Origin of the sequence: Pseudomonas sp. UC 17F4 (assembly GCF_900101695.1) — a bacterium.
Lineage (GTDB): Bacteria > Pseudomonadota > Gammaproteobacteria > Pseudomonadales > Pseudomonadaceae > Aquipseudomonas.
The window spans coordinates 114203-169981 of the sequence record NZ_FNKV01000002.1; the positions used below are offsets into that span (position 1 = coordinate 114203).

Genomic DNA, 55779 nt, shown 5'->3' on the forward strand with positions numbered 1-55779 from the left:
CCCGGCGCTGTTTTTGGCGATGAAGGTGCTGGGGGCGGGGTACCTGATTTATCTGGGCTACAAGTCGCTGACCAACACTACGCGGATTTCCCTGGATGGCACCAGCGCCAGTCAGCTCGGCGTGCTGGCGGCATTTCGTTCGGGCTTTCTGACCAACGCCCTGAACCCCAAGACCATGCTCTTTGTGGTCAGTGCCTATACCCAGGTGGTGCAGCCGGGCAGTTCGCTGGCGGTCAACTTCGGCTATGGCGCGTTCATGTCGCTCGCCCACTGGTTGTGGTTCAGCCTGGTAGCGGTGTTTTTCTCAAGCGTGGTGTTGCGCCGGGCCATGCTCGAGCGCCAGCGTCTGGTTGACCGGGTGATTGGTGTGGCCTTGATCGGCCTGGGGCTGGCGGTAGTGTTCGCCAATGTGCGCTAAGCGGGCAGGGTAAAAATCGCAGGCAAGAAAAAAGGGCTTACCTTGCGGTAAGCCCTTTTTAGTACTTGGTGGCTACACAGGGACTTGAACCCCGGACCCCAGCATTATGAATGCTATGCTCTAACCAACTGAGCTATGTAGCCAAGTGGCGCGCATTATTCGCCTGAAACGGATTTGTGTCAACACTCTTTTTCAAAAAAATTAACGCGCGATCAACCGCTTAGCCGTAAACCGGCTCAGAAGTCGTATTTGAACGTGGTCATCAGGTTACGCGGCGCCCCGTAGTTGCCGTACGACGACGCCATCGAGTAGTACTCGCGGTCGAAGACGTTGTTGAGGTTGACCGTGGCGCTGAGGTTTTCGCTGATGTTGTAGCGCGCCATCAGGTTGACCAGCGCGTAGCTGCCCTGGTCGAAGCTGTGCAGGTCGGTGCCGACCTTGCTTTGCCAGTTGACCCCGCCACCCACGGTGACTTTGTCGAGCATGCCCGGCAGGCGGTAGCTGGTGAAGGTCTTGAGGCTGTGGCGCGGATACACGGTGGCAATGCGCTCATCCTGGTTGTCGGTGGTCAGGGTGTAGGTGTAGCCCGCCGACGCCTGCCAGCCTTCGGCCAGCTCGCCATTGAGCTCCATTTCCAGGCCTTTGGAGGTGGTGTCCTGCTTGGCGTCGTAGACGTTGTCGTGCACCCAGATCGCCAGGTTGTCCTGTTCGAGCTTGAACAGCGCCAGGCTGGAGTTCAGCCTGCCATCAAAATGACTGCCCTTGACGCCCAGCTCGTAGCCGACGCCTTGCATCGGGTCGAGCGGCTTGTTGTTCTCGTCGGTGACCCAGGAGGCTTGCGGGTTGAAGATTTTGGTGTAGCTGGCGTACAGCGCCCAGGTTTCATCAAGGTCGTAGACCACCCCGGCATAAGGGATGAACACACCGGTCTCTTTACGGTTGACCTCGGTCTTCTCACCGCCGTACGGGCGGTCCTCGGTGTCACGCTTCCAGTCGATGACCCGGCTGCCGAGAATCAGGTTGAGATCGTCGGTCAGGTGCAGGCGCGAGGTGAGGTAGGCGGCGTACTGGGTTTCTTCCATTGACGATTTGCCACTGATGGTCCAGTCCGGCTTGGGCTGCTTGCCGTCCCAGTCGAAGATGTTCTCCACCGACGCACCTGGCGTTGCGTTGTAGTCGTAGCGCCAGCCGCCCCAGCTCGGTACGTTTTCGTTGTACTTGGACAGGGTTACGCCGCCGATCAGTTCGTGTTCGCGGCCGAACAGGCTGAACGGGCCGGTCAGGTACAGGTCCAGGTTGTCCTGGCGCGGGGTGCCGGAAAAGCGGACCGGCAACTGGCTCAGGCCGCTGCCGTCGGGCTGCAGCTCGCCCATGAGAAAGCCGAACACTTCGTCGAACTTGTTTTCGGAATGGCTGTACTCGATCTTGCCGCTCCAGCCGTTGCCCAGTTGCTGCTCCACCGAGGCGAAATAGCTGGTCTGTTCGTGGTCGTTGTACGACCAGTCCGGAGCCATGTTGATCGAGCGCTTGAGATTGCTGCGCTCACCCGTGCTGAAGCGGGTTGGCAGGCCGGTGCGCAGCGGCGAGTCGACGTCGGTGCGCTGGTAGCTGAAGCCCATGGTCAGCAGGGTATCTTCGCTCAGGTCGAACTCGGTGATGCCATACAGCAGCTGGCTCTCCAGCTTGTAACGGTCGACCCAGGCGCCTTCAGTCTTGTAGTCGGCAACCAGGCGGCCGCGCACATTGCCGCTTTCGGTCAGCGGCCCGGAAACATCGAAGCCGGTGCCATAGCGGTCCCAGGTGCCGGCCGAGCCGGTGACGCTGGCCTGGCCCTCGGCGGTCGGGCGCTTGCGGATCAGGTTGATGGTCGCCGACGGGTTGCCCATGCCGCTGATCAGGCCGCTGGCGCCGCGGACGATCTCGATGCGGTCGTACATCGCCATGCTCTGGGTGTAGTTGTCCATCCGCGTGACGGTCGGCACGCCGTCGACCTCGTAGTTCTGGATGACGAAGCCGCGCGAGTAGTAGCTGTCGGTCTCGGCGCCCAGGCCGTCGCGCACGACGATCACCCCGGGGGTCGCTTCGAGGGCATCGCTGAGATTGGTCAGGCGCTGGTCATCCAGGCGCTGGCGAGTCATGACGGTCAGCGACTGCGGGGTTTCCTGTGGGGTGAGGTTGAGCCGCGTCGAGCTACTGGACGAGTAGGTGGTGTAAAGCCCGGTGCCTTCAGTGGTCGAGCCCGGGGCCTTGCCGGAAATGCTCATGGCATCCAGTTGCAGGGCGCTGCCCAGTTCCATCGGTAAATCGATGACAAAGCTGCTGGCGTTGGGTTGGCTCAGGCGTGCGCTGCTGCCGGCAGTCAGGGCCTGCAGTGCCTGGGTCGGGCTCATGCGGCCCTTGACCCCCGGCGACGAGCGCCCGGCCAGCTGGTTGGCGTCGTAGATCACCTGCAGCCCGCTTTGGGCGCTGAACTGGTCCAGGGCATCGGCCAAGGCTTGCGCGGGGATGTTGAAATCTAGCGCCTGGGCCTGGGTCTGGGCAGACTCGGCGGCCTGCAGCGGCAGGCCCAGGGTTGTGGAAAACAGGCTGGCGGCAAGGATGGCGCGGGCCAGTGGCTGACGGCTGAATCGGAAATCGCGTGGGTACTGCATGTGTCCTCCCCCAGAGAATACAAACGATAATGCTTCTTATGTGGAGGTGTGACGCAGCAGCAAAGACAATTACCGAATGCCTGGGAAATATATTTTCACCGGCTTAGCGGACGATGATCCATTGCCCGGCCAGGTTGCTCACGTTGAGGTTCTGAGTGCGCGCCAGGGCATCGATGGCAGTGGCGGCCTGGTCGAGGTTAAAGCTGCCACTGACCGGGCGCCGGCCGACCTGTTCATCGATGTACAGCAGGCGGCTGCCCTGGTACTCGGCAAGCTGTTCGAGCACCCGGCGCAAGGGCACCTCACGCACCCGCAACTGCCCCTCGCGCCAGGCCAGCAGGCGTTCGGCATCGACCTTCTCGACCTGGTCCAGGCGGCTGGCGCTGAGCGTCACACGTTCACCAGGGGCGAGCATGCGTTTGTCGCCGGCGCTGCTGACCTCGACCTTGCCTTTGAGCAGCACCACTTCATCGTGATCGCGGCCGCGGCTGACCGAGAAGCGCGTACCCAGCACCTGTACCTGGGCCTCGTCGACATCGACCACGAAGGGCCGGCCATCGTGGGTCACTTCAATGAACATCTGCCCTTGCACCAGGCGCAGCGTGCGCACCGGCCCGCGCAGGTCGATATCGACGGCGCTGGCACTGTCGAGGGTCAGCCGTGAGCCATCGGCCAGCTGGATCTGCCGGCGTTCGCCAACCGCGGTGGCGACATCGCTGTTCAAGCGCTGCAGCAATGGCAACTGCAACATCACCAGGCCGCTGATCAGCAGGATGCTCGCCGCCACCGCCCAGCCCCCCCAGGAGCGTGGGGCCGTACCCCGTTTGACCTTGTGCAGGCGACGCGCGGGCATCTCCAGTTGTTGCCAGAACAGCTCGACCTCGGCAAAGGTGCGGGCATTCTCGGGGTCCAGGCGCCAGCGTTCAAAGGCCTGGCGTTGCTCCCGCGGAACATCGTGGGCGCGCAGCCGGGTAAACCAGTCCAGGGCTTGCTGTTCGCGGTCGCCAGGCTCGTTCGGATGGGCAGAATTTGGCGATGGGTTCATGGCTGGTCAGTCTTGTTTCGGTTATGCAGGGCAGCCGCGGCGCAATGGCTCAGGGCTTTGTTCAAATGACGCTCGACCGCACGCGGGTCGAGTCCCAGGCGCGCGCCGATGTCCTTGTAGCTCAATTGCTCGACCCGGGCGAGTAAAAATACCTCGCGGGTCGGCGAGGGCAGGCCGTCGATCAGGCGTTCAAGATGGTCAAGGGTATTTCCGGCCACGGCACTGCGCTCGGGTGAGGTTTCGTTGAGCAGATGCTCCAGCGCCTGCTCGTCATTGAGCCCACGTACCTGGTTGCGCCGAGCATGGTCGATGCTCAGATTGTTGGCGATGCGGTACAGAAAGGCCCGCAGGTTGCCAACCTCGCCACGCTCGCTGTGCATCAGCCGCACAAAGGCATCCTGGAGCAGGTCGCGGGCGGTTTCCCGGCAGCGCACGCGGCGGGTCAGGAAGGCCAGCAGTTCACTGCGGTGATGCTGATAGAGCAGCGACAGGCTGCGGTTGTCCTGGTCGTCGGACATGGCGTATGCGGGCCTCGAATAGGCAGGCAGTGGAGTCTGTAAAAACGCAGCCGATGCTAACGTTATTGAGAATTATTAACAAGCACGTCAAAAGCACGTTGGTCGAAAAGAATAGTGCGCTTGCTAACGATTTCTGGATAATTGGATCCCGCCCCCCGGATGGAAGCTTTTGTCATGGCTGTGAGCACTGCCTCGTCAACGTCACCCGCCAGCACCGCAACTGCCCAGAGCAGCCCGCTGGTGATGCGTATCATCGCCGCCTGTGCCCTGGCGCACCTGATCAACGACCTGATCCAGGCCGTGCTGCCGTCGATCTATCCGCTGCTCAAGGCCAACTACGGCCTGACCTTTACCCAGATCGGGCTGATCACCCTGACCTTCCAGATCACCGCGTCGCTGCTGCAGCCCTGGGTCGGCTTTTACACCGACCGCAAGCCGATGCCGAACCTGTTGCCGCTGGGCACCCTGTGCACCCTGGTGGGGATCGTCATGCTTGCGTTTGTCGGCAGCTTCCCGATGATTCTGCTGGCGGCGGCGCTGGTGGGCATCGGTTCGTCGACCTTCCACCCGGAAACCTCGCGTATCGCCCGGCTGGCCTCCGGTGGGCGCTTTGGCCTGGCGCAGTCGACCTTCCAGGTCGGCGGCAATGCTGGCTCCGCCTTCGGGCCCTTGCTGGCGGCGGCGATCATCATCCCCTTCGGCCAGGGCAATGTGGCCTGGTTCGGCCTGTTCGCGGTCTGCGCCGTGCTGGTCACCTACGGCCTGAGCCGCTGGTACAAGGAACACCTCAACCTGTTCAAGGCCAAGCAGGGCCAGCGCGCCACCCATGGCCTTTCCCGCCAGCGGGTGATCGGCGCTCTGGTGGTGCTGGGGCTGCTGGTGTTCTCCAAGTACTTCTACATGTCCAGCCTCACCAGCTACTTCACCTTCTACCTGATCGAGAAGTTCGACCTGTCGGTGGCCAGCTCGCAGCTGTACCTGTTCCTGTTCCTCGGCGCGGTAGCGGCCGGGACCTTCTTTGGCGGCCCGATCGGTGACCGCATCGGGCGCAAGGCGGTGATCTGGTTCTCGATCCTCGGCGTTGCGCCGTTCACCCTGATGCTGCCTTATGCCGACCTGTTCTGGACCAGCGTGCTCAGCGTGATCATCGGCTTCATTCTCGCCTCGGCATTCTCGGCCATCGTCGTCTACGCCCAGGAGCTGGTGCCGGGTAACGTCGGCATGATCGCCGGGATCTTCTTCGGCCTGATGTTCGGTTTTGGCGGCATCGGCGCGGCGGCGCTGGGTTATCTGGCCGACCTCAAGGGCATCGAGTACGTCTACAGCCTGTGCTCGTTCCTGCCGCTGTTCGGCCTGCTGGCAATCCTGCTGCCGTCCACCGGCAAGCGCTGAAGGCTCAAGGACGGGCTATTGACGGGTGGCACGGGTTCTCCTAGAGTGCCGCCCATCCTTTACGGTGTAACCGACGTATGAGCCGCTTCAGCCACACATTCGCGCATCGCCAGCCGGTCGTCCTGACCCGCTGCTGCGACTGGCCGAGCGATACCGTCCTCAAGCGTCGGCGCAGTGTGCTGTTCGCCTTTACCTTCTCGCCTCACCGCCCCACCTCCTGACCTGGCAGCTGCATGCCCGGCGTTCTGCCGTGGCTGGCGCGCCTGTATGCAAATCTTATTACGGTCATGTATGCGCCTGCGCAGGTGCGATGTGGTGCTTTGCGCCGGTGAGTTCGGAGTGGTGATGAATACGCGTTTGTTGCTGGGCTTGTTGTTTGCGGTTTCGGTAGTCGGTTTCAGCCTCGGGGCGAGTTTGCCATTGGTGTCGCTGCGTTTGCTCGACGCAGGTGCCAGTACCTTGCAGATCGGTATCGTCTCGGCGATTCCGGCGGCGGGGATGATGCTCTCGGCGTTCATGGTCGATGCCTGCTGCCGGCACCTGACCCGGCGCACCATCTACCTGCTGTGTTTCGGCCTGTGCACCTTGAGCATCGGCCTGCTCGAATGGGGCTTTTCCTCGCTCTACCTGCTTGCCCTGTTGCGCCTGGCGCTGGGGATCGGCATGGGCATTGCCATCATTCTCGGCGAGTCGTGGGTCAACGAGCTGAGCCCGGAACACAACCGCGGCAAGATCATGGCCCTGTACGCCACCGCCTTTACCGGCTTCCAGATGCTCGGCCCGGCGATGCTGGCGCTGCTCGGCGCGCAGAGCACCTGGGTGACCACGGTGGTGACAGGTTGCTATGGCCTGGCGCTGCTGTGCATCGTGCTGACGGTGCCCAATGACCACGTCGAGCATGGCGAGGAGGGCGGCAAGAGCTTTTCCCTGGCGGGCTTTTTCCGCGTGGCGCCGGCCTTGTGCATGGGCGTGCTGTTCTTCTCGTTCTTCGATGCGGTGATCCTTTCGCTGCTGCCGGTGTATGCCACCAACCATGCCTACGCCGTGGGCGTCGCAGCGTTGATGGTGACGGTGATTCTTACCGGCGACATGCTCTTCCAGTTGCCGATCGGCTGGTTGGCCGACCGCTGCGAGCGCACCACCGTACACCTGGTGTGCGGTGTGGTGGCGATGCTGATCGGCCTGGCGCTGCCATGGCTGATCGGTATGCAATGGCTGCTGTGGCCGGCCTTGGTGGTGCTCGGCGCGGTGGCCGGTGGGGTCTATACCCTGGCGTTGGTGCTGATCGGCCAGCAGTTCAAGGGCCAGGACCTGGTCACTGCCAACGCCAGCGTCGGCCTGCTCTGGGGTGTCGGCAGCCTGCTCGGGCCGCTGCTCAGTGGTGCGGCCATGGACGTCGCTCCCCATGGCCTGCCGATGGCGCTGACGGCGATGGCCGCGCTGTTCGTGGTATTCGCCCGCAGCGCCCGGCGCCGGGCCTTCCGCGCCCAGCGTGCCGGGCAGGGTGCTGCCTAGCACGCATGGCGCTTCAGAAGCGCTCAGGCACCATGCGCGAGGTGTAGCGGGTGCTTTTGTAGCGGCCGATCTTGCCGCGCTTGGGCAGCTCGATCTTCTGTTTGTGGGTGATGTCCTCGTAGGGCACCTGCTTGAGAAAGTGGCTGATGATGTTCAGGCGCACCCGCCGCTTGTCTTCGGAAACCGCCACATACCACGGGGCCCAGGAGGTATCGGAGGCGGCGAACATGTCATCCCGTGCGCGGGTGTAGTCGTCCCAGCGGGTGAAGGACTTGAGGTCCATCGGCGTCAGCTTCCAGATCTTGCGCCCGTCGGTAATGCGCTCCTTAAGGCGCCGCTCCTGCTCTTGAGGACTGACTTCCAGCCAGTACTTGACCAGCACGATGCCGGACTCGACCAGCATCTTCTCGAACGATGGCACCACTGACAGGAACTTGCTGGACTGCTCTTCGGTACAAAAGCCCATCACCCGCTCGACGCCGGCGCGGTTGTACCAGCTGCGGTCGAAGATCACCACTTCGCCGGCCGAGGGCATGTGCTGTATGTAGCGCTGGGCGTACATCTGGCTTTTTTCCCGTTCGGTCGGTGCTGGCAGCGCCACCACGCGAAACACCCGCGGGCTGACGCGCTCGGTGATGGCCTTGATGGTGCCGCCCTTGCCGGCGCCGTCGCGGCCTTCGAAGACAATACATACCTTCAAACCCTTGGCCACCACCCACTGCTGCAACTTGACCAGCTCGATGTGCAGGGCCTTGAGGGCTTGCTCGTATTCTTTACGGGGGAGGCGTTCGCTGCTGTCTTGCTTTTCCTTTTTCTTAGCCATGCGCCGATACCTGATCTGTGGACAAGAGCCGTTTGAATGCGGCTTTGAGTATAGATCCAGGTATTGGCTCGCGTTTGCTCATGGCGCAGGCAAAGAAAAACCCCTTGAGGCATGACCTCAAGGGGTTTCGGGCTGCTGGCAGCGGGTCAGACGTTGAAGCGGAAGTGCATCACGTCACCGTCCTTGACGATGTAGTCCTTGCCTTCCAGACGCCATTTACCGGCTTCTTTCGCGCCGCTTTCACCCTTGTACTGGATGAAGTCGTCGTAGGCGACCACTTCGGCACGGATGAAGCCTTTCTCGAAGTCGGTGTGGATCACGCCGGCCGCCTGCGGGGCGGTGGCGCCGACGCGCACGGTCCAGGCGCGGACTTCCTGCACGCCGGCAGTGAAGTAGGTCTGCAGGTTGAGCAGCGAGTAACCGGCGCGGATCACGCGGTTCAGGCCTGGCTCTTCGAGGCCCAGGGCTTCGAGGAACATGTCCTTCTCTTCACCGTCGTCGAGCTCGGCGATCTCGGCTTCGATCTTGTTGCACACCGGCACCACGATCGCACCTTCTTCTTCGGCAATGGCCTTGACCACGTCCAGGTGCGGGTTGTTGTCGAAACCGTCTTCGGCAACGTTGGCGATGTACATCACAGGCTTGCTGGTCAGCAGGTGGAAGCCGCGGATCAGGGCCTTCTCGTCGTCTGCCATGTTCTTCATCAGGCTGCGCGCAGGCTTGCCTTCGGTGAAGTGCGGGATCAGTTTTTCGAGGATGGCTTTCTGCGCCAGGGCGTCCTTGTCACCACCCTTGGCGTTGCGCGCAACCTTCTGCAGTTGCTTCTCGCAGCTGTCGAGGTCGGCGAAGATCAGTTCCAGGTCGATGATCTCGATGTCGCGCTTGGGGTTGACGCTGTTGGAGACGTGAATCACGTTCTCGTCTTCGAAGCAGCGCACCACGTGGGCGATGGCGTCGGTCTCGCGGATGTTGGCGAGGAACTTGTTGCCCAGGCCTTCACCTTTCGAGGCACCGGCAACCAGGCCGGCGATGTCGACGAATTCCATGGTGGTCGGCAGCACGCGGTTCGGCTTGACGATGGCCGCCAGCGCGTCCAGGCGTGCATCGGGCATCGGCACGATGCCGCTGTTCGGCTCGATGGTGCAGAACGGGAAGTTCTCGGCGGCGATGCCGGATTTGGTCAGGGCGTTGAACAGGGTGGACTTGCCGACGTTGGGCAGGCCGACGATGCCGCAATTGAAACCCATGGTGAATCCCTCTTCGTGGAGTCAGGCCTTTTGGCTGTGCAGCTCTCTCATCGCACGCGTCCAGTCGCCGGCGAGGATGTCCGGCAGCACGCCGAGGGCAAAATCGATACTGGCGTCCAGCTTCTCCTGCTCGGCGCGTGGCGCCTTGCCGAGGACGAAACCGGAGACCCTGCTGCTGTCACCCGGGTGGCCGATGCCAAGCCGCAGACGGTGAAAGTCATTCTGGTTGCCGAGCTGGGCGATGATGTCGCGCAGCCCGTTGTGCCCGCCATGGCCGCCGCCCTTTTTGAGCTTGGCGACGCCGGGAGGCAGGTCGAGTTCGTCGTGGGCCACCAGGATGGCATCTGGCGGGATGCGGAAAAAGTTCGCCAGTGCAGCAACGGCCTGGCCGCTGCGGTTCATGTAGGTGGTCGGGATCAGCAGACGAACGTCGTTGCCCTGATGGCTGAATTTAGCCGTCAGGCCGAAATACTTGCGGTCAGCGGTCAGGTTGACGCGCTGGGCGCTGGCAATGCGTTCTACGAAAAGAGCCCCTGCGTTATGCCGGGTCTGTTCGTATTCGGGGCCGGGGTTTCCCAGGCCGACGATCAGTTGGATGGCGGTCACGTCAGGGGCTCTTCCTTGGAGTTGTGGGTTACAGTGCGGGGCACTGTAACCCGGTCAACGCCGGCGTGCTGAGTAGATTACTCGGCAGCGCCTTCTGCAGCTTCAGGCGCAACACGCGGAGCGTGAACGTTGGCAACAGCCAGGTCGTTACCGTGAGCCAGAGCGACGAACTCGACGCCTTTCGGAGCTTTGAGGTCCGACAGGTGGATGATCGCGCCGACTTCGGCGTTGGCCAGGTCGACTTCGATGAACTCAGGCAGGTCTTTGGCTTCGCAGGAAACTTCGATCTCGTTGACAACGTGGGAGATCTCGCCGCCTTTCTTGACCGGAGCTTCTTCGTTGACGAAGTGCACAGGTACTTTGGCGGTCAGTTTCTGGCCAGCAACAACGCGGACGAAGTCAGCGTGCAGGATGAACTGCTTGGCTGGGTGACGCTGCATCGCTTTGACAACGACGTTTTCTTTCTTGCCGTCGATGTTCAGCTCGATAACGTGGCTGTAGGCAGCTTCGTTTTCGAACAGTTTGGCGATTTCCTTGGCCACGATGGTCAGGGATTGAGCTTCTTTGTCACCACCGTAAACAACGGCAGGGATCTGGGCGGCGAGACGACGCAGGCGGCGGCTCGCACCTTTCCCCAGGTCGGTACGCGCTTGGGCGTTCAGAGTGAAATCAGTCATTTTGTATCTCCAAAATAGCCATCTCCCGCAGGCGTTTGCGACCAGCGCCAAACGGGGTGGGCAAAAAAGCCCCGCCCCAACAACAGGTGTTGGGGCGGGGCGCTTTTCGTCAACGAGAGGTTCGCGAGGGAAAACCCTCAGCGGAACATCGCGCTGATCGATTCTTCATTGCTGATGCGGCGAACCGCCTCGGCAACAACCGGTGCAATATCCAGTTGGCGGATACGGTCACAGGCTTGTGCTGCAGCGGACAGCGGGATGGTGTTGGTCACCACCAGTGCGTCCAGCACGGAGTTCTCGATATTCTCGATCGCCCGACCCGAGAGGACAGGGTGCGTGCAGTAGGCGTAAACCTTGGCAGCGCCGTGTTCTTTCAGGGCCTTGGCCGCGTGGCACAGGGTGCCGGCGGTGTCGACCATGTCGTCGACGAGAATACAGGTACGTCCTTCGACGTCGCCGATGATATGCATCACTTCGGAGTGATTGGCCTTTTCACGGCGTTTGTCGATGATACCCAGATCGACACCCAGGGACTTGGCAACAGCACGTGCACGCACGACGCCGCCGATGTCCGGGGACACGATCATGAGGTTCTCGAAACGCTGGTCTTCGATGTCATCCACCAGAACGGGGGAGCCGTAGATGTTATCTACCGGAATATCGAAGAAACCCTGGATCTGGTCAGCGTGCAGGTCGACAGTGAGAACACGGTCGATACCGACGACGGTGAGCATGTCAGCGACGACTTTGGCGCTGATAGCAACACGCGCCGAACGCGGACGGCGATCCTGGCGGGCATATCCGAAGTAAGGAATCACGGCAGTGATTCGGGAAGCTGAGGAGCGGCGGAAGGCATCGGCCATCACTACCAGTTCCATCAGGTTATCGTTGGTTGGCGCGCAAGTCGGCTGAATGATGAAAACGTCCTTACCACGAACATTTTCATTAATCTCAGTGCTGATTTCGCCGTCGGAGAATTTGCCGACAGAAACATCACCCAGTGGGATATGCAGCTGACGTACGACACGCCGAGCCAGATCGGGGTTAGCGTTCCCCGTAAAGACCATCATCTTGGACACGCGCAGTACCTGAAGGCTGAGGGTATACCTGGATGAGTATAAGGAAAATGGCAGGGGCGGCTGGATTCGAACCAACGCATGGCAGGATCAAAACCTGCTGCCTTACCGCTTGGCGACGCCCCTGTATCTGTTGCTGCGAGCACCTGGTGCTCGATTCCTAGAGCAGACTCTGCAGCGTGCGATGCAACATCGAAACGTTGCTTCCCTTAGCTACAAACCCTGTTTGGGTCTCTGCAAGAAGGGCCAAAACTTTATCAGCTTCAGCTTTGTTTGGGAAGGCCCCAAACACACAACTTCCAGTTCCGGTAAGCCGAGCCTCAGTGAATTCGTTTAACAAATTCAATGAATTGCGTACCTCTGGGTAACGCTGCTCTACCACCGGTTGGCAGTCATTTCGACTGTTTCCCTTGGGAACGGGGCGCATCTTAAGGGGCAAGGAATCACGTGTCAACAGCGGATCTGAAAAAATTTCTGCTGTGCTAACAAATACTTGCGGGACCAGCACGACATACCAGGGCTCTTCGGGGTCGACCGGGGTCAGCTTCTCGCCCACGCCCTCGGCGAACGCCGCATGGCCGCGGACGAAAACCGGCACGTCGGCGCCCAGGGTCAGGCCCAGTTCAGCCAGCTGGTCTTCGCTCAAGCCCAGTTGCCATAAATGGTTGAGGCCGAGCAGGGTAGTGGCGGCGTCGGAGCTGCCGCCGCCAATGCCGCCGCCCATGGGCAGGATTTTTTTCAGCCAGATATCCACGCCCTTGTCGCAGCCGGTCAGGGCCTTGAGCTTGCGCGCGGCCTTGACGATCAGGTTGCTTTCATGGGGGACGTTGTCGATCTCGCTGTGCAGGCGCACTTCACCGTCTTCGCGCAGGGCGAAAGACAGCTCGTCGGCATGCTCGAGAAACTGGAACAGGGTTTCCAGCTCATGGTAGCCATCGGCGCGGCGGCCAAGAATGTGCAGCATCAGGTTGAGCTTGGCCGGGGCCGGCAGGGTCAGGGTTGCAGTGTTCATTGATCAGTGGCCCAGTTGCCGTGGTTGCCAGTCTTTGACCACCAGGGTCACGTCGAGGTTTTGCCCGTGCAGCTTGATCCGCTCGGGCAGCCAGTAGCCGTTCTGTTCGGCGTAGCTCAGGTATTGCACGTCCCAGCCGTCCTGCTTGAGGCTGGCCAGGCGGCTGTCGCCGTCGAGGGTCAGCTGGCTCTTGCTGTCGGGGGCGGGCAGGCCGCGAATCCACCAGACCAGGTGCGACACCGGCAGCTCCCAGCCCAGTTGTTCGGCCAGCAGGGCTTCCGGGCTTTGCGCCTCGAAGCGGCCCTGGTTGGCGACCTCGAGGGTGACGCCGCCGGGGCGCCCGGTCAGGCGTGCAGCGCCGCGGCCGAGCGGGCCGGACAGGCGGATGTCGTAGTAGTCCTGGCGCTGCAGCCAGAACAGCGTGCCGCTGCCGGAGTCTTTCGGCGCGCGGATGCCGACCTTGCCGTTGATCTGCCAGCCATCGAGGGTGCTCAGCTGTTGCTTGTGCTCGCGCCACAGCTGGGGGTTGCCTTCGCCCCGCAGGGCCTCACGGGAGCCGAAGCCGGCACAACCGGCAAGCAGGGCAATCAGGCAGAAGGTGATGCAGTGGCGCAAAAACATAGGCTTATAGAGTCTCGGATCCGGTCAGGCGCAGGACGGTCTTGCGCAGGATAGGGCTGTCGGGCTGGGCTTCGAAACCTTTGGCCCAGACCTGGCGGGCTTCGCGGCGCTTGCCGTTGGCCCAGAGCACTTCACCCAGGTGGGCAGCGACTTCGTGATCGGGGAAACGCTCGATGGCCTGGCGCAGCAGGCGCTCGGCTTCGTCGAGGTTGCCCATGCGGTAGTTGACCCAGCCGAGGCTGTCGAGCACCGCCGGATCGTCCGGGGTGATCTGGTGCGCCTTGTCGATCAGGGTCTTGGCTTCGGCATAACGGCTGGTGCGGTCAGCCAGGGTGTAGCCCAGGGCGTTGAGGGCCATGGCGTTTTCCGGCTCGCGGCTGATGATGCTGCGCAGGTCTTTTTCCATCTGCGCCAGGTCGTTGCGCTTTTCCGCAAGCATGGCCCGGGTGTACAGCAGGTTGAGGTCGTCCGGGTACTGCTTGATCGCTTGCTGCAGCACCTGCTCGGCCTGGGCGTCCTTGTCGTTGTTGCCCAGGGCTTCGGCTTCGATCAGGTACAGCTGGATCGCGTAGTCGGGCTGGGCTTCGCGGGCTGCGGCCAGGCGCCGCGAGGCCTCGGCGCTGCGGCCGTTGGCAATGAGGATGTCGGCCTGGCGCAGTTGCGCTGGCAGATAGTCGTTGCCGGGGCCGACCAGGGCGTACTCGTTGAGGGCGCTTTCGGGGTCGTTGCGTTCTTCATGGATGCGCCCCAGGTTCAGGTGCGCGGCATCGACATGGCTGTCGCGGGCGATCAGCTCTTCGAGGTAGCCGGCGCCTTCGTCCCAGTCCTTGGTTTCCAGGCTGACCAGGGCCAGCGAGTAACGCAGTTCATCGTCGTCCGGGTATTGCTGGACCAGGCTGACAAACTCGGCCTTGGCATCGGCCAGGCGATCCTGCTCGACCAGCATGCGCGCGTAGGTCAGGCGCAGGCGTTTGTCGTCCGGGTACTGGCGAATGGTTTTCTGCAGCAGCGGCAGGGCCTCTTTGCCGCGGTCCAGGCCTTGCAGCAGGCGCGCGCGCAGCAGCACCGGGGCAATCTCGCCGGCTTCGGGCGGGTGTTCTTCGAGCAGGTCGAGGGCCGCCTGGGCCTTGCCATCCTGTTGCAGCAGCAGGGCCTTGCCGAACACCAGCTGACCGTTGTCAGGATACTTCACCAACAGACGATCGAAACTGTTTTGCAGGCCGGCGCGGGTGTCCGGGTCGGTTTCCAGTGCCGACAGGGCGAGGAAGTCGAAGTGGGTGTCGCCCTGGCCCTGAAGGACCTTTTCCATGTAGACCATGGACTCGTCATAGCGACCGCTGCGAGCCAGCTGGATGGCGGCGGCGCGCTGGGAGTCGAGGTTGCCGGGGTCGTTTTTCGCCCAGATCAGCGAGGTGTCGAGCGCGGCCTGGTCGGCGCCCAGGTATTCGGCGATGCGGTAGGCGCGTTCGGAAATACCCGGGTCCTGAGTCTTGATTGCCTGGCTGACGTAATTGTCCAGGGCGATATCGAAACGATCGCGCTGGCCGGCAAGTTCTGCGGTCAGCAGGCTGTACACGGTGTCCTGGCTGAACGATCCGTAGACGGTGGGCTTGGCCGGTTGCACCGGGGCGGCATCTGCAGGCGCCTTGGCATCCGGGGAATCCGGAGCCAGGGTCTGGCAGCCCTGGAGCAAGGCAAGGGCAAGGAGCAACGCGTAGGATCTATTCATAATCGGGATTTGGGCGGCTTACCAGCGGTCGGATCATCATGACACAAGCGCCGGGGCAAACCCATAAGCGAAGGTCTCGGTAGGGGTAGACTATAGAGACAATAGCGAGCGGTGGTTGTTCTGCGCTCTGCGAAGTAGGACAATTATCGGCTTCTCGTCACAATCAGCGACCTTGCATGGCCTTTCTTGCCCTCGGTATCAACCATAAGACTGCCTCGGTAGACGTACGCGAGCGCGTGGCGTTTACCCCTGAGCAGCTGGTGGACGCCTTGCAGCAGCTCTGCCGACTGACCGCCAGCCGCGAAGCCGCGATCCTTTCGACCTGCAACCGCAGCGAGCTTTATATAGAGCAGGACCACCTGGCTGCGGAGAGCATCCTGCGCTGGCTGGCCGAATATCATCAACTGAGCCTGGATGAACTGCGCGCCAGCGCCTACATCCATGAAGATCACGATGCCGTGCGGCACATGATGCGGGTGGCCTCCGGGCTCGACTCGCTGGTGCTGGGCGAGCCGCAGATCCTCGGCCAGATGAAGTCGGCCTATGCCGTGGCGCGCGAAGCCGGAACCATCGGCCCGCTGCTCGGGCGGCTGTTCCAGGCAACCTTCAGCGCTGCCAAGCAGGTGCGCACCGATACCGCCATCGGCGAAAACCCGGTGTCGGTGGCCTTTGCCGCCGTGAGCCTGGCCAAGCAGATCTTCAGCGACCTGGGCCGCAGCCAGGCGCTACTGATCGGCGCCGGTGAAACCATCACCCTGGTCGCCCGCCATCTGCACGAGCAGGGCGTGCGGCGCATCGTCGTCGCCAACCGCACCCTGGAGCGTGCCAGCACCCTGGCCGAGCAGTTCGGCGCCCATGCGGTGCTGCTGGCCGACATTCCCCAGGAGCTGGTCAACAGCGATATCGTCATCAGCTCCACCGCCAGCCAGTTGCCGATCCTCGGCAAGGGTGCGGTGGAAAGCGCCCTGAAGCAGCGCCGGCACAAGCCGATCTTCATGGTCGACATCGCCGTGCCGCGCGATATCGAGCCACAGGTGGGCGAGCTCGATGACGTTTACCTGTACACCGTCGATGACCTGCACGAAGTGGTCGCCGAGAACCTCAAGAGCCGCCAGGGTGCTGCCCAGGCCGCTGAAGAGCTGGTCTCGGTGGGCGCCGAAGATTTCATGCTGCGCCTGCGCGAGCTGGCCGCGGTGGATGTACTCAAGGCTTACCGTCAGCAGAGCGAGCGCCTGCGCGACGAAGAGCTGCAAAAGGCCCAGCGCCTGCTGGCCAATGGCGCCAGTGCCGATGAGGTGCTGGTGCAACTGGCCCGTGGCCTGACCAACAAGCTGTTGCATGCGCCCAGCGTGCAACTGAAAAAGCTCTCTGCCGAAGGCCGCCTCGATGCGCTGGCCATGGCCCAGGAACTCTTTGCCCTCTCCGAGGGTTCGACGGATAAAACCCCGCAATGAAAGCGTCGCTGCTGAATAAACTGGACACGCTCCAGGACCGTTTCGAGGAACTGACCGCCCTGCTGGGCGATGCCGAGGTCATTTGCGACCAGACGCGCTTTCGCGCCTATTCCCGTGAATACGCTGAAGTCGAGCCGGTCGCCGTCGCCTACGCCCAGTGGCGCAAGGTCCAGGATGATCTGGCCGGCGCCCAGGCGCTGCTCAAGGACAGCGACCCGGACCTGCGCGAAATGGCCGTGGAAGAAGTGCGCGAAGCCAAGGAGCAACTGGCGCAGCTGGAAAACCAGCTGCAGCGCATGTTACTGCCCAAGGACCCCAACGACGGGCGCAACGTGTTCCTGGAAATCCGCGCCGGTACCGGTGGTGACGAGGCGGCGATCTTTTCCGGCGACCTGTTCCGCATGTATTCGCGCTATGCCGAAAAGCGCGGCTGGCGCCTGGAAATTCTCTCGGAGAACGAGGGCGAACACGGCGGCTACAAGGAAATCATTGCCCGGGTCGAAGGCGACAGCGTCTACGGCAAGTTGAAATTCGAGTCCGGTGCCCACCGCGTCCAGCGTGTACCCGAGACCGAATCCCAGGGCCGCATTCACACCTCGGCCTGCACCGTGGCGGTGCTGCCGGAGCCGGACGAGCAGGTGGCGATCGAGATCAACCCGGCGGACCTGCGTGTCGACACCTACCGTGCCTCCGGTGCCGGTGGTCAGCACATTAACAAGACTGACTCGGCAATCCGCATCACCCACTTGCCCACCGGCATTGTCGTCGAGTGCCAGGAAGAACGTTCCCAGCACAAGAACCGTGCCCGGGCGATGTCCTGGCTGTCGGCCAAGCTCAACGACATCCAGACCAGCGCGGCGCAGAATGCCATGGCCAGCGAGCGCAAGCTGCTGGTCGGCTCGGGTGACCGTTCCGAACGAATTCGTACCTACAACTATCCACAGGGGCGGGTGACCGATCACCGCATCAACCTGACCCTGTATTCCCTGGATGACGTTCTGGCCGGTGGGGTCGACGCGGTAATCGAGCCGTTGCTGGCCGAGTACCAGGCGGATCAACTGGCGGCACTGGGTGAGTAAATGACGATTATTGCCAGCTTGCTCCGCGGTGCGGAGCTGCCGGATTCGCCGACCGCGCGTCTGGATATCGAACTGCTGTTGGCGGCGGCCATCGGCAAGTCGCGCAGCTACCTGCACACCTGGCCGGAGCGGATTGTCAGCAGCGAAGCGGCGTTGACCTTTGCCGACTTCCTGCAGCGCCGCCGCGCCGGTGAGCCGGTGGCCTACATTCTGGGTCAGCAGGGGTTCTGGAACCTCGACCTGGAAGTGGCCCCGCATACCTTGATCCCGCGTCCGGAAACCGAGCTGCTGGTGGAAACCGCCCTGCAGTTGCTGCCGGGTAGTGCGGTCAAGCTGCTCGACCTGGGCACCGGCACCGGGGCGATTGCCCTGGCCCTGGCCAGTGAGCGCCCGTTGTGGCAGGTCACCGCGGTCGACCGCGTGCTCGAAGCCGTGGCCCTGGCCGAGCGCAACCGCCAGCGCCTGCAACTGAACAACGTCAACGTGCGCAGCAGCCACTGGTTCGATGCCCTGGCCGGCGAGCGCTTTGATCTGATCATCAGCAACCCGCCGTACATTGCCGCCGCCGACCCGCACCTGGTGGCCGGTGACGTGCGCTTTGAGCCCAGCAGCGCGCTGGTCTCTGGCGAAGACGGCCTGGACGACCTGCGCTGCATCGTCAGCCAGGCGCCGGCGCACCTGGCGCCGGCTGGCTGGCTGCTGCTCGAACACGGTTACGACCAGGCCGCCGCCGTGCGCGAGCTGCTGGCCAGGCATGATTTCGAGCAGATCGAAAGCCGCCTCGACCTCAACGGCCACGAGCGCATCACCCTGGGGCGGCTGTCGTGCTGAGCGACCAGGAGCTGTTGCGCTACAGCCGGCAGATCCTCCTGGCGCAGGTGGATATCGACGGTCAGCTGCGGCTGAAAAACAGCAAGGCGCTGATCGTCGGCCTCGGCGGTCTCGGCTCGCCAGTGGCGCTGTACCTGGCGGCCGCCGGGGTTGGCGAATTGCACCTGGCCGACTTCGATACGGTGGATGTCACCAACCTGCAGCGCCAGGTCTTGCACGACAGTGCGTCGGTAGGCCTGAGCAAGGTTGATTCGGCGCTTGCCCGGCTCACCGCGATCAACCCGCAAATCACCCTCAAAGCGCATCGCCGCGCGCTGGATGAGGACTCCCTGGCTGAAGCGGTCAAGGCCGTGGACCTGGTGCTCGATTGCTCGGACAACTTCACTACCCGCGAAGCGGTCAATGCTGCCTGCGTCGCCCACGGCAAACCGCTGGTCAGCGGCGCGGCGATTCGCCTGGAAGGGCAGTTGTCGGTGTTCGACCCGCGTAACCCGCTAAGCCCCTGCTACCACTGCCTGTACGGGCACGGCAGCGAAGCCGAACTGACCTGCAGCGAAGCCGGCGTGTTGGGCCCGCTGGTGGGGCTGGTTGGCAGCCTGCAAGCACTTGAGGCGCTGAAGCTGCTGGCCGGTTTCGGCGAGCCGCTGGTGGGGCGCTTGCTGTTGATCGACGCCCTTGGCAGCCGCTTCCGTGAGCTGCGGGTCAAGCGCGACCCGGGCTGCAGCGTGTGTGGCGAGCATCATGGCTGACGCTGCGGCGGCGCCGGTCGGCGTTTTCGATTCCGGAGTCGGCGGCCTGTCGGTACTGGCCGAGATCCAGCGCCTGCTGCCCGACGAGTCGCTGCTGTACGTCGGCGACTGCGGCTACATCCCCTATGGCGAGAAGTCGCCGGCGTTCATCCGCCAGCGCTGTCGCATGGTCGCCGAGTTCTTCCGCGAGCAAGGCGCCAAGGCCATGGTCCTGGCTTGCAACACCGCCACCGTGGCGGCGGTGGCAGATTTACGCGAACAGTATCCGCACTGGCCGATCGTCGGTATGGAGCCTGCGGTCAAACCCGCCGCTGCCGCGACCCGCAGCGGTGTGGTCGGCGTGCTGGCCACCACCGGCACCCTGCAAAGCGCCAAGTTCGTTGCCTTGCTCGATCGCTTTGCCAACGACATTCGCGTCGTCACCCAGCCTTGCCCGGGCCTGGTGGAGTGCATCGAGGCTGGCGACCTGAGCAGCCCGGTGGTGCGTGAGATGCTCCAGGGGTATGTAAAGCCCTTGCTCGACGCCGGCTGCGATACCCTGATCCTGGGCTGCACCCATTACCCCTTCCTCAAGCCTCTGCTGGCGCAAATGATCCCCGCCTCGGTGGCGATCATCGATACTGGCGCCGCCGTTGCCCGGCAATTGCAGCGCCTGTTGGGCGAGGGTGAATTGCTGGCTGCAGGACCGGCGCGCGATGCGCAATTCTGGACCAGTGCCAGCCCTGAACATTTGCGAAAGATCCTTCCAATGTTGTGGAATAAATCTGACAGTGTGCGAAGCTTTCCAATGTAAAAAAAGTGTGAAAAGCACTCAACATTGACTGAACTAACGCAACGCTGCCGATTTCTATTTATTGTCTGGTGAGACAGAAAAACCAACAACAGCATTAGGAAAAAGGACGTTTCTCATGAAGAAACTGCTTTGCTTGGCTGCTCTTGCAGCCGTTACCCTGGGGCAATCTTTCACAACTCAAGCAGCGGACGTGTCGTTCTCGGTCGGGCAGACCGGCGACTCGACCATGACCTATCGCCTCGGCCTGCAATCGAACTGGGATGTCAGTTGGTGGCAAACCAGCGTAGGCCGTATCACCGGCTATTGGGACGGTGCCTACACCTATTGGGATGGCGACGAGAAGTCGAGTAACCACAGCCTGTCGTTTGCGCCGGTGTTCGTTTACGAGTTCGCAGGTGAGTCGGTCAAACCCTATATCGAAGCCGGTATTGGTGTGGCCGCATTCTCCAGTACCGAAGTTGAAAGCAACAAACTCGGCTCTTCGTTCCAGTTCGAAGATCGCATCGGCTTTGGTTTGCGCTTTGCCGGCGGGCATGAAGTCGGCGTGCGGGCGATCCACTACTCCAACGCCGGGCTGCAAACGCCCAACGATGGGGTAGAAAGTTACGCGTTGCACTACCGCATGCCGCTCTGACCTGAAAGAGCACAGCCCTGTGTTTTACACAGGGCTTGCAGGTAGTTCGGGCAGTGGCCAGAGGCTGTTGAGGTTGAGGGCTTCGAGCAGTAGCTCGGGGGCGCGCTCTGGCAAACGCTGGATGATCACATCGGCAGCAGTTTCCGGCGTCCATTGTTCAGGTCGGACCTGAACCGCCAGCAGTGGCGTTTTCAACGCCTGCGGTGCGACCACGGTCAAGGCGATGCCTTTGCTCTCGAGCTTCTGACGCTCAGCGCGAAACACTTGTGTCAGGTTGTTGTCCGGGGTTGCCGGCTGGCTGGGCTCGTAGAGTTGCAGCGCCGAATAGCGGCTGAGCACAGCCAGCACCTGTGGCGCCTGGCCTTTTTCCAGCAGCGGCACTGCCACGTTCAAGCAATGAACCGAAGCGCTCAGGTTGCTGCTGGCGATGGCTTCGAAAATGGCCGTCGGCGGCAGGCCAGGGTCCAGGTAATCGCAGGTGCCGGCATTCACCAGCAGGCAATCGAGGGCGCCCCAGTGGGCCTGGAGTTGCTGGCCAGCGTGTGCGGCCTGCGTGCCATCATCGAGATTGCCGTCAAGTAGCAGCAACTGCTCGGGGTTGAGCTGCGAAAGGCCCTTGAGCTCGGGCGAAGGACGTCCGCTGGCAGCGACTTTCCAGCCCTGCTCAAGCAGTTGTTGCACCAGCGCCAGGCCCAGGCCGCTGCTTGCGCCGGTGACCCACACCTTGCGCGCGATGGGTTCGCTCACATGACTGCCCTCTCTTCCTGCCGCGTGGGTAAATTCCTGAATGCATTCAACGCACGTTGGCGACTGCTACCGAGGTCCACAATAGGCTGTGGATAATGATTAGTAGCAAAAAGATCGCCACCTGGCACGGGATTGTGGATTTTTTTTTCATCCAGGTCGGCAAGCTCAGGCAGCCATTGCCGAATGAAATGCCCTGCGCTATCGAAACGCTGAGACTGGCTCACAGGGTTGAAAATGCGGAAATAGGGCGCTGCGTCGGTGCCGGTCGAAGCACTCCACTGCCAGCCGCCGTTGTTGGCGGCCAGGTCGCCATCAATCAGGTGGCGCATGAAAAAGCGCTCGCCCTCGCGCCAGTCGATCAGCAGGTTCTTGGTCAGGAACATGGCAACGATCATGCGCAGGCGGTTGTGCATCCAGCCGGTGGCAAGCAATTGGCGCATGGCCGCATCGATGATCGGGATGCCGGTCTGTCCTTGCTGCCAGGCCTTGAGTTCCTCCGGTGCATGGCGCCAGGGCAGGGCCTCGGTTTCCGGGCGGAAGGCACGGTGCATCGAGACCCGTGGATAGCCCACCAGGATGTGTTTGTAGAACTCGCGCCAGAGCAGCTCGTTGATCCAGGTCACCAGGCCGCGGTTGCCACTGTCGAACTCGCCGAAGTTGTGGTTCAGCGCGGCATGCAGGCACTGACGCGGCGATATCACCCCGGCGGCCAGGTAGGCTGACAGCTGGCTGGTGCCGGCGACGGCGGGGAGGTCGCGCTGATTCTGGTAGTCCTCGGCGCATTCGTCGATAAAGCGTTGCAGGCGCTGCTGTGCTTCTTCTTCACCGGCAGGCCAGAGCTCGCGCAAGGCCTGCGCAGGGTGTGGGAAACCGGCTACCTCAACGGGAACCGGATCGCTGGCAACAGCCGTCGGCGCTTGCGCCCTGATTGGGTTGACCAAGGGTGGCACGCCCAGGTGCAGGCGTTCGTAACAAACTTTGCAAAACTGGCTGAAGACCTGAAAGTAGCTGGCGCTGCGGGTCAGGATGCTGCCTGGGCGGAACAGTAACTGGTCAAGATAGCCGTGCGCGGCAATACCGTGCTCGCCCAGGGCAGCCTGCACCGCCTGGTCGCGGGCGCTTTCATTAACGCCATATTCCTCGTTGAAGTGCAGCGCCTGCACCTGATGCTCCTGGCACAGCTGCAGCAAGACCTGCGGTGCCTGCTGCCAGGTGTCGGCGTAGCGGATCAGCAGGGGGATGTTCAACTGCGCCAGTGCCGCACGCAGGCTTTGCAGATTGCGCAACCAGAAGTCGACCTTGCACGGCGCATCGTCGTGGGCCTGCCACTGCCCAGGGCTGAGCAGCCATACTGCCAGGGTCGGGCCGCGTTCGCAGGCTGCTGCCAGTGCAGTGTTGTCAATTACGCGCAGGTCGCTGCGCAGCCAGATCAGTTGCATGCTGTTTGGTTACCCTTGAAGGTGAAATTCAGGCTGTTCGCCCCTGAGTTGGCGCAGGCACTGAAGCGCCGCCTGGGGCGAATCGAGGACAAACAGCGTCTCGTCCGTCCAGGCTTGCAGGGCATGCTTATGAATGCTGACTGCGCGGCCGCACAGGAGTTTCGGAATTTCGACGTCGGCCAGGTTTCTTTGTAAGCGGGCGATGTCCAGCGACTTGTCGATGCTCAGCAGCAACGCCCATGGCCGCAACTGGGCGACCGCCAGGCTCAGCTCGTTGCCCGGTGGTGGCCAGTCGAAGACCTGCACCGGGTAACCGGCATTGCTGGCCAGCCAGGCCGTCAGCCACAGCCGTGGGTCGAAGGCCAGGTCAGAGCCGTTTACCAGCAGCAAGGGGGCGCCGCCGAGCTGATGGTTGTTGTGATAGACCCGTGCCCCGAGCTTGCTGCGTAGCCACGAGAAAAAGAACACCTGCTCAAGGCCAGTGGCGAATTGGCCCTGCCAGCGCAGTTCGAGGTCGGCAAGCAGCGGCATCAACAGCTGTTCACAGAGGGTTGCCGCCGGGTACAGGGCCATGGCCTGGTTCACCTGCTGCTCAAGCCGGCGCTCGGCGAGGGCGGCGATGGCTTCCTTGAGTTGCTCGCGCAGGGCCTGCCAGTCGCTGCCGGCCGGCGACGGTGACTCCCCCGGGCTGGCTTGCAGCAAGGCTTTGACCTGGCTGACCGCCGCGCCCCGGTCAAGCCAGGTGAGGATCTGCTGGATACGCTGGACGTCTTCCTGGCTGTAGAGGCGATGCCCCTTGCCGGTGCGTTGCGGCACGATCAAGCCGTAACGACGCTCCCACGCACGCAGGGTGACCGGGTTGATACCGGTCAGGCGCGTCACCTCGCGGATCGGCAACAAGGCTTCAGATGGCATTGCGCAGGCTCAGGTTTTCCGGGTGCGGTTGCAAGTACACCTGCTGCGCCAGGTAGGGGTCGGGATGCTTGCGCAAATGATGCTTGAGCAGGGTCAGCGGCACCACCAGCGGCACCACGCCGGCATGGTACTGGCTGATCAGTTGCTGGATTTCCTGCTTGTCGGCGCGGCTCAAGGCATCGCGCAGGTAACCGCTCAGGTGCAACAGTACATTGCTGTGGGTGCCACGGCTGGCGCAGCGGCTCAGGGCCTGGATCAACTGGCTGAAGTAACGCGGGGCGAGCAACTCGGGATCGTCGTCGCGGCCCATGCTGCCCAACAGCTTGCCCAGGACTTTGTACTGCTGCGGGTTGTGCGCCATCAGCTGGTACTTGTAGCGGGAATGAAACGCGATCAGGGCGCCGCGGCTGACGCCAGCGGCGATCAGCTGCTGCCAGTCGGCGTAGGCATATACCCGGGTGATGAAGTTCTCGCGCAGCACCGGATCACAGAGCCTGCCATCTTCTTCCACCGGTAAATCGGGACGCTGCTCACAGAAGGCGGCGGCGAACAACCCGCGGCCGCCCTCGGTCGCTGGATAGCCATTGGCCTGATAGACCTTGACTCGCTCCAGGCCGCAGGAGGGGGATTTGTGCATGAAGATGTAGCCGCAAATATCGTCGAGATCCTTGGCCATCTGCTGCCCGTAAGCGCGCAACGGGCCGGACAGATCCAGGCCGGGGTCGCGGCTGCACACGGCCTGCGGGTCGGCAGGATCACCTACCAGGCGGATGGGTGCACGTGGCACGCCCAGGCCGATGGCGACTTCTGGGCAAACCGGGACCAAATCGAAGTGTTCGCTGAGGACCTCGTTGCACAGGCGCGAGGCTTTGTGGCCGCCGTTGAAACGCACTTCCTGGCCGATCAGACAGGCGCTGACAGCAATGCGGGGCTTGCGCGGCAGGTCACGAGCGTTCATGAACAGATCCTGAAAAATATTGTACAAATAAAGTTTTATGTACAGGTAAATCCCATCATAGGGGCAAACCTGTGCAAGTCAAACCACTTGTACAACTTTTGTGCAGGATGTCGAAAATGTCAGGCGGGGCTGAACAGGAGCAGCCCCGGCAGCTGTTACTCCAGATGCTCAAGCAGCCGACGGGCCGCTTCCTGGCCGCTGAGCCAAGCGCCTTCGACCCGGCCCGACAGGCACCAGTCGCCACAGGCATACAGGCCCAGGTCAGCGTCGGCCAGGGCGCCCCATTCGTGATTGCTGGCCGGGCGGGCATACAGCCAGCGGTGGGCGAGGGAGAAGTTCGGGGCGGGCACCACGCAGCCGACCAGCTCGGCGAAATCGCCCCACAGTTGCTCGATCACCGCCTCCTTGGGCAGGTCGATGTGCTGCTTGCTCCAGCTGGAAGTGGCATGCAACACCCAGGTGTCCATGTGTTCGTCGCGCCCGGGTTTGCTCCGGTTGCGCGCCAGCCAGTCGAGGGCGCTGCCTTGTACGAAGCAGCCTTGCATCGGGGTGTCGAGCGGGGTGTCGAACGCCAGGGCGATGGCCCAGGTCGGGTCCATCTGCACGCCGGCGGCAGTGGCGGCCAGCTTGGGCGCAGCACTGAGCAACTGGGTGGCCTGAGGCGCCGGCACGGCGACTACCACCCGGCTGAACGGCCCGTGGCTGCAGCCGTCGGTGTCCTGCAGGTGCCAGTACTTCTGGCCGCGATAGACTTCGGCAATACGGCAGCTGAAGTTTACCGTGACATCCTTGAGCAGGCCGCGGGTGATGGCGCTCATGCGCGGCACGCCAACCCAGCGCGTCTGCTCGTCGGGGGAGGGGCTCAGTACGCCATCCTGATAGTGATACAGCTGCGGCTTCCATTCGGCCGCCCAACCGGCCGCTACCCATTGCTGCAACTGGTCGACAAAGCGCCGGTCGCGGGCCGTGAAGTACTGGGCGCCGAGATCAAGGGCGCCGGCATCGCTGCGTTTGCTGGCCATGCGTCCGCCGCTGCCGTGGCCCTTGTCGAACAAATGAACGGTCTGCCCGGCCTTTTGCAACGCCTGGGCGGCGGACAGGCCGGCGATACCGGCCCCGATGATGGCAATAGGTACAGTCATGATGGCCTCTTCGAACCTAATGGTTGCAGACTACGCTGCCCGGCAAACCTGTACAATGCACGAATCCTGTATAAGATGATTCCGCTCGTTACCACAGGTTGGCCTATGTTTATCCGAGAGCGATCGGTCAAAAAAGTGCCTTGTTGTTAAAAATAGACCACTGGCGCGCCATGCGAGGACACAGCCATGCATATATTGCTGACCGGCGGTACCGGGTTGATCGGCCAACACCTGTGTCAGCACTGGCTGGCCCAGGGACATCGGCTGACGGTATGGAGTCGGCGCCCTGAACAGGTGGGCAAGTTGTGTGGCTCCGGGGTGCGTGGCATAGCCCGGCTCGATGAGCTGGCCGATGACGACGGCGTGGACGCGGTGATCAATCTGGCCGGCGCACCGATTGCCGACCGGCCCTGGAGCTCCAGCCGTCGCGCCTTGCTCTGGGCCAGTCGTATCACTTTGACCGAGCAATTGCTGGCCTGGTTGGAGAAGCGTCAGCAGCGCCCCGAGGTACTGATCTCGGGTTCGGCGGTAGGCTGGTATGGCGATGGTGGCGAGCGCGAACTCACCGAGGCTTCGCAGCCGGTCAAGGAGGATTTCGCCAGCCAGCTGTGCATCGCCTGGGAAGAAACCGCCATGGCCGCACAACCGCTGGGGATTCGCGTGGTGCTGGTGCGTACCGGGCTGGTGCTGGCGAGCGAGGGCGGCTTTTTGTCGCGCCTGCGCCTGCCGTTCAAACTCGGGCTGGGCGGGCCTATCGGCGACGGTCGGCAGTGGATGCCGTGGATCCATATACACGACCAGATCGCCCTGATTGATTTTCTCTTGCAGCACAAGGATGCCAGCGGTCCTTATAATGCCTGCGCCCCGGAGCCGGTGCGCAACCGCGAGTTCGCCAGGCGTCTGGGCCGGGCCCTGCACCGCCCGGCATTGATGCCGATGCCGGCGCTGCTGCTCAAGGCCGGGCTGGGCGAATTGTCGACCTTGCTACTGGGCGGGCAACGGGCGCGGCCGGTACGTTTGCTGGCGGCCGGTTTTACCTTCCGCTTCAATGATCTGCAATCGGCCCTGGATGAACTGTCCAGGCGCCTCTGAAATAGGACGTTGCATGACCGATCACGCTTTGCTGCTGGTCAACCTGGGTTCACCGGCCTCCACCTCTGTCGCCGACGTGCGCCGGTACCTCAATCAGTTTCTCATGGACCCCTATGTCATCGACCTGCCGTGGCCGGTGCGGCGGCTGCTGGTGTCGCTGATCCTGATCAAGCGCCCGGAGCAATCGGCCCATGCCTATGCCTCGATCTGGTGGGACGAGGGTTCGCCGCTGGTGGTGCTGACCCGCCGCCTGCAGGCCGCAATGCGCGAGCAGTGGAGCCACGGCCCGGTGGAAATCGCCATGCGCTACGGCGAGCCTTCGTTGCCGACGGTGCTGACGCGCCTGGCCAGCCAGGGCGTGAAGAAGGTCACCTTGGCGCCGCTGTACCCGCAGTTTGCCGACAGCACCGTGACCACGGTCATCGAGCAGGCGAAACAGGTGATTGGCGAGCACAAGCTGCCGCTCGAGATGGCGATTCTGCAGCCGTTCTACGACAAGCCGGAATACATCGACGCCCTGGTAGCCAGCGCGCAGCCATACTTGCAGGAAGATTACGATCACCTGCTGCTCAGCTTCCATGGCCTGCCCGAGCGACACCTGAAAAAACTCGACCCCACCGGCAAGCATTGTTTCCAGGACGCCGATTGCTGCCGCACCGCTTCGCCCGAGGTGCTTGCGGTCTGCTATCGCGGCCAGTGCCTGCGCACCGCCCAGGCGTTCGCGCAGAAGATGGGCATCCCCGACGGCAAGTGGTCGGTGTCGTTCCAGTCAAGGCTGGGGCGGGCGAAGTGGATCGAGCCGTACACCGAAACGCGGTTGGACGAGCTGGGCAAGTCAGGGGTGAAAAAGCTGCTGGTAATGTGCCCGGCGTTTGTCGCCGATTGCATCGAGACCCTGGAAGAGATCGGTGACCGCGGGCGCGAGCAGTTTGTCGAGGCCGGCGGCGAAGAGCTGGTGCTGGTGCCGTGCCTGAATGATCACCCGCAGTGGGTGCAGGCGTTGAAGGGGATGTGCGAAGAGGCTTGAGGGCCTCATCGCGGGTCTAGCCCGCTCCCACAGACTGCTTGGGAGGGGGCTAGACCTTCAGATCAAGGCAACTGATCGTCCAGCGCCTTGTTCTTCCAGCTGTCGTTACCCGGCAGCAGCAGGTTCAAGGCAATAGCCACCACCGCGCACAGGGCGATGCCCTTCAGGCCCCAGTCATCGGGGCCTGTGCCGCTACCGATCAGCACGCCGCCGATACCGAACACCAGGGTTACCGACACGATCACCAGGTTGCGCGCTTCGCTGAGATCGATCTTGTGGCGGATCATGGTGTTCATGCCCACCGCCGCGATCGAGCCGAACAGCAGGCAGAGGATGCCGCCCATTACCGGCACCGGAATGCTCTGCAGCAGCGCGCCGAACTTGCCGATGAAGGCCAGGGTGATGGCAAAGATTGCCGCCCAGGTCATGATCTTCGGGTTGTAGTTCTTGGTCAGCATCACCGCGCCGGTCACTTCGGCGTAGGTGGTGTTGGGCGGCCCGCCGAACAGGCCGGCAGTGGTAGTGGCGATGCCGTCACCGAGCAGGGTGCGGTGCAGGCCAGGCTTTTTCAGGTAGTCGCGGCCGGTCACGCTGCCCACCGCAATCACCCCGCCGATGTGCTCGATCGCCGGCGCCAGGGCCACCGGTACGATGAACAGGATCGCCTGCCAGTTGAACGCTGGCGCGGTGAAGTGCGGCAGCGCCAGCCAGGGCGCGGCGGCGATCTTGGCGGTGTCGACCACGCCAAAGTAGAACGACAGGGCAAAGCCCACCAGCACCCCGGCAATGATCGGCACCAGGCGGAAGATACCCTTGCCGAACACCGCGACGATCAGGGTGGTCAGCAGCGCCGGCATGGAGATCATCATCGCGGTGCCGTACGGCAGCAGCTCGGCGCCGTCACCGGCCTTGCCCATGGCCATGTTGGCGGCAATCGGCGCCATTGCCAGGCCGATCGAGATGATCACCGGGCCGATCACCACCGGTGGCAGCAGGCGGTCGATAAAGCCGGTGCCTTTGATTTTTACCGCAAGGCCGAGGAAGGTGTAGACGAAGCCCGCCGCCATGACCCCGCCCATGGTCTCGGCCAGGCCGAACTGGCCCTTGGCGAGGATGATCGGAGTGATGAAAGCGAAACTCGAGGCCAGGAATACCGGCACCTGACGGCCGGTCACTATCTGAAACAGCAGAGTTCCCAAACCCGCCGTGAACAGCGCGACGTTGGGGTCGAGGCCGGTAATCAGCGGCATCAATACCAGCGCGCCAAAGGCGACGAAGAGCATCTGCGCGCCGGAGACGACCTGGCGCCAGAGCGGGTCGTTGAACTCATCCTGCATGTTCAGGCGTCCTTCTGCTTGGTACCGAAGATCTTGTCACCGGCATCGCCCAGGCCCGGGATGATGTAGCCGTGCTCGTTCAGGCACTGGTCGATCGAGGCGGTGTAGATCTGCACATCCGGGTGGGCTTTCTCGACCACGGCGATGCCTTCGGGGGCGGCAACCAGGACCATCGCGCGGATGTCCTTGCAGCCGGCCTTTTTCAGCAGGTCGATGGTGGCGACCATCGAGGCGCCGGTGGCCAGCATCGGGTCGATAATCAGCGCCAGGCGCTCGTTGATCTCCGGGGCGAGTTTTTCCAGGTAGGTGTGCGCTTCGAGGGTCTCCTCGTTGCGGGCCACGCCCACGGCGCTGACCTTGGCGCCCGGGATCAGGCTGAGCACGCCGTCGAGCATGCCGATGCCGGCGCGCAGGATCGGTACTACAGTAATCTTCTTGCCGGCGATCTTCTCGACCTGGACCTTGCCGCACCAGCCGTCGATTTCGTAGCTTTCCAGCGGCAGGTCTTTGGTTGCTTCGTAGGTCAGGAGCGTGCCGACTTCCTGGGCGAGCTCGCGAAAGTTCTTGGTGCTGATGTCGGCGCGGCGCATCAGGCCGAGCTTGTGGCGGATCAGCGGATGGCGGATCTCACGGGTAGGCATAGGGAAAAGCTCCGGGGGGCGGGCAAAAAAACCGCGCTAGATTAATCTATTCAGCCATGCATGTCCTCAGACTTACTGGACGTTAGTCCAGAAATGCTTGATCTGATGCGACGGGATGCGTACCTTTGCCCGCTTTTCTCAATTGCCGCCCCTTGGAGAGCGCCATGTCCGCCGATCTCGAGCACATCCGTCAAGTCATGCGCGAGGCTGACTGCCTGCACACCGAAGCCGAAGTCGAGGCCGCCATCGCCCGCGTGGGCGCGCAAATCACCGAGGTGCTGGCCGACAGCAACCCGGTAGTGTTCTGTGTGATGAACGGCGGCCTGATCTTCGCCGGCAAACTGCTGACCCATCTGCAATTCCCGCTGGAATCGTCCTACCTGCACGCCACCCGCTACCGCAACCAGACCAGCGGCGGCGACCTGTTCTGGAAGGCCAAGCCGGAAGTCTCGTTTATCGATCGTGACGTGCTGATCATCGACGACATTCTTGACGAAGGTCATACCCTCAGCGCAATCATCGATTTCTGCAAGCATGCCGGTGCCCGCGCCGTGCACACTGCCGTGCTGATCGACAAGGACCACGACCGCAAGGCCAGCGCCGACCTCAAGGCCGACTTCTGCGGCTTGAGCTGTGTTGACCGCTATGTGTTCGGTTATGGCATGGACTACAAAGGCTACTGGCGCAACGCTAACGGTATCTACGCTGTAAAGGGTCTCTGAGGTCCACAGGCGGGGCCGGTCGACCCGGCTTGCCCCGTTTGCCTTACCCCATGCTAGAGTGCCAGGCTGCCCCCAAGGAGCCTGACATGCGTGCGATTTTCCCCCTGCTGTTCCTGCTGAGCATGCCGCTGGCCGCGGCGCCCCTGCACAGCCAGTTCCTGCCGCCCGACGACCTCGGGCTGCGTAAGGAAGTTGCCGATTCGCAGCAGTTGCTGCAGGTCACCAGCTATTCGGTGGTAGTGGGCAACCAGCGCCAGTCCAACCAGCAACCGATTCCGGTCACCTCACCGTTGATTCTGCGCCTCAAGGGCAAGCCGCTGAGCAAGGGCGCGACCATCAGCCAGGTACTGGTCAGCTTCGATGCCGAAAGCAAAAGCCTGAAAAAGCCGGTGTTCGACGACAAAAGCAAAACCCTCACACTCAACTACCCGCTGGCCCAGTACCGGGTGATGCTCGACCTGCTGCGCAACGATACCGTCTATGTGCAGTTCCTCAGCTACCCCAACGGTCACATCTGGGCCGATCTGCATACCGGAAGCTTACGCGCGCGTTGAGTGCCGGCGTTGCCCGGGGGTAAACTGCCGGCCCGTGAAAATGTCCGTGATGGTTCAGTTGGAGTCGGCAATGCGTAAAGACAAGAAGCAAGTGATTGGTGATGAGATCAGTGATGACTACATTAAGTCGTTCCTGCAATACGAGCCGGCCGATGGCGTAACTTCGCCTTCGCATCACAAGCTGATCAAGGGCTACCGCGGCCTGCGCGTCGATGACTTCGAGCGCTATGTCGGCTTCTTCGTCGAGGCTGGTTATGACCTGGACGGCAAGGACGAGCACGGTAAGACCTTCGTCGAAGCCATCGCGGATCAGCGCAATGCGCCCGAGTACACCGAGATCATCGACAAGGCTCGCGGCTGATACCAGCGCCCATAAAAAAACGCCCCGAAGGGCGTTTTTTTATGCCGGCAGATTATGCGTAGCTCTGCGCCGGGCTGCTTTCGACCAGGCCCAGGGCCTCGTCGTTGTACGCACTGATCTTGTGGTACAGGGCAGCGTCGGTGGCCAGGACCTTTTCCCGGGCCGGGAAAATTTCCTTGAGCTTGGCCGCCCAGGCGCCCTTGGCTTGCTCGGGGAAGCAGCGCTCGATCAGATCCAGCATGATCGACACGGTTACCGAAGCACCAGGGGAAGCACCGAGCAGGGCGGCCAGGGAGCCGTCCTTGGCTGCAACCAGTTCGGTACCGAACTGCAGGATGCCGCCTTTTTTCGGGTCTTTCTTGATGATCTGCACGCGCTGGCCAGCCACTTCCAGACGCCAGTCCTCGGCCTTGGCCTCGGGGTAGAAGCGGCGCAGTGAATCCAGGCGCTGCTCCATCGACTGCATCACTTCGCTGACCAAGTACTTGGTCAGGTCCATGTTGTCGCGGGCCACGGCCAGCATCGGGCCGATGTTGCCCATGCGTACCGACAGCGGCAGGTCGAGGAACGAGCCGTGCTTGAGGAACTTGGTGGTGAAGCCTGCGTACGGGCCGAACAGCAGCGAGGTCTTGCCGTCGACCACGCGGGTATCCAGGTGCGGCACCGACATCGGTGGCGAACCTACCGCGGCCTGGCTGTAGACCTTGGCCTGGTGGCGCTTGACCACTTCCGGGTTGTCGCAACGCAGCCACTGGCCGCTGACCGGGAAGCCGCCAAAGCCCTTGCTCTCTTCGATACCCGACAGTTGCAGCAGCGGCAGGGCCGCGCCACCGGCGCCGAGGAACACGAAGCGGGCATCGACTTCACGGCTGCTGCCGCTGTTGACGTCCTTGATGCTGACGGTCCAGCCGCTGCCGTTACGGCGCAGGCCGGTGACTTTCTTGCAGTACTTGACCTGTGCTTCGGGGGCGTTGGCCAGGTGCTTGAGCAGCTTGTTGGTCAGCGCGCCGAAGTTGACGTCGGTGCCTTTCATGACGCGGGTGGCGGCGATCTGCTGGTCGGCAGGGCGACCCGGCATCATCAGCGGCATCCACTCGTTCATCACCGCCTTGTCTTCGGTGTACTCCATTTCGCTGAAGGCGTGGTGCTGCTTGAGCATCTCGAAACGCTTCTTGAGGAAGCTGATGCCCTTCTCGCCCTCGACGTAGCTCAGGTGCGGCACGGGGTTGATGAACGCCCGCGGCGAGCTGAACGCACCCTTTTTGCTCAGGTAGGCCCAGAACTGCCGGGACACCTCGAACTGGGTATTGATATGCACCGCTTTCTTGATATCGATGCTGCCGTCGGCGGCCTGTGGCGTGTAGTTCAGTTCACACAGCCCGGCATGGCCGGTCCCGGCGTTGTTCCACGGGTTGGAACTTTCCGCGGCACCCGAATCCATCAACTCGACGACTTCCAGCTTGATCGCCGGGTCGAGTTCCTTGAGCAGTACGGCCAGGGTGGCACTCATGATGCCTGCCCCTACCAGTACTACATCGACTGCTTCGTTCTGCGCCATTAACGCGTCTCCAAAATCTTCAGCACCAAATTGACAGCATAGGATCCCTGGCTTGCCAGGATCGCCATGTCCGATTATTCGCAGTTTTTGCAACTTCAGCGGACACCACCAACCGGGCTTTGCGTTGCCTATGAACGCATTTTACAGCCGGTGCGGCAATTCGACTTATGGTCAAGGTATCCGTCGTGCGTTATGGACCGGTTTCAGGCACCCATTGCAAATGAGCGCTGTTGCCAGCTGTTCAGGGCTGTTCGGGACACTTTAGGTGCTTTTGCACATGCCAGACTGTTCATTGCTCGCCACACTCTCGTGAAGTTGTGAAAACCCGTTTTTTCACGCTCTTTTGGAGACGTGAACCTCAAAATGGGCTGCGCGATGGCAGACCCGGCAGGTTCAGGCAGAGCAGATGGCCGGATGACGCAGGCACACTGGCTGGTGCAAGACCTGTGTGGAAGGCTCTCTGTGGGCGGTGCGGGGGATGCGCAATGCTGGGCATTGGCGGTACTGCGAGGCCCGATCAGGAGACGTCCTTATAATCGGGGGGAGATTATAGCGATGTCGCGGGCAGAAAAGCTCTTTATTAGCGACTTTTATTGAGGCAAAACTCAGGCGGCGAGGCTGCGTTGCAGCCAGTTTCCACTGACACGCTTTGAAACACGGGCGCTGGCGGGCAGCGGACGGTTGAGCCAGGCCAGGCGAATTTCGCTGATTTCCACCCAGCCACTGGTCGCCGGGGCCTGCGCGCACTGCTTGAAGGCCTGGCAAAGGCCGTGGGCGTCGAGGCGGGCGAAGCAGCGTTGCGGGTTGCGTTTGAACAGCAGGGCCAGGAGCGAGGACATGGCGGGTATCCCTGTGAAGAACTGAGCCTAGGATAACCGGGCAGTGATGAAACGATTGTGACAGCGAACCGGGCCCGGGGATGCCTGTCTTATTCACTAATGGCACGCCGATAGCTGGGCTGCCCCGTGCTGGTTATACTGGCGGCCTTTGCTGCCTATTCTGGAGAGATGAGCATGTTGCAACGTTTGTTGTTCGGTTTGATCGCGGTGACCAGTCTGACCCTGGCCGGTTGTGCCCACAGCCCGCAACAACTCAGCCCGCAACCGAAACTCAACGCCCAGCTGGCGCCGGTCGGTCATGGCCAGCCAGTGGTGGTCAAGGTGGTCGATGGTCGCGCTTCGCAAACCCTCGGCACCCGTGGCGGCCTGTACCCTGAAACCAGCGCCATCACCGTGACCGGCAACGACATCCTGCCAAAACTGCAGGCCCAGGCCGAAGCAGCTGTGCGCCTGCTGGGCTTTACCCCGACGCCGAACGCCTACAACGCGCCGCAGCTGACCGTGACCCTGGCCGAGCTCAAGTACCAGTCGCCCAAAGAAGGCATGTACGTGACCGAAGCCACCATCGGCGCTACCTTCAAGGCTGACGTGGCCAACGCCAACCGTCGCTACAGCGGCCGCTACGGCGCGTCGCTGGACCAGCGCTTCGGCATGGCGCCGAACCAGGAAACCAACACCAAGCTGGTGGGTGATGTGCTCAGCGATGCGCTGACCCGCCTGTTCAAGGACCAGGCCATCGGCCAGATCCTCGGCGAATAAGCCTCACCAGCAAAAAGCCCGATGTCTGCATGGCAGGCATCGGGCTTTTGTGTTTTTGCAGGTTCAGGCGGCTTCGACGTAGAAGTCCAGCACGCTGATGCCGGTAGGGCCGTCGACCTCGGGCAGGTCTTCATGGGCATGCCCGCCCAGGGCGCAGTACACCAGCCATTGGCGGTCCTGGACGTTGAACGCCAGGCCGTCGATCAACGCCTGCTGCTCATCGCTCTGGGCGATCAGGTAGAGGCGGTCCTGGTTTTCGGCGTGCAGCATGACAAGCTCCGGTGAGTGGCGACGGCCAACAGAGTGGCGTGTCTTGATGACGAGCGTGTGACGCCGGGAATTAATCGTCATTTGTCGCAAAGCACAGGCAAGGGCACGGCGCTTGGGTAGAATGCCCGCCGAGTCGAAAGTATCGATGTACTTCTTTTGAGGTTTTGCGATGTCGTTGCAAGTGATCTGGGGGCTGTTCGCCGCCCATCCGGCCAAGCTGATCAATCTGCTGGCTCTGCTGCTGACCTGCCCGGGCGGCCTGCTGCTGCACAGTGCCCGCCGCCGCGCGGCGCAAACCCTGGCGGGCCTGGCTGGCGATGAAGCGGTGATCGATGGCATGAGCCTGCGCATCAACCGCTTCTACTACATTCTTGGCTTTGCCTTCCTGGCGCTGGCCTTGCTGTTGTCCTGGTTCAGCACCTGGGTGTGAAGCCTGCTCCCAAGTTAATTGTGGGAGCGGGCTTGACCCGCGATAAATTTACAACGCCAACCCCGCCTTGACCCGGTACTGATTGCGTACCGGCATCGCATACTGCTGCACCAGGTACGGCCGCTGTTCGGCCGGGCAGGCGTCCAGGCGGCGCTGCCATTCGGCCTGGGCGCGGGCCAGTTCATCGGCCGCAAACACCTTGGCCGCTGCTGGCACCTCCAGCGCCGGGTCGGCATCGGCCCACTGCGCATAGGCCAGGTAATGCACCGGGAACAACCGGTAGCCGGCCAGAATCTGCCGGTCAATTTCTGCTGCCAGTTGCTTGGTGTCCTCGACGAACTCCGTCACCGGCGGGGCAAAGTTGATGTGCACGCGGCCTTTGTAGCCGGTGATGCCCTGGGCGATGCTGATGTCGTCTTCACCCGGCGCCTTGCTGTAGGTGCCGGTGGTGGCGCGGATATACAGCTCGCGGGCCTTGGCCTGGTCGCAGGGGTCGTACTCGTAGCTGATCGACACCGGGCTCAGGTTCAGCGACTGGATCACGGCGCCAAACGGCTCGTCCTTGCGGCTCATGTGGAACATTTTCAGGATTGCCGAATCGGTACGGTCATCACCATCCTTGGCCCGGCCTTCGGCCTGGGCGATCCAGATCGACTGGCCGTCGTTACGGATCGAATGGTTGATGTAGGCCGACAGCAGCTGGTAAGCCGCGAGCTTTTCCCGCCGGCCGGTGATCGAGCGGTGCACGATGAAGCTCTTGTTCAGGCGCATCATGTCGCTGACGAACGGTTTTTGCAGCAGGTTGTCGCCGATGGCGATGCGCGGGGTCGGCAGGCCGGCGTGGTACACGGCATAGTTGACGAAGGCCGGGTCCATGACGATGTCGCGGTGGTTGGCCAGGAACAGGTAGGCGGTACCGGCCTTGAGCTGCTCGACGCCGGTGTAGGTCACGCCGTCGGTTGCCCGCTCGATGGTATGGTCGACGTAGTACTCGACTTTGTCCTGCAGGGTCGAAACGCAGGTGACCCCGGCAAACTCTTTGCGCAGGCGCCGGGCGATCAGCGGCTTGAGCAGCCAGCCGAAGGCCCCGGCCATGCGCGGGAAGCGGAAGTGGGTGAGGATATCGAGGAATGCCGGGTCGCTGAGCAGCCGTGCCAGAACGGCAGGGACTTCAGCGTCGTCGTACGGTCGGATGGCATCGAATTCGCCCATCATGCTCTCTTGTTGGAAACGGCTAGGGTAATAGGTAGGGCCGGGGTCTGAAAAACGGCTCAGACACACTCAGGGCCTGTAAATAGACCGGCAATTATACGCACAAGTCACTCGGGAGGCCGCGATGCTGGAGACAGCGCTTTACGATTGTCCTTATTGTGGTGAAGAAGTCGAGACGACAGTGGACCTGTCGGGCGGTGATCAGGAGTACATCGAAGACTGTCAGGTGTGCTGCAAGCCGATCCGTTTCGTGCTGCAGGTACATGGCGAGGAATGGATGCTGGACGTTTATGGTGAGAATGACTGATGCAGCGAATCTACGACCCTGAAAGCCTGCTCGAAGCACAAATGCTCATCGGCATGCTCGCCAGCGAAGGCATCACAGTGCACCTGGTCGGCCGCGACCTGATGGGCGCCATGGGCGACCTGCCGATGCACGGTTTGCTCGGTTTGGCGGTGGCCGATGAGCAGGCTGCCTGCGCACGCGAGCTGATCGCCGCGTACAATAGCGCCCAGCCACTTGCCGGCGACGAACCGGAGAACATCCCCGGAACCCTGATTTGCTAGGTTTTTGCCCTCATGTGTGGACGTTATGCGCTGTTTCGCTGGTCTCCCGCCTTTGCTGCCCTGCCGGGATTTCCCAGTGACCAGCAGGCGCAATGGAATATCTCCCCCGGCGCCTCGGTGCTGATCCAGCGCCGCCTCGAGGGTGGCCAGCTGGAGCTGGCGCGGGCACGCTGGGGGCTGACCCCGGCCTGGCTCACCGACTTGTCGCGCACCCCGGCCCACGCCCGCGCCGAAACCCTGGCCGAACAGCCGATGTTCCGTGAGGCGTTTCGCCTGCGTCGCTGTCTGCTACCGGCCAACGGCTTTTACGAATGGCGCGGCACCCAGCGCAAGCGGCCGTACTGGCTGACGCCGGGGGAGGGCTCGTCGTTGTTTTTTGCAGCGATCTGGGAGGCATATCCGGTGCAGGATCAGGTCTGGCTGAGTACCGCGGTGGTAACCCAGGCGGCGCTGAACCAGCGCCGGCCGCTGATACTCGATGAGGCCGGGCAGGCTGCCTGGCTCGATCCCGAAACCCCGCCGGCGCGCTTGTACGAGCTGCTGGCGGGCGGCCAGGCGCCGCTGCGTGAGCGGGTGCTGGCCAATATGGTCAATGATCCCAAGCTCAATGGGCCGGAGTGTCTGACCCCGGCTTAAAAGCACCGCGGGTCAAGCCTGCTCCCTCAGCTGACCCTTTGCTCCGTGGGGCTGGCTTTACACCCTGAACTGATTGATCAAGCGCCGCTGTTGCTCGGCCAGCTTGGTCAGCTCGGCGCTGGCGGTACTCGACTCATCCGCCCCGCCAGCCACCTCGTTGGCCACCTGGCCAATATTGATCACGTTACGGTTGATGTCTTCGGCCACCGCGCTCTGCTCTTCGGCAGCACTGGCAATCTGCGTGTTCATGTCGTTGATCACCGACACTGCCTGGGTAATGCTTTCCAGCGCCTGGGCAGCGCGCGCGGCTTGCTGCACGCTGTCGTCGGTCTTGCCCTGGCTGTCTTCCATGACCCGCACCACATCGCGGGTACCTTGCTGCAGTTGCTGGATCATCTGCTGGATTTCTTCGGTGGCCTGCTGGGTTTTCTGCGCCAGGTTGCGCACTTCATCAGCGACCACGGCAAAACCACGGCCCTGCTCACCGGCGCGAGCGGCCTCGATGGCAGCGTTAAGCGCCAGCAGGTTGGTCTGCTCGGCAATCGCGCGGATGGCGGTGAGGATGGCGTTGATGTTTTCGCTGTCGCGCGCCAGGTTCTGCACCACACCCACCGCTCGGCCGATTTCCTCGGCCAGGGCGCTGATCGAACTGGAAGTATCGCGCACGATCGCCAGGCCCTGGTGTGCGGCCTGGTCGGCATTGCTGGCGGCCTGGGCGGCATGGGTGGCGTTGCGCGCGACGTCCTGGGCGGTAGCGGTCATTTCGTGCACGGCGGTGGCCACCAGGTCGATCTCGGCCATTTGTTTGTGTACGCCCTGGTTGGTGCGAATGGCAATGTCGGCGGTGTGTTCGGAGGAGTCGCTGACCTTCTGCACCGAGGCCACCACCTGGCTGATCATCGCCTGCAACTTGCTCAGGAAGGTGTTGAAACCCTTGGCGATCGAGCCCAGTTCGTCGGCGCGGTCGCTGCTCAGGCGGCGGGTCAGGTCGCCTTCGCCCTGGGCGATGTCATCGAGCATCGCCACCATCTGCCGCAGTGGCCGGGCAATGCCGTGGGCCAGCAGCCAGATCACCAGCAGGCCAAGGGCGGCGATACCCAGGCCGACCACGGTCATGCCGGTGATGTCGGTGCGGCGCTGGTCGCTGAGGTCGCTTTGCAACTTCTGCACATCGGCCATCACCGCGCTGATCGGCAGTTCCAGCAGCAGGGTCCAGCGCGCGTCGGTATTGGCGATCTTGAACGGCAAGTACAGCTCGATGCGGCCTGCGCCCTGGTCGACTTCGTAGTGCAGGTTCTCGCCGCTCAGTTGCGCCAGGGTGGCGGCGGCATTGGCGTCGAGGACGTCGCTGGCTTTCTCGCCGAACTTGCTCGGGTCTTTGGTAAAGGCCACCAGGCGGCCGTTGCCGGACACCAGTGCCAGCTCGCCGGCACCGTCATAGAGCTGGCGGTCGGCGGTATTGAGCAGTTCCTGGATGAAGTTCACCGACAGGTCGGCGCCGGCAATGCCCTGGAACGTGCCGTCGATCATGATCGGCTCGACGAACGAGGCGAGCATCACCACTTTGTCGCCTACCTTGTAAGGTGCCGGGTCGATCACGCAGGCTTTCTTTGATTCCCGCGGGCACAGGTAGTACTCACTGGCGCGCACGCCGGTGGCGAGGACGGTCTGGTCGTTGACGTCGGCCAGTTTGTCCAGGCCCAGGCTGCCGTCTTGATTGCGGAACCACCAGGGCAGAAAGCGCCCGCTGGCGCTGTCGATACCGGTGATCGAGGTGCCGACGAAGCGCGCGTCGTCGTGGTCCAGGGCGTTGCTTTCCCAGCCCAGGTAGGTGCCGAGGATCAGCGGATTGGTCAGTGCTGTCTGCTTGAGCAGGGCGATCATTTGCTGGCGTTCGATCTTCAGCAGCGGATTGCCGCTGGCGTCCTGCATGCCGAGCATGGCGTTGCTGGTAGCCAAGCCTTTGGCAATCAGTAGCGGTGCTTCCAGGCCGCGCTGGATCTCGCTGACCTGGGTCCGCGCCAGGGCGGTCAGGCGCTGCTCGATCACCGCCTCGAATTGCTGCTGGGTGCGGCTTTGCACCAGCTCCTGGGTACGTTCGCCGGAATACACGGCGTACAGCACCAGGGCGGCGACAATGCTCAGGACAATGGCGCCGGCCAGGGCGGCGACGGAAAACTGGATCGACCGGAACTTCATGAGGGGGCTCCAAGCGCAAGGAAAGGCGTCTGCCTTGCGTTATCGGCCCGGCCGGGCGAAAGCATGAGCACCGTCTGGAGAATTCTTCGTCAGGGATATGGCGGGCTCAACGGAGTCGGCCTAGGATACGCGGCATGTTCGAAGGGAGTGTTTTCATGCGTAAGTCATTTGTAATCGGTGCATTGAGCGCCAGCGTCCTGCTCGCTGGCTGCCAGGCGGTGAACACCACCAGCGGCGGCGCCGTGGGTGTCGAGCGTAAGCAATACATGTTCAGCATGCTGTCGACCGATGAGGTCAACCAGATGTATGCCCAGTCCTACCAGCAAACCCTGGGCGAGGCATCCAGCAAGGGTGTGCTCGACAAGACCAGCAACAACGCCAAGCGCGTGCAATTGATCGCTGACCGCCTGATTGCCCAGGCCCCGCAGTTCCGCCCGGACTCGGCGCAGTGGAACTGGGAAGTCAACCTGATCAAGAGCGACGAGCTCAACGCCAACTGCGGCCCGGGTGGCAAGATCTTCGTCTACAGCGGCCTGATCGAAAAACTCAAGCTGACCGACGACGAGCTCGCTGCGGTCATGGGTCATGAAATCGCCCACGCCCTGCGTGAGCATGGTCGTGAGGCGATGTCCAAGGCCTATGGCGTGCAGATGGCTCGCCAGGGCGCCGGTGCCCTGCTGGGCCTGGGCCAGGACAGCATGGCGATCGCCGACACGGTGGTGCAGTACAGCATGACCCTGCCCAACAGCCGCGCCAACGAGAACGAAGCCGACCTGATCGGCCTGGAGCTGGCCGCCCGCGCCGGCTACAACCCGAATGCGGCGATCAGCTTGTGGGACAAGATGGCCCAGGCCTCGGGTGGCTCGCAGCCGGAGTTCATGAGCACTCACCCGGCGTCGGCCAGCCGTCAGGCTTCGTTGCAGGCGGCGATTCCGAAGGTGATGCCGTTGTACGAGCAGGCCCGCAAGTAAAAATCGCAGGTCATGCCCGCTCCCACAGGCCACTGTAGGAGCGGGCTTGACCTGCGATTGTATTCAGCCGATCCAGCCACTGACCTGCATCGCCGAATACACCGCCACCGCGGCCAGGACGAAGAATGCAGCCGACGCCAGGCGGCGGATCAGGGTCAGTGGCAGTTTCTCTGCAGCAAAATTACCCGCCAATACCACCGGCACGTTGGCAATCAGCATGCCCAGGGTGGTACCGATAATGACCATGATCAGGTGCGGATACTGCGCCGCCAGCATCACCGTGGCGACCTGGGTCTTGTCGCCGATTTCCGCGATGAAGAACGCGATCAGGGTGGTCAGGAACGGGCCGAAGCGCCGTGCGGTGCTGGCTTCGTCATCGTCCATCTTGTCCGGGATCAGCGTCCACAGTGCCGTGGCGGCAAAGCTTGCGGCGAGAATCCAGTGCAGGGTGGCGGCGGAGAAGAAGGTGCTGAACCAGGCGCCGACGGCACCGGCCGCGGCATGGTTGGCCAGGGTAGCGGCAATGATACCGGCGATGATCGGCCAGGGCTTGCGAAAGCGCGCGGCAAGGATCAGCGCGAGCAATTGGGTTTTGTCGCCAATTTCGGCGAGGGCCACGATCGCGGTGGGGACGAGCAATGATTCCAGCATCAGGATTCCTACGGGGGCGGGTCGACACGGCTATGACACGTACAGCCTTCCCGCCCCGGGTAAGGTGTTCGTGTCATAGGTCTTGTCAAACCCTGGGTCCGTCTGTGCGGACCGTGGGTCGCACGCGCCATGGTCTGTGGACCAAGTATGTTGACGCGTACCGGGCGAGCTGGGGGCTCGCGGGAGACTACTCCCCTAGGACGGAGCGGATTCTGCCTAGGCAAATCCGTTTCGGCAAGCGCTCTTTTTAACCGCGTGTTGCCTGGTAGATGCGAAAGCCTTGGCCCTCGTCGCGGATCCGGCAGTTGCCCAGGGCCGCTTCGATCAGCGGCTGGTAGCGCAGGAAGCTATTTGCCACCAAGCGCATTTCGCCGCCTTTTTTCAGATGATCGGCTGATTTTCGCAGCAGGTTTTCCGAGGCCTGGTAATTGGTGTGAACACCTGTGTGGAACGGCGGGTTGCTGATGATCACGTCCAGCTCGCGCGGCGCGGCATCGATGCCGTCGCCGCAGATCACCTCGCCTTCCAGACCATTGGCGGCCAGGGTCAGGCGGCTGCTGGCCACGGCAAAGGCGTCGACATCAAGCAGGGTGATGCGGTTTTGCGGATAACGGCGTTTGATCGCCGCCCCGAGAACACCCGCGCCACAGCCAAAATCCAGCACGTGGCCGGTTGGCAGCTGGTCGAGGTTTTCCAGCAGCAGGGCGCTGCCGCGATCCAGGCGCCCATGGCTGAATACGCCCGGCAGGCTGACGATCTGCAGCGGGCCATCGGCCAGCTCCAGCTGGAAATGCTCGGCCAGGCTTTCCAGCGGCCTGGCTTCAGGGGCGTGCTCGACGGTGACCTGCCACAGCTGGCAATGGCGGGCGCTGTCGAGTTTGCGCGGCTTGCCGAAGGCGTGCAGTTGTTTGGCCGCGCCTTCGATGCCGCCGCGTTTCTCGCCGACCAGGTACAGCTGGCGACCGGCCAGGCGCGAGGCCAGGGCGTTGAGCAGGTAATTGGCCAGGTCCCGGGATTTGGGCAAGAACAGCACGGCGGCGTCGAAAGCCTGGGCCGGTGCGTTTACATCGAAGTGGCTGCGCCCGGCGAAGCGTGCCTCGAGCGCCGCCTGGTCGCCGGCGTGCCAGCTCCAGCCATGGGCCGCAGGCAACTTGCCGAGCAGGTCGTCGGCAGGCAAACCGGCCAGCAACAGCGAGCCCTGGAAAAGATCGGCCTGACGAAGCAACACTTCACTGCGCGGGTCCATGGACGGCGACTCCTGAAAAAAGTGGCGCAGTTTACCAGAGCCTGGCCGGGCTTAGACCTGGCGGCGCGGGCTGCCGGCAAAAAACGCCTCGGCGTTCTCGCTCAATTGCTCAACGATACGCTGGCGTGACTCGACCGCGCCCCAGGCGCTGTGCGGGGTGACGATCAGCCGCGGGATATCGGCCGCCAGCAGCGGGTTGCCGTTGACCGGTGGTTCGACACTCAGCACGTCGGTAGCCGCGCCGCCCAGGTGGCCGGCGCGCAGGGCATCGGCCAGGGCCTGCTCGTCGATCAGGCCGCCGCGGGCGGTGTTGATCACAAAGGCGCCGGGCTTGAGCAGGGCCAGTTGGCGGGCGCCGATCAGGTTGCGGGTGTGCTCGTTGAGCGGGCAGTGCAGGGTCAGCGCGTCGACCTGCGGCAGCAGCTCATCCAGCGCAATACGGTCTTCGCGGGGCGGGCGCCCGGGCAACTGGCCAAGCAGTACGCGCATGCCGAAGGCTTCGGCCAGGCGTGCTACGGCGCCACCCAGCTCGCCATGGCCGAGCAGGCCGAGGGTCTTGCCCTCCAGCTCGACGATGGGGAAGTCCAGCAGGCAGAACTGTTTGGCCTGGCCCCACTGGCCGTTGGCGACAGCCTTTTGATAGTCGCTCAGGCGCGTGGCCAGGGCCAACAGCAAAGCCAGGGTGTGCTGGGCCACCGACGGCGTGCCGTAGCCCTGGCAGTTGCTGACCACCACGCCCTGGGCGCGGGCGGCCTGCAGGTCGACATTGTTGGTGCCTGTGGCGGCCACCAGAATCAGCTTCAGCTCGGGGCAGGCGGCGAGGGTGGCGGCGTCGATCATGACCTTGTTGCTGATCGCCACGCTGGCGCCCTGCAGGCGTTCGGCGACCTGCCCGGGGGCGCTGGCCGGATAGAGCTGCAGCTCATCGAAACAGGCCTTGAGGCGATCCAGCGCCAGGTCACCGAGGTCCAGGGAGCTATGGTCGAGAAACACGGCGCGACGGGAGATGGACATAGGGTGGCTCCAGTAAGGGCTCAAGCGTTGTAGGCGAAGCAATCGTAATGGCTGTGCTCAAGGCTGCTTTGCAGTTCAAGCAGGCCTTGCTGTTGCTGCTGCAGTGCCTGGATCTGCGCCTGCAGCTGGGCGCTTTTGCCGGCAATCGCCTGGCGCACCCGCTCGATCGGCAAGCCGGCCTGATCATCACTCACCAGCGCTTGCATCTCCTTGAGACTGAAGCCGAGCTTTTGCGCGCACTTGATCAGGCTCAGCAGGGCGACGCTGTGTTGGTCATACAGGCGATAACGGCCCTGGCGCCTGGGCGCCGGCAGCAGGCCGATGCGCTCATAATGGCGAATGCTTTTGATGGTTGCCCCGGACAGCTGCGCGGCTTTGCCGATGTACATCGAACGTCCTTGTTAGTGCCGGTGAGCCAGCCTGCGCGCCTGCTGCAGCCAGGCATCGCGCTGGCCTGCGCTCGAGCTGATGATGGGGCCAAACGTTAACGTCTTTTGCGTCCTGATTCCACAGAAGCCCAGGGTCGTGCGGCGCATCTGCTGCAGCGCCGGCATGCGGTAGACCCAGCGGTAGTACCAGGGCGGGGTGTCCATGCTCACCAGCAGGTCGGCGCTGCGGCCTTTGAGCAACTGTTCGGGGAAGGGCGAGTTGTTGCGGTACTTGAAGGCAAAGCCGGGCAGCAGGATGCGATCGAGAAAGCCCTTGAGCAGCGCCGGAATCCCGCCCCACCAGACCGGGAAGACCAGCACCAGGTGCTCGGCCCAGCTGATCAGCTGCTGGGCGTGCAGCAGGTCGGGCTCCAAAGCTTGTACCTGTTGATAACCCTCGCGCAGGATCGGGTCGAAGGCCAGCTCGCCGAGCTCCAGCAGGCAGACTTCATGGCCTTTGTCGCGGGCACTGCTGATGTAGCTGTCGCTCACTGCGGCGCAGAAACTGTTACGCGAAGGGTGGCCGAGTATCACCAGGATTCGTTTGTTCATCGAAGGCAGTTCCAGGGGCAAAGCGCTGAGGCTAACGCCTGCCCCAAGGGGGAGAGTCAAGGCGCCAGCACCCACAGGGATTGTTTCAAAGGTCTGCGAGGGCGTAGTGTGTTGCCCCCGTTTGACCTTTTGCCGCAAGGAGCCCCCATGTACTGGGCCGAATTTCTGACTGTCGCGTTGATCCACCTGCTGGCTGTAGCCAGCCCCGGCCCGGACTTTGCCGTGGTGGTGCGCGAGAGTGTTACCCACGGCCGACGCGCCGGTACCTGGACGGCCTTTGGCGTCGGTACCGCGATTTTCCTGCATGTCGGCTATTCGCTGCTGGGTATCGGCCTGATCGTGTCGCAGTCGATCATGCTGTTCAATGCGCTGAAATGGCTGGCTGCCGCCTACTTGCTGTACATCGGCTTCAAGGCCCTGCGCGCCCGCCCGGCCGCGCCTGGCAGCGACGCAGTGCAGGCCTCCACGGTCGAGCGCACACCGCGGGCGGCCTTTGTCGCCGGCTTCATGACCAATGGCCTGAACCCCAAGGCGACGCTGTTCTTCCTGTCGCTGTTCACCGTGGTCATCAACCCGCACACGCCGCTGGCGATCCAGGCCGGTTACGGGTTGTACCTGGCCGTGGCCACCGGCCTGTGGTTCTGCCTGGTGGCCATGCTGTTCAGCCAGCAGCGGGTGCGCGCCGGCTTTGCGCGCATGGGTCACTGGTTCGATCGCACCATGGGCGCGGTGCTGATTGCCCTGGGGGTGAAGATCGCTTTCACCGAAATGCACTGACAATGATGTTCAAACGCCACTAATCCCTGCAGCGGTCAAATCATTCCTTTGGCTGATTTGGCCGCTGTGGAGGCGTTCTAGAGTAAGGCATGTCTTGCCCAGCCTGTGCACTCTAGAAAAGGGACTCCTATGTTGCAGACTCGCGTCATTCCTCCTGCCGAGGACGCTTATCAGTTTCCGCTGTTGATCAAGCGCCTGCTGCTGTCCGGCAGCCGTTACGAGAAAACCCGCGAGATCGTCTACCGCGATCAGCTGCGCTACAGCTACCTGACCCTCAACGAGCGCATCGCGCGGCTGGCCAATGTGCTCACCGAAGCGGGGGTCAAGGCTGGTGACACCGTGGCGGTGATGGACTGGGACAGCCATCGCTACCTCGAATGCATGTTCGCCATTCCGATGATTGGCGCGGTGGTGCACACCATCAACGTGCGCCTGTCGCCGGAGCAGATCCTTTACACCATGAACCACGCCGATGACCGCTTCGTGCTGGTCAACAGCGACTTTGTCGGCCTCTACCAGGCCATCGCCGGGCAACTGACCACGGTGGAGAAAACCCTGCTGCTGACCGATGGCGAGCAGAAAACCGCCGACCTACCGAACCTGGTCGGCGAGTACGAGCAATTGCTGGCGGCGGCCAGCCCGGTCTATGACTTCCCTGATTTCGACGAGAACTCGGTTGCCACCACGTTCTACACCACCGGTACCACCGGTAACCCCAAGGGGGTGTATTTCACCCACCGGCAACTGGTGCTGCACACTCTGGCGGCCGCGACGGTCACCGGCAGTATCGACAGCGTGCGCCTGCTCGGCAGCAATGATGTGTACATGCCCATCACGCCGATGTTCCATGTCCATGCCTGGGGCATTCCCTACGTGGCGACCATGCTCGGCATCAAGCAGGTCTACCCCGGGCGCTACGAGCCGGAGATGCTTTGCGAACTGTGGCGCAACGAGAAGGTGACCTTCTCGCATTGCGTACCGACCATCTTGCAGATGCTGCTCAATGCCAAGGGTGCCCAGCAACAGGACTTCGGCGGCTGGAAAATCATCATTGGCGGCAGTGCCCTGAACCGCGCCCTGTACGAGGCGGCCAAGGCCCACGGAATTCAGCTGACCGCCGCTTACGGTATGTCCGAGACCTGCCCGCTGGTGTCCTGCGCTCACCTCAACGACGAGCTGCTGGCTGGCAGCGAAGACGAATGCATCACCTACCGGATCAAGGCCGGGGTGCCGGTGCCGTTGGTGGAAACTGCGATTGTCGATGGCAACGGCAACTTCCTGGCGGCCGATGGCGAGACCCAGGGCGAACTGGTGCTGCGCGCGCCGTGGCTGACCATGGGGTACTTCCGCGAGCCCGAGAAAGGCGCCGAACTCTGGCAGGGCGGCTGGCTGCACACCGGTGACGTCGCCACCCTCGACAGCATGGGCGTGATCGATATCCGTGACCGCATCAAGGACGTGATCAAGACCGGCGGCGAGTGGATCTCGTCACTGGAGCTCGAAGACCTGATCAGCCGCCACCCGGCGATCCGCGAAGTGGCGGTGGTCGGTGTCGCCGACCCGCAGTGGGGCGAGCGGCCGTTTGCCCTGCTGGTGATCCACGAAGGCCAGAGCATCGACGCCAAGGTCCTCAAGGAACACCTCAAGCCATTCGTGGAGCTGGGGCACATCAACAAGTGGGCGATCCCCAGCCAGATCGCCCTTGTTACTGAAATTCCCAAGACCAGTGTCGGCAAGCTCGACAAGAAGCGCATTCGCCTGGACATCAGCCAGTGGCAAGCCAGTAACAGCACCTTCCTCTCGACCCTGTAATGCCGGGCGGGTCGCGCCTGAAGCGGCGCGACCCGCACGCCAGACGCATGGGCGCCTTGTCAAATGACGAAATTAAGCCATTCTTCCCCCAGCCAGCGTAGTGGCCGGTCATGCAGACCCTGCCAGAGGGGTTGGGATGCAAATCACACTTTAGAGGGATCAAGCAGTTCAACCTGCTGGCTATAGTCGGTTCAGGGGATTTTCAGGAACGGGGGATCGCACATGCATGTGCCCAGCCACTCGTTCGAGCAAAAAGGTGCGCTCACACCGCTCGAGCGATGCGTTTCTGCAAAGGACTCACTGCCATAAAAATAAAGTACATGGAGTAGCGTCGATGACATCAGCAAATCTGTTCTGGCGCCGGGCGAAACTGCCCCTGGCCGTCAGCCTCGCTTCTACGCTCGCCGGTCCTGCATTCGGCGTCAGTTTCAACATCGGTGAAATCGAAGGCTCGTTCGACTCGTCGCTGTCGGTGGGGGCGAGCTGGTCGACAGCCAGCCCGAACAAGAACCTGATCGGCGTCAACAACGGCGGCAAGGGGTTGTCGCAGACCTCCGATGACGGCCACCTGAACTTCAAGCGCGGTGAGACCTTCTCGAAAATCTTCAAGGGTATCCACGACCTGGAACTCAAGTACGGCGATACCGGGGTATTCGTCCGTGGCAAGTACTGGTACGACTTCGAACTCAAGGATGAGCATCGCGAGTTCAAGGACATCAGCGACACCAACCGCAAAGAGGGCGCCAAGTCGTCCGGCGGGCAGATCCTCGACGCCTTCGTCTACCACAACTACTCGATCGCCGATCAGCCGGGCTCGGTGCGCCTGGGCAAGCAGGTGGTCAGCTGGGGTGAAAGTACCTTCATCGGTAACGGTATCAACTCGATCAACCCGATCGACGTGGCGGCCTTCCGCCGTCCGGGTGCCGAAATCAAGGAAGGCCTGATTCCGGTCAACATGTTCTATGTGTCCCAGAGCCTGACCGACAATCTCTCGGGCGAAGCCTTCTACCAGCTCGAATGGGACCAGACCGTCGTCGACAACTGCGGCACCTTCTTCTCCCAGCCGGACATCATTGCCGACGGCTGTACCGATAACCTGCGCGTACTCAACAGTGCCAACGCGTTGCCAGCGGCCGCCCGCGGCTTCCTCGCAAGCCAGGGTGTGGACGTCAATGGCGAAGGTGTGCGGGTCGCCCGTGGCCCTGACCGCGATGCGCGAGACAGCGGCCAGTTCGGCGTGGCCTTGCGTTACATGTACGACCCGCTGGGCACCGAGTTCGGCGCCTACTTCATGAACTACCACAGCCGTGCGCCGATCTTCAGCGCCCACGGTGCCGATCCGCGGGTCTATGCCGGCCTGGCCGGGCTGCCCGCAGCCTTGCGTCCGTTGGCACCGCTGATCGTCGCCGGCAACTCCAGCTACTTTGTCGAGTACCCGGAAGACATCCGCCTGTACGGCCTGAGCTTCTCCACCACCCTGCCTACCGGCACGGCGTGGAGCGGTGAAATCAGCTACCGGCCAAACGCCCCGGTGCAGCTCAACACCACCGATATCCTGTATGCCGGCGTGCGTCCGATTGGCGGCACCCTGGCCAACGCCTCGCTGCTCAACGGGGTGCCGGGCCAGGACCTGAACGGCTACCGGCGCAAGGAAATCACCCAGTTCCAGACCACCCTGACGCACTTCTTCGACCAGGTCATGGGCGCCAGCCGCCTGACCGTGGTGGGTGAAGTCGGCGTGACCCATGTCGGCGGCCTGGAAAGCGCCCACGATGTGCGTTACGGCCGCGACCCGGTCTACGGCCCAGGCCCGCTGCCGGCAACCCCAGGGGCAGGCAATCTCGATACCTGCTCGGCGATCATCAACACCGGCACCATCAACGGCGCAGGCCCTGGCGCTTCGGACGCCAACCGCAGCCGCAACTGCGAGAACGACGGTTACACCACCAGTACTTCCTGGGGCTACCGCGCGCGCGCCATCTGGGACTACCCGGATGTATTCGCCGGGGTCAACCTCAAGCCGAGCGTGGCCTGGTCCCATGACGTGTCTGGCTACTCGCCAGGCCCTGGCAGCAACTTCGAGGAAGGGCGCAAGGCGATCAGCCTGGGCCTGGATGCCGAGTACCAGAACACCTACACCACCAGCCTGTCGTACACCAACTTCTTCGACGGCAAGTACACCACCGTGGATGACCGCGATTTCATCGCCCTCAGCTTCGGCGTGAACTTCTAAGAATTCGGATTCAGGACGACCATGAAGATGAAAACAACCAAGACTCTGCTGCAAGCCGGTGTACTGGGCCTGTCCCTGTTGGCGACCAGTGTCATGGCGGCGGTTTCCGCCGACGAGGCGGCCAAGCTGGGCGCCAGCCTGACGCCGATGGGTGCTGAAAAGGCCGGTAACGCCGACGGCTCGATCACGGCCTGGAAGCCGCTTGCCAAAAGTGCCGGTAGCGTCGATAGCAAGGGTTTCCTTGCCGACCCTTATGGCAGCGAACAACCGAAGTTCACCATCACCGCGCAGAACGTCGACCAGTACAAGGACAAACTGTCCCCTGGCCAGGTCGCCATGTTCAAGCGCTATCCGGACACCTTCAAGATGCCGGTGTACCCGACCCACCGGGGCGCTACCGTACCGGACGCGGTGTTCGCGGCGATCAAGAAGAACGCCACCAGCACCAACCTGGTTGGCGGCGGCAACGGTCTGGAAAACTTCGACACCGCCGTGCCGTTCCCGATTCCGAAAAGCGGCGTCGAAGTGATCTGGAACCACATCACCCGCTACCGTGGCGGCAGCGTGACTCGCCTGGTGACCCAGGCCACGCCGCAGCAGAACGGCTCGTTCAGCCTGGTGTACTTCCAGGACCAGTTCGTCTTCCGCGACCGGATGAAAGATTACGATCCGGCCAACCCGGGCAACGTGCTGTTCTACTTCAAGCAGAAGGTGACGGCGCCAGCGCGCCTGGCCGGTACCGTACTGCTGGTGCACGAGACCCTCGACCAGGTCAAGGAGCCGCGCAAGGCATGGGTCTACAACGCCGGCCAGCGCCGGGTACGGGCAGCGCCACAAGTGTCCTACGACGGCCCGGGTACCGCCGCCGACGGCCTGCGCACCTCCGACAACCTGGACATGTACAACGGCGCGCCGGACCGTTACGACTGGAAGCTGGAAGGCAAGAAAGAGCTGTTCATTGCCTCCAACAGCTACAAGCTTGACGATCCCAAGCTCAAGTACGCCGACATCATCAAGGCCGGGCACATCAACCAGGACCTCGCCCGATACGAACTGCGCCGGGTATGGCATGTGGTCGCAACCCTGAAACCGGGCCAGCGCCACATCTACGCCAAGCGTGACTTCTACATCGACGAAGACACCTGGCAAGCGGCGGTGATCGACCAGTACGACGGTCGCAACCAGCTGTGGCGCGTGTCCGAAGCCCACTCCCAGGACTACTACAACGTCCAGGTGCCGTGGTACACCCTGGAAGCCATCTACGACCTGCAGTCCGGTCGCTACCTGGCCCTGGGCATGAAGAACGAGGAAAAGCGAGCCTACGACTTCGGGTTCACTGCCTCCAAGGCTGACTTCCAGCCTGCAGCGCTTCGCCAGGAAGGTGTGCGCTAAGTTTCAAACCTCCGTGTGATCTCCCAGAACGCCCCGGCTTGCCGGGGCGTTTCTGTTTGCGCATCCGTGTCGGCTGAGCCTTGTCGTTTTTTGTTGTAGTCTTTTTTCCGCAAAGCGCGGCAATTGTCTTCAAATGTGCTGTTTAACCCGCTAGTCTGCGCTGATCCGTACTGCCGACGATTCCCTAACTAAAAACGAGCCGGCCATGACTGATCTGTCCCGTACGCAAGGGTTCGCCAGCCAGGCCATGAGCGTCCTGGAGGGCCGTTTCTTTCGCCCGCCGCTGCCCGAAGGCCATGTGCCGCGGGCGCGCTTATGTCAGCGTTTGCAGGCGGGGCTCGGCGGGCGCTTGCTGCTGGTCAATGCACCGGCGGGTTTCGGTAAAAGTTCGTTGGCGGTGGAGTTCTGCCAGGGCCTGCCCAACCACTGGAGCAGCCTCTGGCTGGGTTTGAGCCGGCGCGACAACGACCCCGGGCGCTTCCTCGAGCGCCTGCTCGAAGGCTTGCAGCAATACTGCCCGGCCCTCGGCGGCCAGGCCCTGGGCCTGCTGAAGATGCGCCAGCGGCACCAGCCGTTTGCCTTCGAAGAGTGGCTCGACGGCCTGCTCGATGAACTGGCCCGTCACCTGCAGCCACACAACCCCTTGCTACTGGTGCTCGACGACTACCACCTGGCCCAGGGGCCGGTGCTTGACCGCTGCCTGCAGTTTTTCCTCAATCACCTGCCGCCCGGCCTGGTGTTGCTGGTCACCAGCCGCCAGCGGCCGGACTGGCACCTGGCGCGCCTGCGTCTGTCGCGCCAGTTGCTTGAACTCAACGAGCAGGACTTGCGCCTGACCACCGATGAGTCCCTCGCCGTGCTGGGCCAGCAACCGACGGTGTTGCGCGGCCAGGCTCTGGACAACCTGATCCAGCGCAGCGATGGCTGGGTCGCCGGCTTGCGTTTCTGGCTGCTGGCGGCCAACGAGGCCGGTGCCGACAGCGCCTTGCCCCAGGCCCTGCACGGTGGCGAGGGGCTGATTCGCGACTACCTGCTCGAGGAAGTCATCGAGATGCTGCCCGCCGAAGTGCAAGGCTTTCTCTACGACACCGCCTGCCAGGAGCGCTTTTGCGCCGAGCTTTGCGATGCCCTGCGCGAAAGCCACGACAGCGCCGAGATTCTCCGTTACCTGCAGGCCCACCAGGTGTTCCTGGTGCCGCTGGACGAACATGGGCGGTGGTTTCGCTATCACCATTTGTTCTCCGATCTGCTGCGCACCCGTCAGGCCAGCCTGCCGCTGTCGAGCCTGCATTTGCGCGCCTGTCGCTGGTTCCATGGCCAGGGCCTGCTCGATGAAGCCGTTGAGCAGGCCTTGCGCGCCGGCCACCTGGACGTGGCCGCCAACCTGGTGCAGAACCTCTCCGAAGAGCAACTGCTGGCCGAGCAGAACGTCGGCATGCTGCTGCGCTGGAAGATGGACCTGCCCGACAGCCTGCTGATCAGCACACCGCGGCTGATCGTGCTGTACAGCTGGGCCCTGGGCCTGGCCGGGCAGCTGGATGCCGCTGAAGAGCTGGCCAGCCACCTGAGCCGCTTCTTGCCGGCGCCTTCGGCCACCGCACAGAAATCCATGCTCGCTCAGTGGCTGGCGCTCAGCGGGGTGATCGCCCGTGGTCGCGGCGACCGCCAGCGTACCCTCGAATATTGCTCCGAAGCGCTGCACAGCTTGCCGTTCAAGCGTTACGGGCAGCGCCTGGTGTGCCTCTCGACGTTGTCCAACCTGGCCATCGCCGATGCCGATTTCTGGCGTGCCCGTGGCTGGAATCGCGAAGCACTGGAGCTGGCCCAGCGGGTCGGCAACCCGTTGTTCGAAGCCCTGGCCCATTACGACCGGGCACGGGTGCTGCACGCCCGTGGCGAGGTGTTGCGCGCCCTCGATGAAGTGCGCCAGGGCCTGCAGCGCCTGCAGGGTTTGTCGGCGCAACGGTTGTACGCGGCGCGGGCACGCCTGACCCTGTATGAAGGCTACCTGCTGGCGGCCCGGCTGCAACCGGAGGCCGGCCGCAGTCGCCTGCGGGCCGGGTTGATCGAGGCGCGCGCCTGTCGCGATATCAGCGTACTGATCGGCCACTGCGTGATCGCTTCGCTCGATGGCCGTGAAGGGCGCTTTGCCGAAGCCTTTGCCGAGCTCGCTGAAGCCGAACGGCTGATGCACATCTGGGACGTGCCGCCGATTTTCTATCTGGCGATGATCACCCTGGTCAAATGCGAGCTGTGGCTGGCCCAGGGGCGCACCGACCTGGCCGAGTCCTGGCTGCTGCGCCTGGGCCAGACCTACGGGGGCGAGCAGGCGGCGGCCGCCCCGGAGTTCCACCCGTTGCTGCCGCTGCATATCGAATTGCAGCAGGCCTTGCTCGAACGCACCCAGGGCCGCCTGGAACAGGCCGGAAGGCGCTTGCAGGCACTGGTGGAGCGCGGCCAGGCCAGTGGCGGGCAGATGCTTTGCGTTACTGCGCTGTGCCAGTGGACGTTGCTGCTGCTGGCCAACAACAACGAAGCCCAGGCGCGCGGCCTGCTGGCGCTGGCGCTCGATTCCGCGCGCGGCGGCGTCCTGCAGCCGTTCCAGCGGCTGTTGCAGGATCACCCGCAATGGCTGCGCGAGCAGTTGCTGCTGCAACCCCAGGGGCCTGCGCAAAGCAGCTTGCTGGCGCTGTTGCCCGCGCTTGAATCGACTGAAGCGGGCGGTAGCGGCGAGGCCTTGAGCGCCCGGGAAATGGCTGTGCTCGAACTGATCGCCCAGGGCTGCTCGAACCAGGAAATCAGCGAGCGCCTGTTCATCTCCCTGCACACGGTGAAAACCCACGCCAGCCATATCAACAGCAAGCTCGGTGTCGAGCGACGCACCCAGGCGGTGGCCCGGGCCAAGGCATTAGGCATGCTGCACTAGTTTTGACTCGGCGGTGAACATCCTCGATGATGGCGCAATGCCATTATTTGTTCCGTTGCTGGTACTTGCGTCCAGCAAATATGCGCTCTGTACGCCTCAAGCTATCGCCCTGTGTGGCCGATACTCTGCGAGTGCGGCCCGATTAAGCGCCGCAGCGAATCTACCCGCGAAGCCGAGCCTGTCCGTGAAGGTGTCTCTGCGTCTATTTTTTTATTTGCCATGACAGGTTTCGTGGATGCAGGTCTACAGCCAAAAAAGCTTTCTGATCGTCGATGATTTCTCCGATTTTCGCAGTTCGGCCCGCTCGATGCTGCGCGAGCTTGGCGTGCGTGATGTCGATACCGCCGACAGCGGCGAACAGGCGCTGCGCATGTGTGCGCAAAAACGCTATGACTTCATTCTTCAGGATTTCCACCTGGGTGATGGCAAGAAGAATGGCCAGCAGGTGCTCGAAGACCTGATCCTCGACAAGCTGATCAGCCATGAGTGCGTGTTCCTCATGGTCACCGCCGAAAGCAGCCAGGCGATTGTCCTCAGTGCCCTGGAGCATGAGCCCGACGCTTACCTGACCAAGCCGTTCAACCGCATCGGCCTGGCCCAGCGCCTGGAAAAACTGGTGCAGCGCAAGACCCTGCTCAAGCCGATCCTCCAGGCCCTGGACCGCGGCCGCCCGGCCGAGGTGCTGGCGGCCTGCGCCGAGCTGTGCAAGAAGGACCCGCGCTTCGCCCCGCTGTGCCTGCGCTACCGCGCCGATGCTCTGCGCGACCTGAACCGCTTCGATGAGCTGGAAAAATTCCTCACCACCATCATCGCCAGCCGGGCCACGCCCTGGGCCTATGCCGCCCTTGGCGGCCTGCTGTACAAGCGCAACCAGCTGGCCCAGGCCCAGGGTGTGTACGAGCAGGCGCTCAAGGCCTTCCCGATGATGCCCGGCCTGTACGACGGCCTGGCCGAAGTGCTGGTGGCCCAGGGCGAAAGCAAGCGTGCCCAGGGTGTGCTGGAAGAGGCCGTGCGCCTCTCGCCCTTGGCTGTGCGCCGGCAGATGATGCTGGGCAAGCTGGCCCTGAGCAACGATGACTACGACACTTCGTCCAAGGCCTACCGGCATGCGGTCAACCAGGGCCAGAGCTCGCGCTACAAAGACCCGGAAAGCAACCTCGGGCTGGTCCAGGCATTGATGAACAAGAACGCCGGCAACGGCCTGGATGCGCGCACCCGGGTCGAGATCAACACGGTGCTCAGCGAAGTGGCCAAGGAGAACGTCGAAGACCAGGGCCTGCAGGTGCGTGCGCGGCTGATGAAAGCCGCCAGCCTGCAGCAGGCCGGCGACGCCGAAACCGCCGCCAAGCTGACCGAGCAGGCCATGGCCCGGCTGGAGAAGATGGACCAGTTTTTCTCGGTCGAGGCGGCGCTGGTGGTGGCTACGCAATTGCAGAAACTCGGCCAGGAATCTGCCGGTACCGCGATTCTCAAGGGCTGCGTGGAAACCTACGGTGACGACC

Annotated in this window: 54 protein-coding genes, 2 tRNA genes, 1 pseudogene and 1 riboswitch (2 of these 58 only partly in view); of the genes and pseudogenes, 26 read left to right on the plus strand and 31 right to left on the minus strand. The window is 62.8% G+C overall.

Going from position 1 to position 55779, the window contains the following annotated elements; all coding sequences use genetic code 11:
* Positions 1-418 carry the 3' portion of a LysE family translocator gene (locus tag BLR26_RS25775; RefSeq protein WP_045195958.1) on the plus strand. 197 nt of this gene lie to the left of the window's left edge, so 418 of the gene's 615 nt are visible here — the last part of the coding sequence; its start codon lies beyond the left edge, outside the window; the stop codon is at positions 416-418.
* Positions 419-484: 66 nt separating this feature from the next.
* Here the strand turns inward: BLR26_RS25775 and BLR26_RS25780 are convergent.
* The 4 genes from BLR26_RS25780 to BLR26_RS25795 all read right to left on the minus strand — a co-directional run bounded on the left by BLR26_RS25780 (position 485) and on the right by BLR26_RS25795 (position 4632).
* A tRNA-Met gene (locus tag BLR26_RS25780) sits at positions 485-561 on the minus strand.
* A gap of 93 nt (positions 562-654) precedes the next feature.
* Complete coding sequence (locus BLR26_RS25785) at positions 655-3069, minus strand: TonB-dependent siderophore receptor (protein WP_093387913.1); 2415 nt, start codon at positions 3067-3069, stop codon at positions 655-657.
* 103 nt (positions 3070-3172) lie between these two features.
* The gene (locus tag BLR26_RS25790; protein ID WP_093387916.1) at positions 3173-4114 is read right to left on the minus strand and encodes a FecR family protein; all 942 of its coding nucleotides are present in this window, start codon (positions 4112-4114) and stop codon (positions 3173-3175) included.
* Complete coding sequence (locus BLR26_RS25795) at positions 4111-4632, minus strand: RNA polymerase sigma factor (protein WP_093387919.1); 522 nt, start codon at positions 4630-4632, stop codon at positions 4111-4113. The genes BLR26_RS25790 and BLR26_RS25795 overlap by 4 nt, the downstream gene beginning before the upstream one ends.
* A 174-nt stretch (positions 4633-4806) precedes the next feature.
* Between BLR26_RS25795 and BLR26_RS25800 the strand changes: the two genes are divergently transcribed.
* Positions 4807-6024, plus strand: coding sequence for an MFS transporter (locus tag BLR26_RS25800; protein ID WP_093387922.1), 1218 nt, complete (start codon positions 4807-4809; stop codon positions 6022-6024).
* Between the two features lie 345 nt (positions 6025-6369).
* Entirely contained in the window at positions 6370-7539 is a 1170-nt protein-coding gene (locus tag BLR26_RS25805; RefSeq protein WP_093387925.1) for an MFS transporter, read from the plus strand.
* Positions 7540-7552: 13 nt separating this feature from the next.
* On the opposite strand, the gene ppk2 is transcribed toward BLR26_RS25805, so the two are convergent.
* The 9 genes from ppk2 to BLR26_RS25850 all read right to left on the minus strand — a co-directional run bounded on the left by ppk2 (position 7553) and on the right by BLR26_RS25850 (position 15330).
* Positions 7553-8362, minus strand: coding sequence for a polyphosphate kinase 2 (ppk2, locus tag BLR26_RS25810; RefSeq protein WP_045195966.1), 810 nt, complete (start codon positions 8360-8362; stop codon positions 7553-7555).
* 146 nt (positions 8363-8508) lie between these two features.
* Positions 8509-9609 carry a redox-regulated ATPase YchF gene (gene ychF, locus BLR26_RS25815; protein ID WP_045195968.1) on the minus strand — a complete coding sequence of 367 codons (1101 nt, stop codon included), beginning with the start codon at positions 9607-9609 and terminating at the stop codon, positions 8509-8511.
* A 21-nt stretch (positions 9610-9630) separates the two neighbouring features.
* Positions 9631-10215, minus strand: a complete 585-nt coding sequence (gene pth, locus BLR26_RS25820; RefSeq protein WP_038997179.1) for an aminoacyl-tRNA hydrolase — start codon at positions 10213-10215, stop codon at positions 9631-9633.
* A 77-nt stretch (positions 10216-10292) separates the two neighbouring features.
* On the minus strand, positions 10293-10892 hold the full coding sequence (locus BLR26_RS25825; RefSeq protein ID WP_045195970.1) for a 50S ribosomal protein L25/general stress protein Ctc: 600 nt from the start codon (positions 10890-10892) through the stop codon (positions 10293-10295).
* Between the two features lie 137 nt (positions 10893-11029).
* Positions 11030-11971 (minus strand): ribose-phosphate pyrophosphokinase, encoded by a 942-nt coding sequence (locus tag BLR26_RS25830; protein ID WP_010225730.1) that lies wholly within the window; start codon positions 11969-11971, stop codon positions 11030-11032.
* 48 nt (positions 11972-12019) lie between these two features.
* Positions 12020-12094, minus strand: a tRNA-Gln gene (locus tag BLR26_RS25835).
* Between the two features lie 34 nt (positions 12095-12128).
* Entirely contained in the window at positions 12129-12980 is an 852-nt protein-coding gene (gene ispE, locus BLR26_RS25840; protein ID WP_045195972.1) for a 4-(cytidine 5'-diphospho)-2-C-methyl-D-erythritol kinase, read from the minus strand.
* 3 nt (positions 12981-12983) lie between these two features.
* The gene (lolB, locus tag BLR26_RS25845) at positions 12984-13601 is read right to left on the minus strand and encodes a lipoprotein insertase outer membrane protein LolB (RefSeq protein WP_045195974.1); all 618 of its coding nucleotides are present in this window, start codon (positions 13599-13601) and stop codon (positions 12984-12986) included.
* Between the two features lie 4 nt (positions 13602-13605).
* Positions 13606-15330 (minus strand): tetratricopeptide repeat protein, encoded by a 1725-nt coding sequence (locus BLR26_RS25850; RefSeq protein WP_045195976.1) that lies wholly within the window; start codon positions 15328-15330, stop codon positions 13606-13608.
* Between the two features lie 176 nt (positions 15331-15506).
* On the opposite strand from BLR26_RS25850, the gene hemA reads away from it, so the two are divergent.
* The 6 genes from hemA (at position 15507) to BLR26_RS25880 (ending at position 20870) form a co-directional block, all read left to right on the plus strand.
* Complete coding sequence (gene hemA / locus BLR26_RS25855) at positions 15507-16784, plus strand: glutamyl-tRNA reductase (protein WP_045195978.1); 1278 nt, start codon at positions 15507-15509, stop codon at positions 16782-16784.
* The gene (gene prfA, locus BLR26_RS25860; RefSeq protein ID WP_045195980.1) at positions 16781-17863 is read left to right on the plus strand and encodes a peptide chain release factor 1; all 1083 of its coding nucleotides are present in this window, start codon (positions 16781-16783) and stop codon (positions 17861-17863) included. Before hemA ends, prfA begins: the two co-directional genes overlap by 4 nt.
* A complete protein-coding gene (prmC, locus tag BLR26_RS25865; protein WP_093387928.1) occupies positions 17864-18694 on the plus strand; it encodes a peptide chain release factor N(5)-glutamine methyltransferase in 831 nt (276 codons plus the stop codon).
* Positions 18688-19443: a molybdopterin-synthase adenylyltransferase MoeB gene (locus BLR26_RS25870; protein WP_093387931.1), complete on the plus strand. Its 756-nt coding sequence runs from the start codon at positions 18688-18690 to the stop codon at positions 19441-19443. Before prmC ends, BLR26_RS25870 begins: the two co-directional genes overlap by 7 nt.
* Positions 19436-20236, plus strand: a complete 801-nt coding sequence (gene murI, locus BLR26_RS25875) for a glutamate racemase (RefSeq protein WP_093387934.1) — start codon at positions 19436-19438, stop codon at positions 20234-20236. The genes BLR26_RS25870 and murI overlap by 8 nt, the downstream gene beginning before the upstream one ends.
* Positions 20237-20351: 115 nt before the next feature.
* Positions 20352-20870: an acyloxyacyl hydrolase gene (locus tag BLR26_RS25880; RefSeq protein ID WP_093387937.1), complete on the plus strand. Its 519-nt coding sequence runs from the start codon at positions 20352-20354 to the stop codon at positions 20868-20870.
* A gap of 24 nt (positions 20871-20894) precedes the next feature.
* Here the strand turns inward: BLR26_RS25880 and BLR26_RS25885 are convergent, their stop codons facing one another.
* The 5 genes from BLR26_RS25885 to BLR26_RS25905 form a co-directional block, all read right to left on the minus strand.
* Complete coding sequence (locus tag BLR26_RS25885; protein WP_045195990.1) at positions 20895-21617, minus strand: SDR family NAD(P)-dependent oxidoreductase; 723 nt, start codon at positions 21615-21617, stop codon at positions 20895-20897.
* Complete coding sequence (gene phrB, locus BLR26_RS25890) at positions 21614-23056, minus strand: deoxyribodipyrimidine photo-lyase (protein ID WP_093387940.1); 1443 nt, start codon at positions 23054-23056, stop codon at positions 21614-21616. The genes BLR26_RS25885 and phrB overlap by 4 nt, the downstream gene beginning before the upstream one ends.
* Before the next feature lie 9 nt (positions 23057-23065).
* Entirely contained in the window at positions 23066-23971 is a 906-nt protein-coding gene (locus tag BLR26_RS25895; protein ID WP_045195995.1) for a MerR family transcriptional regulator, read from the minus strand.
* A complete protein-coding gene (locus BLR26_RS25900; protein WP_093387943.1) occupies positions 23961-24929 on the minus strand; it encodes a YbgA family protein in 969 nt (322 codons plus the stop codon). Before BLR26_RS25900 ends, BLR26_RS25895 begins: the two co-directional genes overlap by 11 nt.
* 155 nt (positions 24930-25084) lie before the next feature.
* A complete protein-coding gene (locus tag BLR26_RS25905; protein ID WP_045195999.1) occupies positions 25085-26071 on the minus strand; it encodes an NAD(P)/FAD-dependent oxidoreductase in 987 nt (328 codons plus the stop codon).
* A gap of 186 nt (positions 26072-26257) precedes the next feature.
* Between BLR26_RS25905 and BLR26_RS25910 the strand changes: the two genes are divergently transcribed.
* Positions 26258-27163, plus strand: a complete 906-nt coding sequence (locus BLR26_RS25910) for a TIGR01777 family oxidoreductase (protein WP_093387946.1) — start codon at positions 26258-26260, stop codon at positions 27161-27163.
* Positions 27164-27176: 13 nt separating this feature from the next.
* Positions 27177-28190, plus strand: coding sequence for a ferrochelatase (gene hemH / locus BLR26_RS25915; RefSeq protein ID WP_045196002.1), 1014 nt, complete (start codon positions 27177-27179; stop codon positions 28188-28190).
* A 62-nt stretch (positions 28191-28252) separates the two neighbouring features.
* Here the strand turns inward: hemH and BLR26_RS25920 are convergent, their stop codons facing one another.
* Together BLR26_RS25920 and upp are read right to left on the minus strand one after the other, a co-directional pair.
* Positions 28253-29527 (minus strand): uracil-xanthine permease family protein, encoded by a 1275-nt coding sequence (locus tag BLR26_RS25920; RefSeq protein WP_093387948.1) that lies wholly within the window; start codon positions 29525-29527, stop codon positions 28253-28255.
* Positions 29528-29529: 2 nt separating this feature from the next.
* Positions 29530-30168, minus strand: coding sequence for a uracil phosphoribosyltransferase (gene upp, locus BLR26_RS25925; protein WP_045196006.1), 639 nt, complete (start codon positions 30166-30168; stop codon positions 29530-29532).
* 164 nt (positions 30169-30332) lie between these two features.
* On the opposite strand from upp, the gene BLR26_RS25930 reads away from it, so the two are divergent.
* From BLR26_RS25930 to BLR26_RS25940, 3 genes are all read left to right on the plus strand, one after another.
* Positions 30333-30890, plus strand: a complete 558-nt coding sequence (locus tag BLR26_RS25930) for a hypoxanthine-guanine phosphoribosyltransferase (RefSeq protein ID WP_010225758.1) — start codon at positions 30333-30335, stop codon at positions 30888-30890.
* An 86-nt stretch (positions 30891-30976) separates the two neighbouring features.
* Positions 30977-31444, plus strand: a complete 468-nt coding sequence (locus BLR26_RS25935; RefSeq protein WP_093387950.1) for a hypothetical protein — start codon at positions 30977-30979, stop codon at positions 31442-31444.
* A 70-nt stretch (positions 31445-31514) separates the two neighbouring features.
* Positions 31515-31805: a PA4642 family protein gene (locus BLR26_RS25940; RefSeq protein WP_045196010.1), complete on the plus strand. Its 291-nt coding sequence runs from the start codon at positions 31515-31517 to the stop codon at positions 31803-31805.
* Between the two features lie 52 nt (positions 31806-31857).
* On the opposite strand, the gene mqo is transcribed toward BLR26_RS25940, so the two are convergent.
* Both mqo and BLR26_RS25950 read right to left on the minus strand, forming a co-directional pair.
* Positions 31858-33363: a malate dehydrogenase (quinone) gene (gene mqo, locus BLR26_RS25945; RefSeq protein ID WP_045196012.1), complete on the minus strand. Its 1506-nt coding sequence runs from the start codon at positions 33361-33363 to the stop codon at positions 31858-31860.
* A 605-nt stretch (positions 33364-33968) separates the two neighbouring features.
* A complete protein-coding gene (locus BLR26_RS25950; RefSeq protein ID WP_045196014.1) occupies positions 33969-34202 on the minus strand; it encodes a hypothetical protein in 234 nt (77 codons plus the stop codon).
* Positions 34203-34376: 174 nt separating this feature from the next.
* Here BLR26_RS25950 and BLR26_RS25955 point away from each other — a divergent pair, with 174 nt between their 5' ends.
* Positions 34377-34961 (plus strand): YajG family lipoprotein, encoded by a 585-nt coding sequence (locus BLR26_RS25955; protein ID WP_038997150.1) that lies wholly within the window; start codon positions 34377-34379, stop codon positions 34959-34961.
* A gap of 63 nt (positions 34962-35024) precedes the next feature.
* On the opposite strand, the gene BLR26_RS25960 is transcribed toward BLR26_RS25955, so the two are convergent.
* Positions 35025-35231: a hypothetical protein gene (locus BLR26_RS25960; protein WP_045196016.1), complete on the minus strand. Its 207-nt coding sequence runs from the start codon at positions 35229-35231 to the stop codon at positions 35025-35027.
* A gap of 169 nt (positions 35232-35400) precedes the next feature.
* Here BLR26_RS25960 and BLR26_RS25965 point away from each other — a divergent pair, with 169 nt between their 5' ends.
* Positions 35401-35661 (plus strand): hypothetical protein, encoded by a 261-nt coding sequence (locus BLR26_RS25965; protein ID WP_045196018.1) that lies wholly within the window; start codon positions 35401-35403, stop codon positions 35659-35661.
* A 48-nt stretch (positions 35662-35709) separates the two neighbouring features.
* Here BLR26_RS25965 and BLR26_RS25970 read toward each other — a convergent pair whose 3' ends face one another.
* Complete coding sequence (locus tag BLR26_RS25970) at positions 35710-36873, minus strand: 1-acyl-sn-glycerol-3-phosphate acyltransferase (RefSeq protein ID WP_045196020.1); 1164 nt, start codon at positions 36871-36873, stop codon at positions 35710-35712.
* Positions 36874-36997: 124 nt separating this feature from the next.
* Between BLR26_RS25970 and BLR26_RS25975 the strand changes: the two genes are divergently transcribed.
* From BLR26_RS25975 to BLR26_RS25985, 3 genes are read left to right on the plus strand one after another with little or no spacing between them, the layout of a single operon-like run.
* The gene (locus tag BLR26_RS25975; protein WP_045196022.1) at positions 36998-37180 is read left to right on the plus strand and encodes a CPXCG motif-containing cysteine-rich protein; all 183 of its coding nucleotides are present in this window, start codon (positions 36998-37000) and stop codon (positions 37178-37180) included.
* Entirely contained in the window at positions 37180-37440 is a 261-nt protein-coding gene (locus tag BLR26_RS25980) for a putative signal transducing protein (protein WP_038997143.1), read from the plus strand. Before BLR26_RS25975 ends, BLR26_RS25980 begins: the two co-directional genes overlap by 1 nt.
* Before the next feature lie 12 nt (positions 37441-37452).
* Positions 37453-38076 carry an SOS response-associated peptidase gene (locus BLR26_RS25985; protein ID WP_045196024.1) on the plus strand — a complete coding sequence of 208 codons (624 nt, stop codon included), beginning with the start codon at positions 37453-37455 and terminating at the stop codon, positions 38074-38076.
* A 57-nt stretch (positions 38077-38133) separates the two neighbouring features.
* Here the strand turns inward: BLR26_RS25985 and BLR26_RS27835 are convergent, their stop codons facing one another.
* Entirely contained in the window at positions 38134-38976 is an 843-nt protein-coding gene (locus tag BLR26_RS27835; protein ID WP_371128693.1) for a methyl-accepting chemotaxis protein, read from the minus strand.
* 12 nt (positions 38977-38988) lie between these two features.
* Positions 38989-40275, minus strand: a pseudogene (locus BLR26_RS27840) (HAMP domain-containing protein); the annotation flags it as partial.
* 155 nt (positions 40276-40430) lie between these two features.
* On the opposite strand from BLR26_RS27840, the gene BLR26_RS25995 reads away from it, so the two are divergent.
* A complete protein-coding gene (locus BLR26_RS25995) occupies positions 40431-41246 on the plus strand; it encodes a M48 family metallopeptidase (RefSeq protein WP_045196578.1) in 816 nt (271 codons plus the stop codon).
* Positions 41247-41309: 63 nt separating this feature from the next.
* Here BLR26_RS25995 and BLR26_RS26000 read toward each other — a convergent pair whose 3' ends face one another.
* The 5 genes from BLR26_RS26000 to BLR26_RS26020 form a co-directional block, all read right to left on the minus strand.
* Positions 41310-41897, minus strand: coding sequence for a TMEM165/GDT1 family protein (locus BLR26_RS26000; RefSeq protein ID WP_045196027.1), 588 nt, complete (start codon positions 41895-41897; stop codon positions 41310-41312).
* Positions 41898-41985: 88 nt separating this feature from the next.
* Positions 41986-42105: riboswitch (yybP-ykoY riboswitch) on the minus strand.
* Positions 42106-42144: 39 nt separating this feature from the next.
* Positions 42145-43143, minus strand: coding sequence for a class I SAM-dependent methyltransferase (locus BLR26_RS26005; RefSeq protein WP_045196029.1), 999 nt, complete (start codon positions 43141-43143; stop codon positions 42145-42147).
* Between the two features lie 51 nt (positions 43144-43194).
* Positions 43195-44157, minus strand: a complete 963-nt coding sequence (locus BLR26_RS26010) for a 2-hydroxyacid dehydrogenase (RefSeq protein WP_045196031.1) — start codon at positions 44155-44157, stop codon at positions 43195-43197.
* A gap of 20 nt (positions 44158-44177) precedes the next feature.
* The gene (locus tag BLR26_RS26015) at positions 44178-44546 is read right to left on the minus strand and encodes a MerR family transcriptional regulator (RefSeq protein ID WP_045196033.1); all 369 of its coding nucleotides are present in this window, start codon (positions 44544-44546) and stop codon (positions 44178-44180) included.
* Positions 44547-44558: 12 nt separating this feature from the next.
* Positions 44559-45137, minus strand: coding sequence for an NAD(P)H-dependent oxidoreductase (locus BLR26_RS26020; protein WP_093387955.1), 579 nt, complete (start codon positions 45135-45137; stop codon positions 44559-44561).
* A 147-nt stretch (positions 45138-45284) separates the two neighbouring features.
* On the opposite strand from BLR26_RS26020, the gene BLR26_RS26025 reads away from it, so the two are divergent.
* The 6 genes from BLR26_RS26025 to BLR26_RS26050 form a co-directional block, all read left to right on the plus strand.
* Positions 45285-45914, plus strand: a complete 630-nt coding sequence (locus BLR26_RS26025; protein WP_045196037.1) for a LysE family translocator — start codon at positions 45285-45287, stop codon at positions 45912-45914.
* A 129-nt stretch (positions 45915-46043) separates the two neighbouring features.
* Positions 46044-47726, plus strand: coding sequence for a fatty acid--CoA ligase (locus BLR26_RS26030; RefSeq protein WP_045196039.1), 1683 nt, complete (start codon positions 46044-46046; stop codon positions 47724-47726).
* Between the two features lie 334 nt (positions 47727-48060).
* Positions 48061-49959 (plus strand): DUF1302 domain-containing protein, encoded by a 1899-nt coding sequence (locus tag BLR26_RS26035; protein ID WP_045196041.1) that lies wholly within the window; start codon positions 48061-48063, stop codon positions 49957-49959.
* A 27-nt stretch (positions 49960-49986) separates the two neighbouring features.
* A complete protein-coding gene (locus tag BLR26_RS26040; RefSeq protein WP_093388214.1) occupies positions 49987-51351 on the plus strand; it encodes a DUF1329 domain-containing protein in 1365 nt (454 codons plus the stop codon).
* Between the two features lie 205 nt (positions 51352-51556).
* Positions 51557-54277: a winged helix-turn-helix domain-containing protein gene (locus BLR26_RS26045; RefSeq protein WP_093387958.1), complete on the plus strand. Its 2721-nt coding sequence runs from the start codon at positions 51557-51559 to the stop codon at positions 54275-54277.
* Positions 54278-54512: 235 nt separating this feature from the next.
* On the plus strand, positions 54513-55779 hold the 5' portion of the coding sequence (locus tag BLR26_RS26050) for a tetratricopeptide repeat-containing response regulator (protein ID WP_093387961.1). It continues 341 nt past the right edge of the window; 1267 of the gene's 1608 nt are visible here — the first part of the coding sequence; the start codon lies at positions 54513-54515; the stop codon falls past the right edge of the window.

Coding starts and splice junctions, on each gene's coding strand:
- BLR26_RS25785 (WP_093387913.1), bottom strand. CDS start 3,069: ATGCAGTACCCACGCGATTTCCGATTCAGCCGTCAGCCACTGGCCCGC.
- BLR26_RS25790 (WP_093387916.1), bottom strand. CDS start 4,114: ATGAACCCATCGCCAAATTCTGCCCATCCGAACGAGCCTGGCGACCGC.
- BLR26_RS25795 (WP_093387919.1), bottom strand. CDS start 4,632: ATGTCCGACGACCAGGACAACCGCAGCCTGTCGCTGCTCTATCAGCAT.
- BLR26_RS25800 (WP_093387922.1), top strand. CDS start 4,807: ATGGCTGTGAGCACTGCCTCGTCAACGTCACCCGCCAGCACCGCAACT.
- BLR26_RS25805 (WP_093387925.1), top strand. CDS start 6,370: ATGAATACGCGTTTGTTGCTGGGCTTGTTGTTTGCGGTTTCGGTAGTC.
- ppk2 (WP_045195966.1), bottom strand. CDS start 8,362: ATGGCTAAGAAAAAGGAAAAGCAAGACAGCAGCGAACGCCTCCCCCGT.
- ychF (WP_045195968.1), bottom strand. CDS start 9,609: ATGGGTTTCAATTGCGGCATCGTCGGCCTGCCCAACGTCGGCAAGTCC.
- BLR26_RS25825 (WP_045195970.1), bottom strand. CDS start 10,892: ATGACTGATTTCACTCTGAACGCCCAAGCGCGTACCGACCTGGGGAAA.
- ispE (WP_045195972.1), bottom strand. CDS start 12,980: ATGAACACTGCAACCCTGACCCTGCCGGCCCCGGCCAAGCTCAACCTG.
- lolB (WP_045195974.1), bottom strand. CDS start 13,601: ATGTTTTTGCGCCACTGCATCACCTTCTGCCTGATTGCCCTGCTTGCC.
- BLR26_RS25850 (WP_045195976.1), bottom strand. CDS start 15,330: ATGAATAGATCCTACGCGTTGCTCCTTGCCCTTGCCTTGCTCCAGGGC.
- hemA (WP_045195978.1), top strand. CDS start 15,507: ATGGCCTTTCTTGCCCTCGGTATCAACCATAAGACTGCCTCGGTAGAC.
- prfA (WP_045195980.1), top strand. CDS start 16,781: ATGAAAGCGTCGCTGCTGAATAAACTGGACACGCTCCAGGACCGTTTC.
- prmC (WP_093387928.1), top strand. CDS start 17,864: ATGACGATTATTGCCAGCTTGCTCCGCGGTGCGGAGCTGCCGGATTCG.
- murI (WP_093387934.1), top strand. CDS start 19,436: ATGGCTGACGCTGCGGCGGCGCCGGTCGGCGTTTTCGATTCCGGAGTC.
- BLR26_RS25880 (WP_093387937.1), top strand. CDS start 20,352: ATGAAGAAACTGCTTTGCTTGGCTGCTCTTGCAGCCGTTACCCTGGGG.
- phrB (WP_093387940.1), bottom strand. CDS start 23,056: ATGCAACTGATCTGGCTGCGCAGCGACCTGCGCGTAATTGACAACACT.
- BLR26_RS25895 (WP_045195995.1), bottom strand. CDS start 23,971: ATGCCATCTGAAGCCTTGTTGCCGATCCGCGAGGTGACGCGCCTGACC.
- BLR26_RS25900 (WP_093387943.1), bottom strand. CDS start 24,929: ATGAACGCTCGTGACCTGCCGCGCAAGCCCCGCATTGCTGTCAGCGCC.
- BLR26_RS25905 (WP_045195999.1), bottom strand. CDS start 26,071: ATGACTGTACCTATTGCCATCATCGGGGCCGGTATCGCCGGCCTGTCC.
- BLR26_RS25910 (WP_093387946.1), top strand. CDS start 26,258: ATGCATATATTGCTGACCGGCGGTACCGGGTTGATCGGCCAACACCTG.
- hemH (WP_045196002.1), top strand. CDS start 27,177: ATGACCGATCACGCTTTGCTGCTGGTCAACCTGGGTTCACCGGCCTCC.
- BLR26_RS25920 (WP_093387948.1), bottom strand. CDS start 29,527: ATGCAGGATGAGTTCAACGACCCGCTCTGGCGCCAGGTCGTCTCCGGC.
- upp (WP_045196006.1), bottom strand. CDS start 30,168: ATGCCTACCCGTGAGATCCGCCATCCGCTGATCCGCCACAAGCTCGGC.
- BLR26_RS25930 (WP_010225758.1), top strand. CDS start 30,333: ATGTCCGCCGATCTCGAGCACATCCGTCAAGTCATGCGCGAGGCTGAC.
- BLR26_RS25935 (WP_093387950.1), top strand. CDS start 30,977: ATGCGTGCGATTTTCCCCCTGCTGTTCCTGCTGAGCATGCCGCTGGCC.
- BLR26_RS25940 (WP_045196010.1), top strand. CDS start 31,515: ATGCGTAAAGACAAGAAGCAAGTGATTGGTGATGAGATCAGTGATGAC.
- mqo (WP_045196012.1), bottom strand. CDS start 33,363: ATGGCGCAGAACGAAGCAGTCGATGTAGTACTGGTAGGGGCAGGCATC.
- BLR26_RS25950 (WP_045196014.1), bottom strand. CDS start 34,202: ATGTCCTCGCTCCTGGCCCTGCTGTTCAAACGCAACCCGCAACGCTGC.
- BLR26_RS25955 (WP_038997150.1), top strand. CDS start 34,377: ATGTTGCAACGTTTGTTGTTCGGTTTGATCGCGGTGACCAGTCTGACC.
- BLR26_RS25960 (WP_045196016.1), bottom strand. CDS start 35,231: ATGCTGCACGCCGAAAACCAGGACCGCCTCTACCTGATCGCCCAGAGC.
- BLR26_RS25965 (WP_045196018.1), top strand. CDS start 35,401: ATGTCGTTGCAAGTGATCTGGGGGCTGTTCGCCGCCCATCCGGCCAAG.
- BLR26_RS25970 (WP_045196020.1), bottom strand. CDS start 36,873: ATGGGCGAATTCGATGCCATCCGACCGTACGACGACGCTGAAGTCCCT.
- BLR26_RS25975 (WP_045196022.1), top strand. CDS start 36,998: ATGCTGGAGACAGCGCTTTACGATTGTCCTTATTGTGGTGAAGAAGTC.
- BLR26_RS25980 (WP_038997143.1), top strand. CDS start 37,180: ATGCAGCGAATCTACGACCCTGAAAGCCTGCTCGAAGCACAAATGCTC.
- BLR26_RS25985 (WP_045196024.1), top strand. CDS start 37,453: ATGTGTGGACGTTATGCGCTGTTTCGCTGGTCTCCCGCCTTTGCTGCC.
- BLR26_RS27835 (WP_371128693.1), bottom strand. CDS start 38,976: ATGATCAGCCAGGTGGTGGCCTCGGTGCAGAAGGTCAGCGACTCCTCC.
- BLR26_RS25995 (WP_045196578.1), top strand. CDS start 40,431: ATGCGTAAGTCATTTGTAATCGGTGCATTGAGCGCCAGCGTCCTGCTC.
- BLR26_RS26000 (WP_045196027.1), bottom strand. CDS start 41,897: ATGCTGGAATCATTGCTCGTCCCCACCGCGATCGTGGCCCTCGCCGAA.
- BLR26_RS26005 (WP_045196029.1), bottom strand. CDS start 43,143: ATGGACCCGCGCAGTGAAGTGTTGCTTCGTCAGGCCGATCTTTTCCAG.
- BLR26_RS26010 (WP_045196031.1), bottom strand. CDS start 44,157: ATGTCCATCTCCCGTCGCGCCGTGTTTCTCGACCATAGCTCCCTGGAC.
- BLR26_RS26015 (WP_045196033.1), bottom strand. CDS start 44,546: ATGTACATCGGCAAAGCCGCGCAGCTGTCCGGGGCAACCATCAAAAGC.
- BLR26_RS26020 (WP_093387955.1), bottom strand. CDS start 45,137: ATGAACAAACGAATCCTGGTGATACTCGGCCACCCTTCGCGTAACAGT.
- BLR26_RS26025 (WP_045196037.1), top strand. CDS start 45,285: ATGTACTGGGCCGAATTTCTGACTGTCGCGTTGATCCACCTGCTGGCT.
- BLR26_RS26030 (WP_045196039.1), top strand. CDS start 46,044: ATGTTGCAGACTCGCGTCATTCCTCCTGCCGAGGACGCTTATCAGTTT.
- BLR26_RS26035 (WP_045196041.1), top strand. CDS start 48,061: ATGACATCAGCAAATCTGTTCTGGCGCCGGGCGAAACTGCCCCTGGCC.
- BLR26_RS26040 (WP_093388214.1), top strand. CDS start 49,987: ATGAAAACAACCAAGACTCTGCTGCAAGCCGGTGTACTGGGCCTGTCC.
- BLR26_RS26045 (WP_093387958.1), top strand. CDS start 51,557: ATGACTGATCTGTCCCGTACGCAAGGGTTCGCCAGCCAGGCCATGAGC.